The sequence below is a fragment of the Streptococcus parasanguinis genome (genome assembly GCF_040908565.1).
Classification (GTDB): Bacteria; Bacillota; Bacilli; order Lactobacillales; family Streptococcaceae; genus Streptococcus; species Streptococcus parasanguinis_AC.
In genome coordinates this window covers 1-56,963 of record NZ_JBDGEA010000004.1, presented here as the reverse complement: position 1 = coordinate 56,963, position 56,963 = coordinate 1, and the positions used below count along the sequence as shown (strand labels likewise).

The window sequence follows — 56,963 nt, the reverse complement described above, 5'->3', positions numbered from 1 at the left end:
TTTCCCAAGGCTTGCACTATGTGGCTTATCACGTGGATGAAGGATTAGCAAGTTGGCTCCAAATCGGCGTTTTAGCCATTGGTTCCATTGTCATGATAGTGGTTCTTGCGACCAAATGGCCAGCTATCAAGGCTTATATTCAGGCCAATAAACCACAGCCAGGAGTTTTCCAGCGTGCCCTCGCTTCCTTCTGGTTCTGGTTCTTCGTGCTATTCACTATCCTGATGTCTATTGTTCCTTATGTGATTCCGCTTTTCCAGATGGCCAATCTTAAAGGATAAGTATTATCAAAGGGGGATCCTTTTAGATCCCTCTTTTCTGCTATAATAGAGAAAGTAGAACACAAGGAGAGAAACTATTTGATAGTTGACGAGGCATGCATGCTCTTCACCACTTTGGGACAAGTAAGAAACTAATTAAAATCTCAGAGTAGTGGATTAGAAATTACAAATCTAAAAGATAAGGTAATTGAAAGGGGATAAATATGAAGATCTATGATGATGTGATCAATGCACTAAAAAATATAGACTTTTTGAAAGAAGAAAGAGCTATAAATTTACCAATCATTCAGTTAAAGACTCTCAAAGATGCGGAGAAGAGTATCAATAGTTTGAAGTGGGAGAATTTTGTATTAGAGAAAGATGGGGATTTTAGTGCTTATCTTTCTAAAAATCATAGTGATATGTATAAACACTGGAATTCACTGGCAATAAGTGCAAAAGAGGAAATCATTCCTGTAATTGAAGTACGATTAGATAACCTGATTGCAGATAGTAAACTTCTAGAATCCATGAAAGATCAGATTAAATTTGATATTGTTGGCTTGGCAATTTACTTAACCATCAAAAAAGAGATACCCCAAGCTGAGTCATCATTTTTTGATGTGTTGTATGCTTTATACCAAGCAGGCTACATTCCTTGCGGTTATGCCAAGGGGTGCTATAAGGTTTTATAAGAAGAATGAAGAATACAAGTTCAATTTGGATCGGACATTTTTCAGATCTTATTTCGTTAAAAAAATCAATTAATTTAGTAGATTATAGAGAGGTTGGCTAAGTGCTAGACCTCTCTTTTTTGCTATAATAGAGGGTATGAACAACTTGATTAAATCAAAGCTCGAGCTCTTGCCGACGAGTCCGGGCTGTTACATTCACAAAGATAAGAACGGTACCATCATCTATGTGGGGAAGGCTAAGAATCTTCGCAATCGGGTGCGGTCCTATTTCCGAGGGAGCCACGATACCAAGACGGAAGCGCTGGTATCTGAGATTGTGGATTTTGAGTTTATCGTCACTGAGTCCAATATTGAAGCCTTGCTTCTTGAGATCAACCTCATCAAGGAGAACAAGCCCAAGTACAATATCATGCTCAAGGATGATAAGTCCTATCCCTTCATCAAGATTACCAACGAGCGCTATCCGCGCCTCATCATCACGCGCCAGGTCAAAAAGGATGGTGGCCTCTATTTCGGCCCCTATCCGGATGTTGGGGCGGCCAATGAGATCAAGCGACTTTTGGATCGGATTTTCCCATTCCGCAAGTGTACCAATCCGCCTTCTAAGGTCTGCTTTTATTACCATTTAGGGCAGTGTATGGCCCACACGGTCTGCCATAAGGATGAGGCCTATTTCAAGGGTATGGCCCAGGAGGTTTCTGATTTCCTTAAAGGGCAGGATGACAAGATTATAGATGAGCTCAAGCTCAAGATGAATACCGCTGCGCAAAACATGGAATTCGAGCGGGCGGCCGAGTACCGGGATCTGATCCAGGCTATCGGGACCCTGCGGACCAAACAGCGGGTCATGGCCAAAGATTTGCAGAACCGGGATGTCTTTGGCTACTACGTGGACAAGGGCTGGATGTGTGTGCAGGTCTTCTTTGTCCGCCAGGGCAAGTTGATCGAGCGCGACGTCAATCTCTTCCCTTACTACAATGATCCAGACGAGGATTTCTTGACCTATGTGGGCCAGTTTTACCAGGAGAAATCCCACCTGATCCCCAATGAAATCCTGATCCCTCAAGATATCGATGAGGAAGCGGTCAAGGCCCTTGTAGATACCAAGGTCCTCAAGCCCCAGCGCGGGGAAAAAAAGCAGTTGGTCAATCTGGCCATCAAGAATGCGCGTGTCAGTCTGGAGCAGAAGTTCAATCTCCTTGAAAAATCCATGGAAAAGACCCAAGGTGCTATTGAAAACCTTGGAAAACTCCTGCAAATTCCAACTCCTGTACGCATTGAGTCTTTTGACAACTCTAACATCATGGGGACCAGTCCGGTTTCAGCCATGGTGGTCTTTATCAATGGGAAGCCAAGCAAAAAGGACTATCGCAAGTACAAGATCAAGACCGTCGTCGGACCAGATGACTATGCCAGCATGCGGGAGGTCATTCGCAGACGCTACAGCCGTGTCATGCGGGATGGCCTGACGCCACCTGATCTGATCGTTATCGATGGTGGTCAGGGCCAGGTTAATATCGCTAAGCAAGTCATTCAAGAGGAGTTAGGGCTGGATATTCCCATTGCAGGCCTACAAAAAAATGACAAGCACCAAACCCATGAATTGCTCTTTGGCGATCCTCTCCAAATCATTGAACTTTCGCGCACCTCACAGGAATTTTTCCTCCTCCAACGGATCCAAGATGAAGTCCACCGTTTTGCCATCACCTTCCACCGCCAGCTACGTTCCAAGAATTCCTTTTCTTCTCAGCTGGACGGCATCGAAGGCTTGGGACCAAAACGAAAGCAGTTGCTGATGAAGCACTTCAAGTCACTGACCAAGATAAAAGAGGCCACTGTGGATGAGATCGTCACAGTCGGCATCCCACGAGCAGTCGCGGAGGCGGTGCAAGAAAAGTTAAATAAAAGAGACGATTTCGAAGTTAAAAAAGGATAGATATAAGGGATAAGTAAGGAAGTTACTTATCCTTTTTAGGTTAAAATAAACAGATAATTGCCATATGTTTATATTGGTAAAAAATAAGGGTTGATTCTATAAATGATGCTTCAAATATGATAAACTAATACAATATACAAGAAAGGTAGGAGATATTATGGCAAGTGACGCATCCTTAAAAAGTCAGTACGATAGTTTAAAATCGAAACGAGATATATATAAAAGAGTGCGTGATGGAATACAAAATTGTAATCTTGACCATAAACGCTCGACCTCAGAAATGGACGAGTATATCGAGTATACGAAAGGGATTATAGATAAGATTGATGGTCACGCTGGATATGCTTATTTGGATAATGCTTCCAGTAAGTTAAAAACAAATCGTGATAAATTGCAAGATTACGTTGATTTTGTAAATGATTCGAATGCTTCTTTTGTAGATCTATATAATGAGTTAGTTGCGCAAATTGCCTCACTAAATTCTCAGATGGAATCTGTAAAAGCAGAGTACAACAAAGGCAAAAAAGGTTGGGATAGACTAGGAATAGAAGAAGATTGGTCAGAACTGGCGAGAGGATGGTTTTAGCATATGAATACAAATATTAATGATATCGAGTCACGTTTTACTCATGATACTGTTCATTATGAGGATAGTGAGTTAAGGGCATTGATTGAACAACTGAATAGTGTTCATAATCTAATCAATTCCACCATCCCATCGCAAGTGAGTGCTTTAGGCCAAAAGGAATCACTTTGGTCTGGTGAAACCAAAGAAAAATATCTAGGTCTTAAAGATTTTATCCAGCAATATCAAGCAGACTTTGCGGATGCAGTTGGTAAGTTACACGAAGCAGCAGATGGTTTAGAAACACTCTTTTATCACATAAAAGACGCAAAGAGAATCAAGGAAATAGATAGCGTATGATTTTTTCAATTGAAGCATTATATGCATTGCATATGATTACAAATGATGGTTATAGTGAAGATCTCTTTCTCCTTCCTCTTCCTGAAGTTGAAGGGAAAGAGAAATTAGAACAGTTAAAAGAAGTCCTAGAGAAAGGTTTTGAAGATTTGCGCTCCATGGACTTGATTGATGAGAATGATGAGCCGACTGAAGCCTGTATGGCTAGAGGAATCTATCTGGATCAGTACCAAAAGGCTTTTTCCCACTGTGAAGTGGATCAGCAATTTTACTGTGCACAGTTGGTCGATTCGAATCGTTGGTACCATATCGTTATTGAACGGGTTGGGGAAAATGCATACACCCTTAATCGGATTCATAGTTTTCAGTTCCTTGGGATGACGATACAGCTTCATGATTTTTTGAGTGCTCAAAATCCCCAGAGAGAAGGAAATCCTAATGCTTCTTCTTGGGAACCGTATTCTGATGAGCGCTTATTGATTTATTACGGTCAAAGACCTGCATTAACTGTGATGACTTATTCTTATAAGAAACGCTCGACAGCTTATCTATATTTGGATGCTCCTTCAGGTCTTTATCAGTACGATATGCTGGAACAACGGATTCGGTCTGTCAGTACAGAAGTAATGGAAAAAGAAGTGATCAAGCAATTGAAAGTGAGGATTGAACCATGCCAAAGATTAGTATTTCCTTGACAGAACAAGAAGAACTTTTATTAGCTGCGCGTGAATTGGTCATGAGCACCATGGATTTGACAACTCAGTTACAAGAGTTGGTAGAAAAAGTACCCGCAGTTTGTAAGGAAGGATCTCTTCAATCACGTTTAGGTGAATTGCAACTGAGTCGGTTTACAGCTAAAGCTCAAACCTTCCAATCCTTAACAGAGTTGATGTACAATCATATCCAAACAACCTATCGAGCCATGATTGACACAGACAAACTCCTAGCAGCAGACATCGTCAATGCAGCCTTAGTAGATCCAACTATTGATCCAGAAACAAAAAAAGCTCTGGAACAGGATCCCCAACAGGCTTTTGAACTTACTAAAGAAAATATCAAAGAAAGTCAGACTAAACCGGACTATAAAGGTCCAAAATCAGAAGATGCTATCCTCTACAGTGGACGGACCGATAAGGGAGGTGCTTGATGACAGAGTATTATACAAATAAAAGTGACTTTGAAAAAGGTGATAACCTAGGCTGGGGCGAGAATAATGTTCAACAGGTTGTTGACTTGTTGAGAGATATAAAAAATGCTACTGAGATTGTTAAAACGAATCAAGTTGAAGACCTCTATGTCGCTCAAGGTGAAGGGACCTTAGGAAAAGACATGCCAGAAAGTGACTTTCTAGATGCGGAACATAAGGTTTTAAAAATTATGAGAGCCTTAAAGGAAGTTCACACTGAGATCGTACAAAATATAGAAAACAAGTACATCGGTGGATTAGAAGATGCTATGGAGGCCCTCAACAAGGTCAATGAGGGAAAAAATCAATACAAATCTGACCATTTGTCTTATAAAGAAACTACTACAAAAGTTGTTTATAATGGAACAGGTGGGATGGTTCAGCAAACTACAACCGAAACTAAACATTTCACTTTGTCTGATATCTTAAATAGTGACAAGAGTCCGATACCAGCAGCAGCTGCTAAATATAAAGATAAGCTCAAAGTGGCTAAGGAGCACCTTAAAGAACTTGAAAAATCTGATAGAGATACGTATAATAAACTTAAGGACTTAAGTGATCGGGAGTTAATGGATGCTTTCTATCCAACCGAAATGGGTGAATACAAACGGATGAAATCCACCTTTGCTAAAGACAATGAACAATGGCTTGGTTGGGTGGAAACGGGAGTCAAGGTCCTTGGAGTTGGTTTACTAGTTGTGGGGACCTTTGCCTCTGGGGGAACTCTTGCTCCATTAGCATATGGAGCTGGGACAGCACTCGTTGGAGGAGAAGCTCTTTATCGTACAGCCAAAGGAGAGACGATCTCTGGAGAAGTTCTCTCTACAGAGCAACGTTGGTGGGCTGGAGCAGAAGCTGTAACAACACTTTTGTCTGGTGGGTTGACAACTGCTACAAAGGTAGTTGGTAAAACAGCTTCAGAGTCCCTTCTTGCAGCTGAAAAATTTGCTCATATGGGAGCAAATGTCTATGATACTGCCCAGTTTGGGCACGACTTTGTGGAAGACCCTCAGATGGCCTTGACGAACCTAGCAACCAGTCAAATGATTGGTCGTACCATTGGTCACCTCGGAAATAAATACAAATCCTACAGAGCAAGTCAAGCAGCCAATGTCAACATCCACAGTGGGGAAGCAACTAGCTTTAAGGCTAGCATTAAAGATCGCGTCAAAACAACTTGGACAGATGTTAAGACCAAGGTGGGTGATGTCAAGGTTCAAGCTGGAGAAGCTTTTGAACACTTCAAGAACCGTGTTTCGAATGTGAAGAACAAAACCGTTGCGGCAGGAGCGGAAGCGCTTTCCAATAAAGTTCGGAACTTCAATGATGCGATGGAAACAGGTCGACAAAACGTTCAAAACATGATAGATTCCATTGGAAATCAACGTCAACCTGCCCTTGCTCTTGCAGGGGATGGAAATGTTAATCTACCAAAGTCTAACGTCTCAACGAAGATAGATGATTTCGCCGATCGCATCCAACAAATCTCAGTTGATCACAAACAGAAGATTGAGGCATTTGAAGGAAGAGGTGGGGGAAGATCGATCCCTACTCCAGTTAATAATATGCAAGAATTTTTTGAGACAGATTTTGGTGAACAGTTAAAAAATTCGTTGAGAAAGACAAAGAAACGATATGATGGACAAACTATTTATGAAGTGGTAGATAAGAGTATTCCTGGGCTTAAAAAAGGTGATCAGATATATTTAGATGGTATGCATAAAGACCATTTGGAGGTATTTAGTAGAAACGGGAAAATTAGTCAAGTTATTAATTTAGATGGTTCAATTAATTTAAGAAAAACTGAAGAAGGAATTAGACAAGGAAGAAGAATAAAATGACAATTGAGAAAGAATTGAATAAGGTCTTTGAAAATATTTCATTGATTCAAACAAGTCAATCCGTGGTGAAGTTTCCAGTAGACGATCTAGGTGACTTTGCAGACTATTTATCAGACTACATTCCAAATCATGTAGATTGGCTTAAAAAAGGAAATGAAAAGTTAGCCAATTCTATAACACAAGATAAAAAGATAGATAGAGAGGCGATTTCACAGTTAATAGTGGGTGTACGCAATCTCGCTTTGGACTTTGAAGAATTATGCGATATACTACTTAAAATTTCAGATCAAATTGATCGAAGTAGTTCATTATGAAAGAAATTTTAGAAATCATATAAGTGGATTAGAAAATCATTGAAGTGCCGGAGCAGGGCGGAGACTAAATAAATGATTGAAGTAAGCAAACTAATAAGACAATATATCGATTTTTTTGAACAATTAAATATTAAACAGCATATAGATAATTCTGAATATCTTATTGATTTAAAAGCTTGTGAGAATGAAATAGAAGATTACTTGGAGCAATTAAAAAATGGAATTACCTTGTTAGACAAAAAGAAAGATAAGATTTCTTCATCAAAAGATCAAGATTATACAACTGGTTTTGTAGATGTCCTTTTGGCTCTAGATGGTTTAGCAGATAGTTTTTCAGAGTTTAAGCAATCGTCAATAAAATTGAATAAGCAATTTATGTATCATAGTGGTGAAATTACTAAAAAAGAATACCTTGACGATGGCATCTTGAATGTAGAGATTGTAGATGATGAAGAAAATGATTCAGGTGAAATCTAGTTTTCTCTACAAGCGTAATTTTAATATTTTCTATACCATCCAACTAATTTTGGATGGTTTTCTCATTTTTTAATAGTTTTTGTTATACTAGACTTATTCCTCTAACACTTATGTATCAATTTAATAGTTGGTCGTACCATTGGTCACCTCGGAAATAAATACAAATCCTACCGAGCAAGTCAAGCAGCCAATGTCAACATCCGCAGTGGGGAAGCGACTAGCTTTAAGGCTAGCATTAAAGATCGTGTCAAAACAACTTGGACAGATGTTAAGACCAAGGGTGGTGATGTCAAGGTTCAAGCTGGAGAAGCTTTTGAACATTTCAAGAACCGTGCTTCAAATGTGAAGGACAAAACTATTGCAGCAGGAGCAGAAGCGCTTTCCAATAAAGTTCGGAACTTCAACGGTGTAATCAAAGAATGGTAAGAAAATACTGGCCAAAATTGGCCAAAGTATACTGAAGATGTTATTGGTAAGAATGGTAATGTAGTAAGAAGAGCTGGTAGTAAATATGATACGCACCATATTATTGAAAATTCATATGGTGGTAACAACGAATGGTGGAATATCCACCCAGCTAAATTTCCTAATGAACACCAAGCAGGTATTCATAAATCAGGTTCACCAGCTAATAAATTGTTTAAGTAAGGAGTTTATTATGTTTGAAGATATTAAAAATAATGTTCAGAATAAGTTTTATCCTGTTGATATGGATGATTGTAATGATGTTGAAATGCAATTAAGAATTAGGTTTCCTGATATGTTAAAAGAATTTTATAAAGAGGTAGGTTATGGATTTTTGAGTAGTCAAATTGATAATATTAACCGTGTGATGGACCCTAAATCCATTCTAGATTTTAGATTAAGACAAAATGATTACGAATTTTATCCTGACATTGAGATTTATGAAGAATTTGAGGATAATAAGTTAATTTTTTTTGAGGGGAATGAGTCTTCCATGATTTCTATTGGAATAGGTGAAGAGAATGCAGGTATTATTTATTACTATGATGTAGAAATTTCTAAGAACCTAAAGGAATTTTTGGATAAAATTTCTCAGAATAATTCTTTTTATTATGATTCATTTTAGTTTGAAAATTAGTCATATATTGTTCTTAAAACTAAATATTAAATAGTTTAGCTCAATTTAGAGCTGTTACTCTCAACAAATTGGGACTTATTGAATTGCAATAAGATTTTTAAATACTTTGAAAGTAATAAGATGTTTTAATAAAAATTGCTGAATTTGCAGGCCGAGAGCAAGTCATTGTTAAACTGTAGCCTTAATGATTAAAATGTGGTAACCAGGGTGTTATCACATTTTTTCCTATAGACTTGATATACTATGTAAAGTGACTGACTCGGATGAGATTTAATGATGTGAAAACAAAGAATGCATTGGGAAGGAACATTTGAAAATGAAAGAAATATTGGAAAAATTGTATCAGGTTTGTTCGTCATTAAATGATAAATTTAATGGAGAACTCCTTAATCGGGAGGACTTAGATGATTTTATCGAAGATATTCAATCAGATTGGGATTCAAGTGTTGACCAATTAAAAACTAATCTTGAGCTTTTAGAAAGTCAAATACATTCTATTGAATCTTCAGAAAATAATTCTTATACGAATGGGATTCTCGAGACTGTTTGGGGACTTAGACGACTTGAAGTCTTACTGGATGATGCCGATGAATTGTTAACAAACCTCAATAAAAAATTCTTGTTTCAAAGTGGTGAAATAACTAAGGAAGAATACCTAGATGATGGTCACTTGAATGTTGAGGTTATTGATGAAGAAGCCGATGATGAAGGGGATATCTAGTTCATTCTAGAACCTAATTATAATATAGTCTAAACCATTCATATTAATGTGGATGGTTTTCGCGTTTTAAGGGAGTTTTTGTTATACTTAATGCACACAGAATTTTCAATCCATAAAGGAGTAGTTATGAACCATCGAATCGCTATTTTATCTGATATCCACGGAGATACAAGAGCCCTGGAGGCAGTGATTGCGGATGCGCGTGCTCTAGGCGCGACGGAATACTGGCTTTTAGGGGACATTTTGCTACCGGGACCTGGACGAGAGGACCTTTTTGACTTGCTGGATGCGATTCCTATCACGGCAGCTGTTCGTGGAAATTGGGACGATTGTGTCCTAGAGGCTTTGGATGGCGAGTACGGTCTTGAGGATCCACAGGAGATCCAGCTTCTTCGTCTCACTCAGTACCTCATGGAAGGACTAGATCCTAAGCGGATCGATTGGCTTCGCTCGCTTCCACTAGTGGAGAAGAAGGAGGTCAATGGCATTCGCTTTTCACTAAGCCACAACTTGCCAGAAAAGAATTATGGTGGAGACTTGCGTCCAGCAAATGCGACGGAGAACTTTGATCAATTGCTGGATGACCAGACAGATCTGGCCATCTACGGTCATGTCCACAAGCAGTTGCTCCGCTATGGTAGTCAGGGCCAGCAAATTATCAACCCCGGCACCATTGGCATGCCTTATTTTGACTGGATGCCCCTACAAAACCATAGGGCCCAGTATGCGCTGATCGATGTTGAAGAAGATGGGGTGACCAACCTGCACTTTCGTAAGGTGGCTTATGACTATGAAGCAGAGCTCCAAGATGCCAAGGACAAGGGCCTTCCCTTTATTGAGATGTACGAAGAACTGAGACGCGAGGATAACTATCGAGGTCATAACAATGAACTCCTAACTTCCTTGATTGAACAACACGACTATCTAAAGGAGGCTAATGCTTTCCTTCAGTCTATAAAAACGCATAAGGGGTAAGAAACAGAGAAATGGGATTAACTGTTGATCAACATAGAGAGCTTGTTGTAAATGATATCCGACAAGCCCTTCGACAAGTTTTTGGTGAGCATTTCGAAATTGTAGACATAGAAACGACGGCCCGGAGCGCTTATGGTCCGACTTTTATTCTTGAGATTCATCTTGCAGAGTATAAGACAACAATAAATATTATGGTTGAAGGTAACGATGTATCACTCCTCTGGGGTCCTGAAAGATTCGGGATGGAGTTTTTATATGATCGAGATCATTTTAGGGATAGCTTTGCAAAGATCAAAGCTTATCTGAATCAACCTGGCCTTATGTTTTCTGAAGCACTGACTCCTGATAATCTCTTAAAAAAGCGTTTCCTCCTTAAAAGAATGATAGAATCTACCTTTGAGGGAATAGCAAAAATTGACCTCTGGAGAAGACCATTTGAAAAAAATGAGCCATTTAGGGTTGTCTTTACTTGTCTGTTGCCTCATTATCCGGCTTTTTTTAGCCTTGAGATAGCGGGTCAGCAGTTTGTCCTAGAAGAGATAGATCCAATGGCTTCTAGCATAGAAAGCCAATCCTTTCCACTTCAACAGCATATTGATTTAACCGTATCCAATATGACTTCTTTCTTGGATTGGTTTAAAGATAGTCTAGAAGGGAAGCTAAAAAAGAATGCTTCTACCGTCACGCTTTCTTGTTTAAGGCTCCCTCTTGATCCTGCTACAGTTGAAGAGAATATTTCTCAAGTACAAAAGATAATCCGATCGACGTTTACAAAGGATGTTTCTTTTATTGAAGCGAACAAACTGGTCAAGTCTAATAGTTTTTATGGCGTTGATTTTTCAGTTCTTTCTGCATATTATGATGCGAGATTTTCAATTAGCTTGGTTGGACGACACTTTGCTCTTCGTGTTATGAAGCCAGATAAACCAGATAAGAAAAACAATTGGATGATCAATGGTTTTCCTAATCTGCTGACGGAGGAAAATCTTAGCAAAGTCATCAGGGAAGCGGAGGCCTATTTTGCTAGTCACAGAAGAGCAGTGGAGTTTAGCAAAGATAAAAGTGAAGAAAAGCTAAGCAGCCAAGCTCGAGCAGAAGTAGAAAAAGATGCAGAAAGTGAACAAGCAAATATAAAAGAGAATATAAGACTGAAAAAACTATGGCAACTGCAGTTCCTATTTTTCTTTCTTTTTATGATCGCAATTTTAGTCCTAGCAATCTATACGGGTTTAAAAGAATAGGATAAATGAAAAAACCCTGCAAGCTCTTTCATTTTGTGTTAAAATAGAGGTAATAGAATTAGAAAAGGAAGTTGACTATGAAATTCCTAGAACTCAACAAAAAACGTCATGCGATCAAGCATTTTACAGACCAGCCGGTCGATCCAAAGGATGTACGGACAGCTATCGAAATTGCGACCTTAGCTCCAAGTGCTCACAATAGCCAACCTTGGAAATTTGTGGTCGTTCGTCAAAAAAATGCAGAATTGGCAAAATTAGCCTATGGTGCAAACTACGATCAAGTCATGGAAGCGCCTGTGACCATCGCCCTCTTTACAGATACCGATTTGCAAAAACGGGCTCGCAAGATTGCGCGTGTCGGTGGGGTTAAGAACTTCACAGATGAGCAGTTGCAATACTTTATGCAAAATCTTCCTGCTGAATTTGCTCGCTATGATGCCCAACAAACAAGTGATTACTTGGCTTTGAATGCCGGTCTTGTGGCTATGAACTTGGTACTTGCTTTGACGGACCAAGGTATTGGAACCAATATTATTTTGGGATTTGATAAATCAAAAATCAATGAAGTATTGGAAATCGAAGAGCGTTTCCGTCCGGAAGTCTTGATTACGGTCGGCTATGCTGCTGAGAAGGTAGAACCTAGCTACCGCTTGCCAGTAGACGAAATTATTGAAAAACGCTAGGCCATTTAGCAAATAAAAGATAGAGGAGGAATTCATGACAACAGTTGATTTTAAAGCAGAAGTAGAAAAACGTCGCGAAGAGATGATGGCTGACCTATATAGCCTCTTGGAAATCAATTCGGAACGCGATGATAGCAAGGCAGATGCAGAGCATCCTTTTGGACCTGGTCCTGTAAAAGCTCTTGAAAAATTCTTGGAAATTGCTAAGCGTGATGGCTATGAGACCAAGAATGTGGACAATTATGCCGGTCACTTTACCTTTGGTGAAGGAGAAGAAGAGCTTGGGATCTTTGCCCATATGGACGTCGTGCCTGCAGGTAGTGGTTGGAAGACAGACCCTTACAAACCAGAAATTATCGATGGCAAGCTCTATGCGCGTGGCTCATCTGATGATAAAGGGCCTACAATGGCTTGCTACTATGGTTTGAAGATCATTAAAGACTTAGGACTTCCAGTTTCTAAGCGCGTGCGTTTTGTAGTCGGAACGGATGAAGAATCAGGTTGGGCTGACATGGACTACTATTTCAAACATGTCGGTCTTCCAGAGCCAGATTTTGGCTTCTCTCCAGATGCAGAATTCCCGATTATCAATGGGGAAAAAGGAAATATCACGGAGTACCTTCATTTTGGAAATGACAACACTGGGAAGGCTAAACTTCATAGCTTTACAGGTGGTCTTCGTGAAAACATGGTGCCAGAGTCTGCGACGGCAGTCGTTTCTGGACAACTTCCAGATCTTGCTGGCCTTTTAGATGCCTTTGCCAAGGAACACCAGCTTCAGTATGAAATCTCAACTGTGGATGAAGAAACCTATACCGTTACGATTATTGGGAAATCAGCTCACGGATCAACTCCTGAAGATGGGATCAATGGTGCAACCTACTTAGCGCTCTTGTTGAACCAATTTGATTTTGGTGGCGCTGCTAAGGCTTACCTTCATGTGACAGCTTCGCTTCTTCACGAAGATTTTGCCGGTGAAAAATTAGGTATTGCCCATACAGATGCCAAAATGGGACCATTGAGCATGAATGCAGGTGTCTTCCATTTTGATGAAAGCCAAGCAGACAATACCATTGCCCTCAATATCCGTTACCCTCAAGGAACAGATCCTGAAACCATCAAAGCCATCCTTGAAAAGATTGAAGGAGTGGCTACAGTGAGCTTGTCAGCCCATGGTCACACCCCTCACTATGTTCCGATGGATGATGAATTGGTATCCACACTCTTGCGTGTTTATGAAAAACAAACTGGTCTCAAAGGACACGAACAAGTGATCGGTGGTGGTACCTTTGGTCGCCTCTTGAAACGTGGTGTTGCCTTTGGAGCTATGTTCCCAGATTATGTCAATACCATGCACCAAGCTAATGAATTCGCAGATGTTGAAGATCTCTATCGTGCAGCAGCTATTTACGCAGAAGCCATCTACGAATTAATCAAATAATCCACTACTCGGCCAGTTTCTCTGGCTGAGTTTTTCCATAGAAGGAGGACTTATGTCAAGGATTGAAACTATTAAACAAGCCATTATGGCAGACCCTCAAAATAAAGCTTATACGGATAGAGGGATTGAGCCACTCTTTGCAGCTCCAAAAACAGCTCGCATCAATATTATCGGCCAGGCTCCTGGTCTCAAGACTCAGGAAGCGGGACTCTATTGGAAGGATAAGAGTGGTGACCGCCTGCGCGAATGGTTAGGAGTTGACGAAGACACCTTTTACAATTCTGGTTTGTTTGCAGTTATTCCCATGGACTTTTATTTCCCAGGGCATGGAAAATCTGGTGACCTTCCCCCTCGCAAAGGTTTTGCGGAAAAGTGGCACCCTCAACTTCTCAAGGAGTGTCCGGATATTGAGTTGACCCTTCTGATTGGACAATATGCGCAAGCTTACTACCTTCATGAAAAGGTTAGTGGCAAGGTAACCGAACGGGTTCAGCATTTTAAGAACTATTTGCCAACCTATTTTCCACTAGTTCATCCTTCCCCTCGCAATCAAATCTGGATGGCTAAGAATCCTTGGTTTGAGGCAGAGGTGGTGCCAGAATTGCAAACGTTGGTTCAACAGATCATTCAAAAATAAAGGAGATCGGAGATGGATGCATACCAACAAGTTAAAGACAAATTAGAAGAACTTAGGATCGAATTTGAAGTAGTGGAACACCCACCTGCATTCACGACTGAACAGGCCGATTCTTACATTGAAGGCTTAGAAGGTGTCCGGACCAAGTCCATGTTTTTGACCAACAAGAAGAAAACCCAATTCTATCTGCTCATCATGGACGACAAGAAATCATTGGATATGGATGATTTCAAAGAGCAAGTGGAAGCCAACCGGATCCGCATGGCTTCAGCAGATTCTTTAGCTGAAAAAATGCAATTACCGCCAGGTACGGTTTCTCCCTTTGGTTTATTAAACAATGAAGAAAAAGATATTCGAGTCTATTTCGATAAAGACATTGTGTCAGAGGAGATCATGACCTTCCATCCCAATACCAATGAAAAAACCATCTTTATTAAAACCCAAGACTTGTTCCGATTTTTAGAGTCAATTAGCTTTAACTATGAAATCCTAACTCTTCCATAACATACCATATAGGAGAAATCATGAAAGAAATTCCATTTTCAAACTTTTACCAAGCTTATCAAAAAGGTAACATAGACGTTCTTGATGTACGCGAGCAGGAGGAATATGATGCCCTTCACTTAGACGGAGTTCGTCTTCTTCCCCTATCTGAGTTAGCAGATCGCTACCAGGAATTAGAGAAGGATCATCCTTATTATGTCATCTGCAAGTCTGGTCGACGCTCAGCACGTGCTTGCCAATTTTTGGAAGAGCAAGGCTATGATGTGACCAACGTCCAAGGTGGCATGGATGCATTTGAATCCTAAAAAAAGACCTCTGAAAAGAGGTCTCAGATTGAAGATAAAATCAAATTAAAAACTTTCCTTAGGTGAGTACGGACGTCTGCGAACTTCTTCGAAGTTCCAAGACTAATTATTGAGCCTAAGGTCTCAATAATTCCGAGTGCCTGAAACGTTATTGTTTAGGCACTTTACTCACAGCGGAAAGTTTTGGTATTTTTTTGAATCGATTTTAAAATGGAACTCATTTTTATTTCTTTGAAGAATAGCTTAACTTATTTTACTTTAAAATAGTTTGTCTACATTCTACGACCTCTGAAAAGAGGCGTTTTTCTTTACTATTTCTAAAAATGTATAGGATTTGTATGTTTTTCAAAAGATATTACAGGGATTTTCCAGTCTTTCATTGAAAATGGTTCAGAAATTTTGTATAATACCCTAGTATGAACAATAGTTAAGGAGATTAAATATGTCAAAACAAGATTGGCTGGATTATTTTGAAGCCGTAAATGGTCGTTCTGCTAGTGCAGAAGAAATTGCTCAAGCACTTGCTGCTGGAGAGTTTCAAGAAGAAGTAGTGGTTCCAGAAGCATCACAAGCCCCAGAGTTTGTCGCAGCACCAACTGCCCCAACAGAAGAACCGGTTGCAGCGCCACAAGCTCCAGAGTTTGTCGCAGCACCAACTGCACCTGTGGAAGAACTGGTTGCAGCGCCACAAGCCCCAGAGTTTGTCGCAGCGCCAGCAGCACCAGCAGCACCAGCAGCACCAGCAGCGCCAGCAGCACCAGCTGCACCAGCAGCGCCAGCAGCACCAGCTGCACCTACAGAAGCACCAGAATTTGTAGCAGCTCCAGTTCAAGAGCCTGCACCTCAGCCTGCTCCAGGGAATGGTCCTGCTTTCCAACAAGCTCCACAACAAGCTTACCAACAATCTACTCAAGCAGCTTATCAACAAGCTCCTTTCCAAGGACAACCTGGTCAAGCTAACCCAGCACAACCAAGTCAATTTGGTTTAGCCGTTGGTGGTTATTGGAATTGGTTCCTTTCAGCTTTGAAACGTCCAACAGCTGTAGAAAATCCAAAAGCTCTTAACGGAATTTTACAGTATGTCTTGACTGCCTTTGTAATGGCCTTGGCTACATTCTTTACTGCTAGTGGATTTACAGGTGGTTATGGTGCAGATTTCCGTGCCTTTCTGATCATCTTGATCATGGCTTATTTCAATATCTATGCCTTCCAGGTAGCAGGTTTCTTTGTCCGTCGTGTCGTTCTTCAAGATAAAGAATATTCATACGGCCGTTCATTTGAAGAGTTTGGACGTTTGTCTGTTTACGCCTTGCCTATTTCTCTATTTGCATTCTTAGTTGGACTTGTAAAAGCTTATGAATTCTATGGATTCCTTAACTTCTTGATCTTCTTCTTGTATACAGTTGGAACCTTGTATGTAGTATACCAAGCCTTGAACAACACAAAATTTAAAGCAGATAAATTCATATTGCTTGTAGCATCCATTGCGATTTTAATTGTCTTTGCAGGACTTGTTGTTTACTTGGATCGTCAAATTTTGGAACAAGCTATTATGGGATCTATTCCAAATACTCCAAATTTTGGAGACTTGGGTAATTTTGGATACTAAACATATCACAAAAAGGAAGGTGGGGGGACCCACTTTCCCTATTTTATAATGAGGGAGAAGAGATCCATGCAAAAGAAATGGGTTGAATTATTTGAAAAAGTGATCGGTCGCAAACCGTCACCAGAAGAGTTTATGGCTGGGAAAGCTTGTGGATTTGATTTGAAACAAATTCAGTCTATCGCAGGAAATGCACCAGAAGAGAATCTAGCACCTGTCGAGGAACCGGTGCTAGAACCAGTTGAAGAAGTGAAGAATGTTGATCCACTTCTGGCAGCTCGTCAGGCTTGGTTGCAACATTTTGAAGAAACCTATGGACGCAAGCCAAGTGCAGAAGAATTTACCGCTGCCAAAAGTCAGAACTTTGAGTTTTTTGTAGGACCTGTGCCTGAAGCAGAATTTACGAACACAGATTCAACTGAAGAAACACAGGAATATGTTCCTCAACAGCCTACCCAAGATTATACGGCTCCACTTGCTACTGAGCAAACGCAGGTTTTTGAGGGATCAACCTTTACAGAGGCAAGTCCAGCTCAGAAAAAACCAAAGGCCCCTAAAACGAAGAGTGGGAAGAAACTTTCCAAAAAGAAAATTGGGATTATTTCTGCCCTTGCTGTTCTTGTGATCGCTTTGGTAGCAGCCTTCTTTTACTTCCAGTCTACAACACGTGTCGAAGTGACTGCAGATAAATTCATCAAGGCAGTAGATACAAAGGATTATCGCGAAGCAGCAGATCTGCTTTCAACCGAGAACGATAAATGGACAAAGGATGAAGCCGAAAGCTTTATCACCAGCATGGAAGATCAAGGAGTCGATATTGGCACAGAGTTGAACAAGATCATCGATAATGGTGGAGAAGGCAGCTATACGGATAAATCTGGTAACAAGATCTTTGGTTTGGAAAAGGCGGACAAGAAATTTGGAATCTTCCAAGAATACCGTGTGGCTAGCTATCCAGTGCAAGTCAAGGTCAAGACCAATTTAGACCAAGCCAAACTCAAAGTGGCTACTAATAAAACCGTGACCTTGAAGAAAGATGCAGTGACAGACCTTGGTTCTTTCCATTACAATACAAAAGAAATGGAATTGACTGCTAAAACAGAGGTCGGAAATGTCACTTCTAAGATCCATCTCAATCCTAAAAAAGCAACGAAGAACAACTTAGAATTGCAGTTGAATTCTGAAAAACGCAATTTAGAAGTTGAGTTCCCAGATGAAGTGGAAAACCCAACGGATGTGAAGGTTGTGGTCAATGGCAAAGAAGTCGGAACGAGCACGACCTTTGAAGTAGACAGCATCCCTTATCAAGAAATTGAAGTGCACGCCGTATTCAATATGAATGGGGAAACCTACACAACCGAAAAGGCTAAGGTGACGATTGAAGAGGGTGAAAACGATCCGATCGAACTCAAACTAGCCAAAGATACTTTAAAACGCATCAAGAGTGCTCAAGATGCTAAGAAAGCGCAAGCAGCCAAAGAAGAACAAAATCGGACCTTGGCAGAAGAGTTCTTGAAAGAGTACCGCGACGCTGTCTTTAGCTCAGTTTCAAATCGAAATAACACTTACTCTAAATACTATGACACACAAAGTCAAGCCTACAAAGACATGGTTGAATTCACAACGGGTGATGGTGTTCGAAAGGCTAAAATTGACTACTATACTCCAGGAGCTTTGGATATTCAAAGTGTCACTGAAGAAAACGGTGTGGTGACCATTAAGACTTATGAAGACTTTACCGTGCATTATACAGATAGTCATCCAGATTCACAAAACCGCAAGTACAAGACTTACACCTTGAAAAAAGTAGGTGCAAGTTATGTGATCACGGATATTGTCGTAACAAAAGAATCATAGGAGATTCCCCATGAAAGCAAGATTTTCCAAATTAACGTTGGTGACAGTTGCCTTGTTAACCCTGACAGCTTGCTCCCAAACTCAATCCACTAGTTCTAAATCTTCTGCAAAAGAAGAAACCAAACAAACGCAAACCAAGTCTTCCAAAGAAATGTCTTCAGCAAAGGATCCATCAAAAGAGACAGGAAAAGAAGAGTCGTCAAAAACTGGTAAGTTAGATGTGAAAGTGGACTCTGGTGTCAGCTACAATGGTTCTTACTATAGTGTCAAAGGGAAATATGGTGAGGTCATGATCGCCAACAAACATTATCCCTTGTCGCCTGACTTTAATCCAGGTGAAGATCCTGAAGCTGTTTCAGCTCTTCATGAATTAATCGCAGCTATGCAGGCAGAGGGGTATCCGATCAGTGACCAATATAGTGGTTTTCGTAGCTACGATACCCAAGTTGGACTCTATCAAAATTATGTCAATCAAGATGGTCAGGAAGCCGCAGATCGTTATTCCGCAAGACCGGGCTATAGTGAACACCAAACTGGTTTGACCTTTGATTTGATTGATACCAGTGGTAATTTGGTAACCGAACCTGGACCAAGTAAGTGGTTGCTTAAGAATGCTGCTAAATATGGCTTTGTGGTTCGTTACCAAGAAGGAAAAGAAAAAGTAACAGGCTACATGCCAGAAAGCTGGCATCTCCGCTATATCGGAAAAGAAGCCCAAGATATCGCTGACTCAGGCTTGAGTCTGGAAGAATACTATGGCTTCACCGGTGGCGATTACGTTGATAAATAAGAAAAGGCTGGGATTTTAATCCCAACCTTTTTTATTGAAGGAAAAGTCCTCTTAAAAACTTTCCTTAGGTGAGTACGGACGTCAGCGAACTTCGCAGAAGTTCCATGACTAAATCAAGATACAAAGGGCGTCTGCGGATAAAGTCAAAATAGGAAGTTTGACGCAGAATCTTTCAATTCTAGGATAACTTATCTTTTTGACACGATCCGCAGCCCGTGTTCAATTAGTTTTGAGCCACTTCGCTTTTTACTTTTTAGGCTCAGTCTAAAACAGTTTCCCAAACTGTTTTACTTTCAAAACTCCTGAGTGAGGCTGGGACAAAAGTCCTAGCCTCTCAATTGTTTTTGGATTGTTTAGCAAGACACAGTGGTTGAGTGGGCTCTACTACGCTGATTTCATCAGCTTTTACAGCCCTACTCAACTGTGCGGAGGTGGGACGACGAAATCGAATTCTAACGAATTACCGATTTCTGTCCCACTCTCTTTTATTGTATGGTTTTTAGAAATGTATCGAGTTCTTTTTGGTTCTTGAGAGTGATGAATTTATCGGGATAGGTAGAACGGATATTTCGATACCTTTCTTTGGCATTCTTCGTTCGACCGTCCCAAAGGATCCAACGGATGAATTCCCAGTCGAAGCGTTCAGAGCAACCTGCTGCCATACTCTCACGGACCCGACCTTTATAACGACGGTATCGTTTCCAGGCTCTAAAGAGGCAGTTCCAACGAGAGAAGTTGAGAAAGATAATGTGATCGGCTTGCTCCAATCTTTCCTCATAGCAGCACCAAGAGTAATTGCCATCAATGACCCAGTCTTTATGTTGGCTAAGAAACTGTTTCATCTGTCCCTCCATCCAATCCCGGTCACTGTCTACCCATCCCGGTTGAAATTGAAGGGTATCCATGTGGAGCTTGGGGATGGAGTAGTGGCGAGATAAGGCTCCAGCCAAGGTAGATTTTCCAGACCCAGAATAGCCGATAATAACAATTTTCATAAGCACCTCTCAAAAAATTAGGAACAAAAAAAGCTCCGGAGAGCTTGATTTTTATGCTGTTCTTGATTAACCAAGTTTCGCTGCAAGACGTGCTTTATCACGGCTAGCTTTGTTCTTGTGGATCAAACCTTTAGTTTCTGCTTTATCGATAGCTGAGCTAGCAGCGCGGTAAAGTTCTTCAGATGGGTTTGCTTCAAAAGCTTTGATTGCAGTACGCATAGCTGATTTTTGAGCTGAGTTTTTTTCGTTTTGTTTAACGTTCAATTCAGCGCGTTTGATAGCTGATTTAATGTTTGCCAAGTTATTCACCTCCATTGATAATCTAACTATCTCATTATATATGAAAAGTTATGATTTGACAAGCCTAAAATAGCTTTTCCTTAAAAAAGTACCGTTAAAAGGCCATTTTCTCTAGCGTTTGAGATAAATTTCGTTGATTTCATGGTTGGTTGCCTTATGAAGAATTAAATCAGCTCGGTTTCTGGTTGGTTGAATGTAGTGTTGTAGGTTGACCAAATTAATGGATTCCCAAATCTGATGGGCCATGCTTAAAACTTCCTCTAGGGGTTGCTCTGTAAATCGATAGTAATAGTTGTTGGGATCGTTTTGAGCTAAAGTGAGGAGCTTTTGGAAACGATCGATATACCAAGTCTCGATATCATCAACCGCGGCATCCACATAGATTGAGAAATCAAAGAAATCGGTCATATAGAGACTGTCATTTTGAGGATTTTGGAAGACATTGATTCCTTCAACAATGACAAAATCAGCCGGTAAAATGGTTTGCTTCTCATCTGGGACGATATCGTAAATTTCGTGAGAATAGACAGGAATTTCTACACTTTTGTTGTTTTTGATTTGGTTGAGAAAATCAAGAAGCAATTCCATGTCATAGCTTTCCGGAAATCCTTTTCGATTGAGGAGCTCTTGTTCTTTTAAGATAGCATTTGGATAGAGAAAGCCATCTGTTGTCACCAATTCTACGGTCGAGCCTTCGAAGGTCCGCGAAAGTAGGATTTGGAGAAGACGGCTGGTAGTCGATTTCCCAACAGCAACACTCCCTGAAACCCCAATGATAAAGGGTTGGCGTTCACTCGCTTTTTGGAGAAAAATACCTTTTGAGAAGGCCAAATCTTCTTTGGAACGCTTGTAGATTCCGATCAAGTTTGTTAAAGGCAGGTAGACGTCACGTACATCCTGGAGGTTGATGCGGTCGTTAAAACTTTTAATAGAATTAAGCTCTGTTTGAGAGAGGGGGGGTGTTGTTTTGCGGTGCAGATTTTGCCAAGTTTCCCGATTAATTTTTTCAAAATGTAGAAATTCTTTGTCCATATGTCACTCCTATTGTAGTCTTTAGTATACCAATTTTTAGAGGTCATGTAAACGATTTAAAAAACCATTGAATTATGTTAAAATGAACATATGAGTAAAATGTATTTTGATGTAAACCCAGATGCGGCCCACGATATTCATGATCTAACGGTCGTTTTATTGGGACAAAAAATGAATTTCTATACGGACGCTGGTGTTTTTAGTAAAAAAATGATCGACTATGGAAGCCAGGTCCTCTTATCAACCCTAGATTTTCAAGAAGGAGAAAGTGTTCTCGATGTAGGCTGTGGCTATGGTCCAATAGGCCTCTCTCTAGCTAAAGCACAGGGAGTCGCCGTGACTATGGTGGATGTCAATGAGCGGGCGCTAGACTTGGCTAAGAAAAATGCCAGCCGAAATGGCGTGGAAGCTCAGATCTTTTCTTCGGATGTCTATGAAGCGGTTGAAGGTGTCTTTGACCATGTGATCAGTAATCCGCCGATACGAGCTGGTAAGAAAGTGGTGCATCAGGTGATTACGGGTGGTTTTGATCATTTGAAGCCAGGTGGAGACTTGACCATTGTCATTCAGAAAAAGCAAGGGGCTCCAAGTGCGAAAGCCAAGATGGAAGAGACGTTTGGCAATTGTGAGATCGTAAAAAAAGACAAAGGCTATTATATTTTAAGAAGTGAGAAAGAATCATGAGAGCAGTAGATATCATTCAGAAAAAAAGAGATGGTCTTGCCTTAAACAAGGAAGAAATTGAATGGCTGATTGAGGGATATGTGGCTGGAACAGTTCCAGATTACCAAATGTCCGCTTTTGCTATGGCTGTTTATTTTAAGGGGATGACGACAGAAGAAATCTCTCATATGACCATGAAGATGGTCCAAACAGGGCAACAGTTTGATTTGTCAGCTATTCCAGGAATCAAGGTGGACAAACATTCAACTGGTGGTGTGGGGGACAAGGTGACCTTGGTCTTGGTGCCTCTGGTTGCAAGTTTCGGAGTACCAGTTGCTAAAATGAGCGGTCGTGGCTTAGGCCACACGGGTGGAACTATCGATAAATTGGAATCGATTAAAGGCTTCCAAATTGAGCGGACTCAAGAAGAATTCATCCAGCAGGTGCAGGAGATCGGCTTATCGGTCATTGGGCAATCAGACCAACTTGTGAAAGCAGATAAACTCTTGTATGCTCTTCGGGACGTGACAGCAACAGTGGATACCATTCCTTTGATTGCTAGCTCCGTCATGAGTAAGAAAATTGCTGCTGGTGCGGATGCTATTCTTCTCGATGTCACCGTTGGAGAAGGGGCCTTTATGAAGACCATTGAAGAGGCGCGTGAACTAGCTCGTACCATGGTGGATCTCGGTAATGCCGTAGGGCGCAAGACAATCGCTGTCATTACAGATATGAGCCAACCTTTGGGAACCAGTATTGGCAATCGTTTAGAGATTTTGGAAGCCCTGGATATTCTGAAAGGGCAGGGGCGTGCTGATGTCACAGAGTTTATTTGTGAGTTGGCGCAAATCATGTTGAAATTGGCCAATGTAGATCAATCAATTGAAGCCATCCATGAACAGTTGACCAATGGTCAGGCTTTAGCGAAGTTTGAAGAAATGGTCCAAGCGCAAGGTGGAGATTTAGAGGATTTGTACCGTCCTATCAAAGTGGATCAGGTCCTTGAAGTAACAGCGGATCAAGATGGTGTCATTGCAGCTTTACCTGCTATGGAGTTTGGCCTGTTAGCCATGCGACTTGGTGCTGGCCGTGCTGTCAAATCGGATCCGCTTGATTATGAAACAGGGATTGTATTTGACAAAAAAGTAGGAGAGCAGGTTAAAAAAGGGGAACGCATTGCTCGTATTTTCGTGAATGAAAAAAATTCACAAGAAAGCGTTACAGAATTCAAAAAAAATGTTAAAATACTAGAAGGGGCTGAAAGCGTTAAAGAAATTATTGAAATAATATCTTAAGCAACTCAGGAGATTATATGAAGTTAAATAAATATATCGATCACACACTATTAAAACCAGATGCGCAACAAGAACAAATTGAAAAGTTGATCGAAGAAGCAAAAGCTTACGATTTTGCGAGTGTCTGTGTGAATCCTACATGGGTGAATTTTGCTGCAGAGGGCCTGCGCGATTCAGACGTTAACGTTTGCACCGTCATTGGTTTTCCTTTAGGAGCAAATACACCTTATGTGAAAGCTTGTGAAACCACTAATGCAATTCAAAACGGAGCAGACGAGATTGATATTGTGATTAATATCGGGGCTCTTAAGTCTAAGAATTTAGCACTAGTTGAGGAAGATATTCAAGCAGTTGTGGATGCCAGTGGCGATAAGCTGGTTAAAGTCATTATTGAGACCTGTCTCTTAACAGATGATGAAAAAGTTGTAGCCTGTCAAATCGCTAAATTAGCTGGAGCAGATTTTGTGAAGACTTCAACTGGCTTCTCAACAGGAGGAGCGACGGTTGAAGATGTGGCCCTAATGCGCCAAACTGTTGGCCCAGAAATGGGTGTCAAGGCTTCAGGTGGGGCACGTTCTTATGAAGATGCCCTTGCATTTATCGAAGCTGGTGCGACCCGTATTGGGACTTCCTCTGGTGTAGCAATCATGGAAGGAAATGTAGCTCATGGCGACTACTGAGTTGATCAATTTAGCAGTAGAAGTGAGCCAGCAGGCTTATGTGCCTTATTCTCATTTCCCGGTTAGTGCAGTCCTTGTGACCAAGGATGACCAGATCTATACAGGTGTCAATATCGAAAATGCCAGTTTTGGGTTAACCAACTGTGGGGAACGGACAGCTATTTTTAAGGCAGTTTCTGAGGGAGCTCGCGAATTCAAAGAGTTGATTATCTATGGGCAAACAGAAAAGCCCATCTCTCCGTGTGGTGCTTGTCGCCAGGTCATGGCTGAATTTTTTGAGCCTGATCTGCCTGTAACTTTGGTATCTAAAGATAAATCGACGGTCGTGATGACGGTCAAGGAATTACTTCCATATTCCTTTACAGATTTGACTTAGTTGGTCTGTGAGGCGGTCTTTTGACCCTTTCAATACTTCGCAACAATGTTGCACAATAATTTAGGAGGTTCAGTAATGAACAAGAAACAATGGCTAGGCCTTGGTCTAGTAACTGTCGCTGCTATCGGACTTGCAGCATGTGGAAATCGTGCGTCTAAAAAAGATAGCGCAAACTCAGAATCAAAAACTGATTTGAAAGCTGCTATTATTACCGATACTGGTGGTGTGGATGACAAATCATTCAACCAATCTGCTTGGGAAGGTTTGCAAGCTTGGGGGAAAGAAAACGGTCTTTCTAAAGGGAACGGATTCGACTACTTCCAATCAACAGATGAATCTCAATATGCGACAAACCTTGATGAAGCTGTTTCTAACGACTACAAATTGATCTTTGGTGTTGGTTTTGCCTTGAGCGACTCAGTTAAAAAAGCTGCAAAAGACAACGAAGATGTGAACTATGTCATCATTGATGATCGTATTGAAGGACAAAAGAACGTAGCATCTGCTGTTTATGCAGATAACGAAGCTGGTTACCTTGCTGGTATCGCTGCTGCGAAAACTACAAAAACTAAACAAGTTGGTTTTGTAGGTGGTATGGAAAGTGAAGTTATCACTCGTTTCCGCGCTGGATTTGAAGCTGGTGTTAAATCTGTTGACCCATCTATCAAAGTTCAAGTAGACTACGCTGGTTCATTCGGTGACTCTGCTAAAGGTAAAACAATTGCTGCTGCACAATACGCTGCAGGTGCAGATGTTATCTACCAAGTAGCTGGTGGTACTGGAGCAGGTGTCTTCTCTGAAGCAAAAGACTTGAACGAGAAGAAAAATGAAGACGAAAAAGTTTGGGTTCTTGGTGTTGACCGTGACCAGAAAGCTGAAGGTGAATACACTTCTAAAGATGGTAAAAAATCTAACTTTGTCTTGGCTTCAAGCTTGAAGAAAGTCGGAGAATCAGTAAAAGACTTGGCTAAGAAAGCTGCTGACGGTAAATTCCCTGGCGGTGAAGTGATTACTTATAGCTTGAAAGATGGTGGAGTTGATTTGACAACTGACAACCTTTCTGCAGATGCTAAAAAAGCTGTCGAAGATGCTAAAGCTAAAATCCTTGATGGGTCTCTTAAAGTTCCTGAAAAATAATATTTGATTGGGCGGCCCTCCCTATAAGGGCCGTTTCTTTTAAAGTGAGACATTTTTGTCTCAATAAAATCTGTTAGTTGTCTAACAGATTTTATTGAAATAAAAAATTTTTGAAAGGAAACACCTACATGACACATGAATATGTCATCGAAATGCGTGAGATTACCAAAAAATTTGGTGACTTTGTAGCAAATGACAAGATTAATCTTCAGTTGCGCAAAGGTGAAATCCATGCACTTCTTGGAGAAAATGGTGCGGGAAAATCTACCCTGATGAATATGCTGGCTGGTTTGTTGGAACCAACAAGCGGAGACATCGTGGTAAATGGAAATACTGTTAACCTAGACTCACCTTCAAAAGCAGCTTCTTTAGGAATTGGAATGGTGCACCAACACTTTATGTTGGTTGAAGCCTTCACTGTTGCTGAAAATATCATCCTTGGTTCTGAAACCACGAAGCATGGTATTTTGGACCTTAAAAAAGCCGGTCAAGATATCCTTGAATTGTCTAAAAAATATGGCTTGGCAGTAGATCCAAATGCTAAAGTTGAGGATATTTCCGTTGGTGCGCAACAACGTGTGGAAATCTTAAAGACGCTTTATCGTGGAGCCGACATCCTAATCTTCGATGAACCAACTGCAGTGTTGACACCAGCTGAAATCGAAGAATTGATGACAATCATGAAGAACTTGGCGAATGAAGGAAAATCAATCATCTTGATTACGCACAAGTTGGATGAAATCCGTGCTGTTTCAGACCGCGTAACGGTTATCCGTCGTGGGAAATCTATTGAAACAGTCGAGATTGGTGGAGCAACCAACCAAGACTTGGCCGAAATGATGGTCGGTCGTTCTGTTTCCTTTAAGACTGAAAAAGGTCCTTCTGAACCAAAAGAAGTGGTCTTGTCGATCGAAAACTTGGTCGTGAATGAAAATCGGGGAGTCCCAGCTGTTAAGAATCTTTCCTTAGAACTTCGTGCTGGTGAAATCGTTGGGATCGCAGGGATTGATGGAAATGGTCAATCTGAGTTGATCCAAGCCATTACAGGTCTGCGGAAGGTAAAATCCGGTTCAATCAAGATTAAAGGCAAGGATGTTGTAGGACTTCGCCCACGTCAAATCACAGAAATGAAGGTAGGACACGTCCCTGAAGACCGTCACCGGGATGGTTTGGTCCTTGATATGATGATCTCTGAAAACATTGCTCTTCAAACTTACTATAAAGAACCTCTTAGCAAGAATGGTATTTTGAATTATCCAAATATTACCTCTTATGCCAAAAAGTTGATGGAAGAGTTTGACGTTCGTGCAGCTAGTGAAGTGGTACCAGCTAAGGCTCTTTCTGGAGGAAACCAGCAAAAAGCCATTATCGCTCGGGAAATCGATCGCGATCCAGATCTCTTGATCGTCAGCCAGCCAACTCGTGGTTTGGACGTCGGAGCGATTGAATATATCCACAAACGTTTGATTCAAGAACGGGATAATGGAAAAGCCGTTCTGGTTGTCAGCTTTGAATTAGATGAAATTTTGAATGTTTCTGACCGTATTGCGGTTATTCATGATGGGAAGATCCAAGGGATCGTAACCCCTGAAACAACGAATAAGCAAGAACTTGGAATCCTCATGGCAGGTGGACAAGTAAAGGAGGGAGCATCAAATGAATAAGAATTTAAAACAAATTGCCGTTCCATTGGTGTCTGTCCTTTTAGGATTGGTCTTGGGTGCCATTATTATGTGGGCCTTCAGCTATGATGCCCTTTGGGGATATGAATTGCTGTTTAAGAAAGCCTTTGGTTCGATTAAGAGTTGGGGTAATATTTCCCGTGCTATGGGGCCATTGATTTTAGTTGCTCTTGGGTTTTCAGTAGCCAGCCGGGCCGGTTTCTTTAACGTTGGACTTCCTGGTCAGGCTTTTGCAGGATGGATCATGGCGACTTGGTTTGCCCTTTCCTTCCCAAATATGCCTCGCTTACTGATGATTCCGATGACCGTTTTGATTGCGGCTATCGCAGGAGGATTTATTGGAGCGATTCCTGGTTTCCTTCGTGCCTATCTCGGAACCAGTGAGGTCATCATCACCATTATGATGAACTACATTGTTCTCTATGGTGGGAATGCCTTGATCCATAGCTTCCCAGCTTCCTTGATGAAAAACAAGGACTCAACCGTTGATGTAGGAGCCAACGCTGTCTACCAGACGGAGTGGTTGCGTAATTTGACGGACAAATCACAAATGAATATCGGGATCTTCTTTGCCATCATCGCAGTGGTGGTCATCTGGTTCTTGATGAAGAAAACAACACTTGGTTTTGAAATCCGTGCCGTTGGTCTCAATGCGAATGCGGCAGAATACGCAGGGATGTCTGCAAAACGGACCATTATCCTTTCTATGATCATTTCTGGTGCTCTTGCTGGTATCGGTGGAGTAGCAGAAGGTCTGGGTATTTACTCAAATGTCTATGTTCAAACTAGCTCAATGAGTGTTGGATTTAACGGAATGGCCGTTGCCCTTCTTGCGATGAATTCACCAATTGGTATTCCATTTGCTGCCTTCTTGTTTGGAGCGCTTCAAATCGGGGGAGTTGGTATGAAGCCAGCTGCCATCCCTGAAGAAGTCGTTCAAATTGTGACAGCATCTATTATCTTCTTCGTATGTGCCCACTACATCATCGAAAAGATGATCTCGATGCGATCAGCTAAAAAAGGAGGAGCAAACTAATGAGTATTGTAACGATTTTAAGTATTCTTGTTTCCTCTATGATTGTGTATGCGGCGCCGCTGATCTTCACAAGTATCGGAGGAGCATACTCAGAACACGCTGGGGTTGTTAACGTTGGTTTGGAAGGAATCATGGTTATGGGAGCCTTCTCAGGTATTGTCTTTAACTTGACTTTTGAGCCTAGCTTAGGGAATTTGACACCATGGTTGTCCTTGATTGTTGCTGCTGGGATTGGAGTATTCTTCTCCTTGATCCACGCGGTAGCAACCATTCATTTCCGCGCTGACCATATCGTCTCAGGTACGGTATTGAACTTGATGGCACCACCACTCGCGGTCTTCCTTGTTAAAGCGATGTACAACAAAGGGCAAACTGATAATATCAAAGTTGCCTTCGGGAAAACATCCATTCCGGTCTTATCTAAAATCCCGGTCATTGGGGATATTTTCTTCAACAATGCCAGCATCATCGGCTGGGTTGCGATTCTCTTCTCATTTGCTGCATGGTTTATCATGTTCAAGACAAAATTTGGTTTGCGTCTTCGTTCAGTAGGTGAACATCCACAAGCAGCAGACACATTGGGAATCAATGTTTATAGAATGCGCTACCTAGGAGTGATGATCTCAGGTGCCTTAGCAGGTATCGGAGGAGCTATTTACGCTCAGTCAGTTTCTGTTAACTTTGCGGTAACGACTATTGTAGGTCCTGGATTTATCGCCCTTGCGGCTATGATCTTCGGGAAATGGAACCCAATCGGTGCCATGCTTGCTAGTCTCTTCTTTGGAGCTTCACAGAGTTTGGCGGTCATCGGGAATCAATTGCCTTTGCTTAAAGGTATCCCATCCATCTACTTGCAAATTGCGCCTTACGTCTTGACCATGGTTGTCTTGGCAGCCTTCTTTGGACAAGCAGTTGCACCAAAAGCTGATGGTGTTAACTACATTAAATCGAAATAATGCACAGAGAGAGGTTGGGACAAAAGTCCTAGCCTCTTCTTGTCTTTGGATTGTCTAGAAAGACGCAGTGGTTGAGTGGACTCTACTACGCTGATTTCATCAGCTTTTACAGCCCTACTCAACTGTGCGGAGGTGGGACGACGAAATCGAATTCTAACGAATTACCTATTTCTGTCCCACGCTCTCTTTTGCTTTGTAAAGGCCCCTCTTAGTCGCAATTTCTTTTGAATTAATGTACAATAGGAGTACAACTTTTCATGTATTGGAGGAACAGATGTTTAAATGGATAAGACGCCTGATTGGCATATTTATTGTTCTATTTATTTTATTAGTGGCCTTGTTGGTTCCGGGATCCATTCCTGAAGGAGAACAACTAAGAAATGTGCAGGCAGGGAGCTCTTTGATTGAACTGGCTCAAAATGCAGTTTCAAATGCCTCTGTAAGTACTGAAGGTCTCTCAACTGAGCTGAGTCTCAATTCTGTGCAATTGAGTCAGGTCGTCAAAACAAGTGCTGGATCTGCCCTTGACAATTCTGACTATCAAAAGATGGCACTAGGAATGGATGGCAATGACCTTCATGTCAAAGTTCCTGTTTCCTTAGGTCCAGTTGATAGCTATCTAGATTTAACCATGACTGGTCAAGTTGAAAACAATGTCATGAATTTGACTGTGACCGGTGCTAAATTAGGGAAAATGCCCATTCCAAAATTCTTGGTTCTCAACTATTTGAAGGATCAATCCACTCAAAATGGAGGCGGCTTCACAGTGAATGGTGATCAAATCACCCTTGAGATCCCTCAAGCAGGCTATAGTATCTCAAAAGCGAGAGTGGAAAATGGCAATGCTAAGGTAACGGTTAGTATATCCTTGTTTTAAGTCTTTGAATATGGAGTTGTCATGCTTGTCTTTGAATTTTGTGCAGAGAATTTAACCTTCATTGATAAGGCGATTGCTGCTGGGGCAGGTCGTATTGAACTGTGCGACAACCTGGCAGTAGGCGGGACCACACCGAGTATAGGTGTGATCAATGAAGCGCTCAAACGGACACGAGAGAAGTCTGTGGATCTATGTATCATTATCCGGCCCCGTGGTGGAGATTTTGTCTACACAGATCTGGAAGTCGAGGCTATGCTGACGGATATTCGTGCTGCGAAAGAAATAGGTGTTTCTAGTTTTGTACTGGGGGCGCTGACGAGTGATCGAAAGTTGGACCAGAGGGTCATGCAGCTTTTACTAGCAGCCTGTGGAGATGCAGAAGTTGTCTTTCATATGGCTTTTGATGAATTGGCTCATACAGATCAGCTAGAGGTGATTGACTGGCTTTCTGATCAGGGTGTAGCCCGCATTTTAACACGAGCTGGAAGTCCAGGTGATACACTAGAGCAACGTTTTGCACACTATCATCGTTTATTAGATGCGGCTAAGGGAAAGATTCAGATCCTGCCAGGTGGGGGGGTGACCTTTGGCAATCGTCAGCTCTTTTTGGAGCAATTGGGTGTTTGTCAACTGCATGGCACGCGCATCGTGTTTTAAAGAAGAAACGATCACTGCTTTAGGTCGTTTTGAGGATCCGTTATCAAGGTTGGGTACGTTGTTCCCAGCCTCTTCTAGTGCAAAAATGAGAAAAGGGGAGAAATTGTTTTTAGAGCATTATTTTGACCGATACACCTTTCAGCCAGAAAAGGGATTGGCTTATGGATTTGAAAAGAGAGCGGCAGGCTATGAGTACCAGTGCCCAGTCTTATCGGACACTTTTCTCTTAAAGGTCCAGGTCTACGACCAAAAGGTTTCCTTTCAGGTCTATGATCAGGATACAGGGGACGAGTATATCCAGATCCATCTGGAACAGCTACAAGGAAATTTCGTTGGCCAAGTCAGAGAAGCCTGTCAAGAATGTCTTGAAAGGATCCGCCAAGCCTGTTTTGAGGTAGAAGATTTTCTCTATCCTCAAACCAAGCGTCTCATGGCCTATATTTCCCTACACTATCAGGGAACGATTGAATATTTGTGGGAAAGATCTCCTGAATCTGGTGCTATTCGCCACCGAGACACCCTCAAGTGGTATGGAGTCTTTATGACCATTGATTGGAACAAACTGGATGCTGGCAAGTCAGGGAAAATAGAAGTTTTGAATGTCAAGTCTGATCAAGTAGCACAGTTCATTCAACAAAAGGGGATTTATCCAGCTTTTCATATGAATAAAAAATATTGGGTGAGTATCCCGCTCGATGGAACAATTGCTGACGAGTACTTGCTTGCTCTAGTAGATAGTAGTTGGCAACTCACCAAAAAGAGGAAATAAGATGCATCTGTTAAAAAAATTATCTTGGTTTTTTAAATTGGAGAAGAAGCCTTACTTAATTGGAGTAGGATCTTTGATCCTGGTCAGTTTTTTAAATCTGCTACCACCAAGAATCATGGGACTTGTGATTGATTTGATCGATAAAAGAAGGCTGACACTAGGGCAGTTAGTTGTGGATATCGCTCTTTTGCTCCTAGCAGCTCTAGCCATGTATGGACTTCGTTTTGTCTGGAGACGCTATATTTTTGGGACGGCCAATAAGTTGGCTCGGATCTTGCGTTACCGTTTGTTCAAGCAATTTACGCTCATGTCTCCGTCTTTTTATCAGCGTTATCGGACAGGGGATCTCATGGCCCATGCTACCAATGATATCAATGCGGTAACCATGTTTGCTGGTGGTGGGGTGATGTCTGCAGTGGATGCTTCTGTAACAGCCTTGGTGACCTTAGTCAGCATGTTTTTCATGATTGATTGGCGCTTGACCTTGCTAGCTATTTTACCTCTTCCATTTATGGTAATTGTAACATCGGCTATTGGTCGTAAAAATCACCAAGCCTTTAAGGAAGCCCAAGAAGGTTTTTCAGAACTGAACAACTTTGTCCAGGAATCAGTATCAGGGGTTAAGGTAACCAAATCCTTTGGTTTTCAGGCAGATGAGATTCAGGCTTTTGAAAAGACCAATCAGATGGTCTTTTCAAAGAATATGACTTCCGCCAGTTACAACGCCTTATTTGATCCGACCACTCTTCTTTTTGTGGGCTTCTCCTATGTATTGACCCTTTACTTCGGAGGGCTATTTGTCCAAGAAGGGAGCCTGACAGTGGGACAAATCGTAACCTTTATCACCTATCTTAATATGCTCGTCTGGCCCCTCCAAGCCATGGGCTTCTTGTTTAATATTAGTCAGCGAGCTAGTGTCTCCTATGATCGGATTGAGACACTTTTAGCAGAAATACCGGATATTCAAGATTCAAGTCATCCAGTTAGAGAAATCCAAAATGGAGATTTGGAGTACGACATTAATGAATTCGCCTATGAGAAAGAGCCTGTTCTTAAAAAGGTTGCTTTTCATTTAGAAAAAGGCCAAACTCTTGGAATTGTTGGGCCGACTGGATCTGGAAAGACCACCTTGTTGCGCCTCTTACTCAGAGAGCATGACTTGGAGCAGGGAGAGATCTTATTAAATGGTATCTCTATCAAAGATTATCGTTTAGAAGATCTTCGTAGCTTGATCGGCTATGTTCCCCAAGATCAGATTCTCTTTGCCATGACTATTCGCGAAAATGTGGCTTTTTCTGATCCACAGATTAAGGAAGAAGAGATGATAAAAGCTCTGAGAACCTGTGGGGTCTATGAGGATATCTTAGCCATGCCAGATCAGATGGAGACAGTGCTCGGTGAGAGAGGAGTCTCTCTTTCTGGAGGACAAAAGCAACGGATTGCAATGAGCCGTGCCTTGGTTATGAATCCTGATATTTTAATTCTGGATGATTCCCTGTCTGCGGTGGATGCGAAGACGGAGCACCAGATTATCGAAAATATGAAACTGGAACGCAAGGGGAAAACAACCATCATCACAGCTCACCGCTTATCTGCCATTGTTCACGCGGATTTGATTCTGGTAATGGAAAACGGACAGATCAAGGAGAGAGGAAATCATGAGGAATTAATGGCTCAAAAAGGATGGTACTATGAAACCTACCAAGCCCAACAATTATCAGAAGAAATGGAGGGAAAGCTGAATGAAAACATCTGAAGCTCATGTTATGAAGCGGCTCTTGACTTACATGTGGCGTTATAAATGGTTTACAGCCCTAGCCTTAGCCTTTACCTTCCTGACTAGCCTTTTATTGACAGGGATTCCTCTTGCTGCACGCTGGTACATTGATCACCTAGTAGATCCAACAGAAGCAGGAACACCAGTTATGACAGCCCTCCAATTTTTCATACTATACTATACCTTATTTATTGGACGCGTGCTAACAACTTTTCTGAGTCAATTGACTTTTGCACGTGTGTCCAATTCTATCGTTCGAGATATTCGATTGGATAGTTTTCGTAATCTTCAAAAGCTGGGCATGTCCTTCTATGACCAGACAGCAGCCGGTTCGATTGTCTCACGTGTGACCAATGATACACAGGCAGTCGCAGATATGTTTTCTACTGTTTTTTCAAGTCTGGTTTCATCTTTTTTACTTTTTCTAATCACACTGGTAACCATGTTTAGCTTGGATTGGCAATTAACTATATGGATCCTCCCATTTCTTCCGATTATTTGGTTCTCGATCAAGCTCTATCGTAATTTGTCCAATCGCTTGGTTAAGATGACCCGACAGAAACTATCAGATATCAATGTGAAATTATCAGAATCTATTGAGGGAATGCGGATTGTGCAGGCCTTTCGTCAAGAAAAACGATTGACCGAAGAGTTTGAACGGATTAATGGGGAGCATTTGGAATATGCTAATCGTTCTGTAGATGTCAATTCTCTCTTTTTGAGGCCAGCTATGACCCTGTTACAGGTCCTGGCCTATGCGGTCATTTTGACCTTTTTCGGGCTAAATTGGCAGTCCTCTGGCTTTACAGCTGGTCTTATCTATGCCTTTATCCAGTATGTTAGCCAGCTTTTCCAACCCTTGATTGATGTCACCCAGAATTTTGCAACCTTGCAAACCTCTACCATTTCAGCAGCGCGTGTCTTTGAAGTAATGGATCAGGCTGACAATGACCCTAAGCAAATGGGTCATCTCAAAGAAATTGAGCGGGGAGATATTCGATTTGAGCATGTATCCTTTTCTTATGATGGCAAACAGGATGTTCTGAAAGATATTTCTTTTGAGGTCAAAAATGGGGAAACTATCGCCTTTGTTGGCCATACTGGTTCTGGTAAATCTTCCATTATCAATCTCTTTATGCGTTTTTATGAATTTGATCGTGGACGGATCTTGATTGATGGACACGATATCAAGGACTATAGCCAGGAAGCCTTGCGCAAGTCTATTGGTCTAGTGTTACAGGAACCTTTTCTTTATCATGGAACTATTACTTCCAATATCCGGATGTACCATGAGGAACTGACAGATGAGGAAATCCGACAAGCAGCTGCATTTGTGGATGTGGCAGACTTTATTGAGAATCTATCTGGTGGCTATGATCATCCGGTAACCGAGCGGGGGTCTACCCTATCGACTGGTCAGCGTCAGCTTCTGGCTTTTGCTCGAACCATTGCTGCGCAACCTAAGATTCTCATTTTGGATGAGGCCACGGCTAATATTGACCAAGAGACAGAAGAGATGATTCAAAACTCTCTGAAGAAGATGCGCCAAGGGCGGACAACCATTGCTATTGCCCACCGCCTTTCTACTATCCAAGATGCTGATTGCATCTATGTTCTCGATAAGGGAAAAATCATCGAATCAGGCAATCACGACCAACTCATTGCTCTAGGAGGTACGTATAAGAAAATGTATGACCTCCAGGCTGGTATGATGAAATAAGGACAAACAAGGAGAGTGGGACAGAAATCGGTCATTCGTTAGAATTCGATTTCGTCGTCCCACCTCCGCACAGTTGAGTAGGGCTGTAAAAGCTGATGAAATCAGCGTAGTAGAACCCACTCAACCACTGCGTCTTGCTCGACAATCCAAAAATAATTGAGAGGCTAGGACTTTTGTCCCAGCCTCTTGTTTTTCTTGCTTGAAAGCTGTAAAATAAAGAAAAGAACAGAAAAAGGGAGCATACACCATGTCAAACGATCTGATCCTGATGGGAGTTGTGATAGTCTTATTTGGACTTTATTTCACCCTTCAAGTTGAGCTTAATAAAGTCAGAAATCAATTTACCCACTATCTTCTAAAACCAGGTACCATCTCCAAGGAACAAAAAGAGAAGTACCTCAAAGAACCAGAGATGGAAGCGATTCGCTTAATTCGCATCGACTATCGGATTGGCCTTCAAAATGCCAAACTGATCTATGAGCACTTAAAGAAATAAGAAGACCCTCGTATAGTCTATACGGGGGTTTCTCTTTCAAAAAAAGGCGTCAGCTTTGGTAAAACTTTGGCAACATCTGCCGATTGGATCTTGGCGAGTTGATAGGGACAAGGAGTGATGTAGGCTGCTTCAAAGAAATCAAGCGGGAGTCCGCTATGTTTTAAGGCAGCAAGAGATTTGACCTGATGAAGATCTAGTAGGATCCCATCGTGGGTCAGGGTCAGATGAGGGAGAAGAGAAGACTGATCCATCAAGGTCTTTAGACTGGCTTCTTCCTCTTTTTTTCTAGTTAGGAGTCGCTTTTTATTGGTCAGATACATACCGTTATCAATGTAGAGACTCAAGGCCTTTTGCATGATGAGATTGCTATCATAGTCCAGAATCGTCTTATAGGTCAAGACCGGCTTAAGAAGGTCTTGGGGAAGGATCATGGAAGTGATGCGAAGAGCAGAAAAGAGATTGGTCGAAAAAGATTTGATGTAGATGACCCGGTTCTTTTGATCCAAATAATGAAAAGATGGAGCATTGCTGCCATCAAGATCTCCCAGATAGTCGTCCTCAACAAGGTAGACATCATATTGATCAGCTAGTTGCAAGATGGCTTCTTTCTGCTTGGTCGAATAGCTATGGCCAAGCGGATAGTGAAAACGAGGGATTGTGTAGAAAAATTTGATGTGGCCACTTTTGAAAATCTCTTCAAGTTCCTCGAGATCAATTCCCGTTAAATTACGTTGAATGGTACGGTAGGCAAGTTGCTGCGAATCTAAGAGTTGGTTCATCCGATGATAAGTCGGTTGCTCGATCAAGATCTGAGATTTTTTATTGGGAAAGTCAATCTGGCTGAGGATATTAAGCGCCTGCTGGGTACCAGCAGTCAAAACAATCTGATCCGCAGAAGTATAAATACCTTCTTCCTTTAATAAGCCTTGAATGGATTGGCGTACTTCTAGTAAGCCTGCTTGGTCCGAAAAGTTATTGAAAAGGTAATTCTCCCGACCAATCAAGGTTTCATTGATACAGGTTCGGAAGTCCTCAAAAGCCTGATTGCGGTCTTTCTCTAATTTTAGTGGAAGATCTTCATGTTGATCAGGTGCTTGCTCCAAAACATAGTAGCCACTTTGAGGCTTAGCATAGAGGAAGTGCTGGTAAGTCAAGTCCAGCAAGGCTCGTTGCACCGTGTCCTTACTACAAGAAAATTGACTGGCTAATTGACGAACAGAAGGAATTTTCTGTCCGGTTTCCAGCTCTCCATCTTGAATGGCTTTTTTTAGAACATGAATAATTTGTTGGTATTTGCTCGTCTTCATCTTGACTGTCCCCATACAGTTTTTTACTATTGTACAGAAAAAATCACAAAAAAACCACTCCGAAGAGTGGTGAGCGTATTACATAAAGTAAACGATGGCTAAATACTGAAGGGCAGAAGCAGCAAGGATAAAGAGGTGCCAAATCATATGGAAATAGGGTTTTTTCTTGGCATAAAAGCCAGCTCCCACCGTGTAGCACAGACCGCCCATGAGCATGAGCCCCCAGAAGATAGGGGTAGTTTGACTAACAATTTGGGGAATAATAAAGATAACCAACCAGCCCATGATCAAGTAAAGAGCTAGGCTGAATCTTTCATTGACTTTTTTAGCAAAGATTTTGTAGAGGATGCCAAAGATAGTGGTTCCCCATTGGATTAAGATAATGCTGTAGCCCATCCAGTTGTTCATCAAGGTGAGGACAACTGGCGTGTAACTGCCTGCGATCGCAATGTAGATCATGGAATGGTCGATAATGCGAAGCACATACTTTTGAGGAGAATCATAAGACATGGCATGGTAGATAGTCGAAGACAGAAACATCAAAAAGAGACTAATAACAAAGATAGAAGTCCCAAAAGCACTGAGAAGACCGTGTTGCTCAAAGCTATAGACTGCTGAGACCGGAAGCAGGATCAACATGAGGAGGGCGCCAACAGCGTGGGTTACGCTATTGGCGATCTCTTCTCCAAAAGATAATTTTTTACTTAGTTTCATGGTGTAATTCATCAGTTTCTTCCTCCGTATTTGATGGTTGAATATAAGATAGGGTTTCAAGATAAAGTTGAACCGTCTGACAGGCAGAGCGAATAATGGGAGCGATCGGCTCTTTTTTCTCATTGAGATAAGCGACAAAGCTATTATAGAGAAGATCTGAACTCGCCTGGTCCTGCAAGAAATTTAAGGTAGAAGCGATCTCCTGAATAGAAAAGACCGTTTTTAAGGTTGTAATAGCGATCAAGCGAGCTACCTGTCTACGCTGGTATTTCTTCTTTTCTGGTTTTTCGACATAACCATGTTTTACGTAATTGTTGATCATGGCAGCCGTCAAGCCCTTGTCTGAAGAAGAGAGGACAGGTGCACAGGTTTTATTGACATAAAGCAGGACCTGGTCGAGATAGAGGTCTAGATCGGGTAGGTCCTCCCAAGTTGGATAGGAAAAAGTGGACACGAAATCTTCACCTTTTTTTAATCTAGTTTTCATAACTAGATAATAACATTAATAAAAACTCCTGTCAAGAAAATTTGAAAAATATGGTACAATATACCTATGAAACTATTAATTCCATCCGCCAAAGAACTGAACGAACAGGGTCGTATCGTCGAGCCCCAACCCTTATCACAGAACACAAAAACCATCCTCCAAGCTTTGAAGCAATTCTCGCTAGAAGAATTAGCGACCTTTTACGGGATTTCAGAAGAAAGAGCTCTAGTAGAAAAAGAAAGAATTGAGGCTTTAATAGATGGGACTGCCAAGACCTATCCTGCTTTGGAGCTGTTTGACGGCCTCATGTACCGGAGTATCGATCGTCAAGATTTATCTGAAAAAGAGCAGGCTTATCTGCAGGAGCATTTGTTGATCACGACTGCTTTATATGGTGTGCTACTTGCCTATGAAGGCATTGCTCCCCATCGCTTAGATTTTATGATGAAGTTAAAACCAGCTGGAAAGTCTCTAAAGTCACTCTGGAAAGAGGATTATGATCAGGCAGTAGAAGGTGAAGAACAGATCTTGTCCCTTTTGTCTTCTGAGTTTGAACAGGTCTTTTCAAAAACTATTCGAGAACGAATAATTCGGATCAAATTCATGGAGAATCGTGGGGGAACCCTGAAGGTTCACTCAACGATTTCAAAGAAAGCCCGTGGGGCCATGGTGACAGCTATGATGAAGGAAGAGATCTCCCATCTAGAAGATCTGAAATCATTAGAAGTAGCAGGTTTCTCTTATCGTGAGGATTTATCGCAAGAGAAAGAATGGATCTTTGTGAAAGAATAAATAAAACTATTCCTGAGAAGCATCAGGAATAGTTTTTTGATCTGTTAGATAAAGAGAATGCACGATGAAAACTCCAAAATAGAGGATTTTGGAGTCAGAATCGTCTTGAGCTGTAGGCTTAGGCGATATGTTTGAATTTCTTCAAGAGTTCTGTTAACTCAGCTTGCTCGCCGCTATTAAAGACTTGCATCAAGCGTTGGATATTTTTAATATGATCTGGAAGAGCTTCTTCGATCTTTTTACGACCGGCATCGGTAATAGATACAACATATGCACGGCGGTCTTCTGGATCGGTTTCGCGTGTAATCCAACCATCGCGGACCATATTGCGAATAACCACAGTCATATTTCCAGAGGTCGCAAGAATGCTATCGATCAGATCTTGAATGCGAAGATCGCCTTTGCTATACAAGGTCTCAAGGACAGAGAATTGAGTTGGTGTCAACTGGTGCTTTTTAAAGATATGAGCCTCAGATGCACGGATCAATCGTTCCGCCTTGTGGAAGACGATCATGGTTTTTAAATCTACGTTTGCTTCTTTGAATAATCTCTTTAAATTTTCCATATCTATATTTTATCAATAAATAGTGTTTCTGTCGTTTAATTTTATTTTCAAATTAGTTACAAAATTGTGACAAAATTATTAAACTATGAACAAAAAATATACAAGGTGTTAATTTTAGTTTGTTTCTCAAATAATTTTATACTAAAACATTGTAACAGGTATGAAATATTAGTAACAATTCTTTCTTGGAAATCTATAGAATTCTAGGGTGCTTTGGTGTATAATGAGGGAGTGAAACAGAAAAATTATCTTTTTATCATATGGCAACATATAATAGGAATCTGTGTTTTAGTTCTGACGGTGCTTTTTTCTTGGCTATTTCTTGCTGAAAAAACTTCGGATCGCATGCAGGATCAAATAGAACAAGCAAGAAACATAGCGCTGTCGCACTCTTCGATGGCTACAATTGATACGGAGAGTTTCTTCCATGGCAAAGAAGCGTATCTTTCCTTTATCGGAAAAGACCAGGAGGGTCAAGAACTAGCGGTCTTGGTGGCGGAGGCAGATGATCAGGTCTATGCTTACCCTTTAAAAGAGGGAATCAACCAGAAAAAAGCAAAGGCGATTGTGAAAGAGAAGAGCAAAGACGCGATTGATCGGGTAACTTTTGGACGCTTTAAAGGCAAACCGATCTGGGAAGTTAAGTCTGGAAGATCTTATTATGTTGTGGATTTCAAGACTGGGAAAGTAACCAGTGTTTTTTAGGATTTGAGGAGGAAATATGAAATTATCAAATCGTGTATTGGAAATGGAAGAAAGCGTGACTTTGGCTGCAAATGCTCGTGCCAAAGCTTTGGCAGCTGAAGGTCGTGATATTTTGAGTTTGACGCTTGGTCAACCTGACTTTGCGACTCCAAAAAACATTCAAGAAGCAGCAGTGGCATCCATCGAGGACGGTCGGGCTAGCTTTTATACGGTAGCGTCTGGACTTCTAGAATTGAAGGATGCCATTAGTGACTATATGAAAGAGTTTTATGGCTATGCTGTCAGCCGCAATGAAGTAGTGGTCGGCACTGGCGCCAAGTTTATTCTTTATGCATTCTTTACTTCTGTTATCAATCCAGGTGATGAAGTCATCATTCCAACACCTTGCTGGGTCTCTTATGTGGATCAAGTCAAGATGGTTGAAGGAACACCTGTTACTTTCCAAACAACAGAAGAAAATCACTTCAAAGCAACGGTTGAGCAACTGGAAGCAGCACGGACAGACAAGACCAAGGTTGTCTTGCTGAATTCACCATCCAATCCAACAGGAATGATCTACAGCAAAGAAGAACTAGAAGCGATTGGGAACTGGGCTGTCGAGCATGATATCTTGATTTTGGCAGATGATATCTATGGTCGTTTGGTCTATAATGGCAATACTTTCACGCCAATTTCTAGCTTATCAGAAGCGATTCGCAAGCAAACCATCGTGATTAACGGAGTTTCAAAAACCTATGCCATGACCGGATGGCGTGTTGGGTTTGCAGTGGGGGATCCAGAGATTATCGGAGCTATGGCCAAGGTGATCAGCCAAACAACTTCCAACTTAACAACCGTTTCCCAATATGCCGCAATCGAAGCCCTTACAGGAGATCAATCTTCTATTGAGATCATGCGTCAAGCTTTTGAAGAGCGTTTGAATACTATTTATCCTTTGTTGAATGAAGTGCCTGGTTTTGAAGCCATCAAACCTCAAGGAGCCTTCTATCTCTTCCCAAATGTCAAGAAGGCCATGGAGATGAAGGGCTATACGGATGTGACGGAATTTACCACTGCAATTTTAGAAAAAGCAGAGGTTGCTTTAGTAACGGGAGCTGGCTTTGGTGCCCCTGAAAATATTCGCTTGTCTTATGCGACAGATTTGGATACCCTCAAAGAAGCTGTTCGCCGACTCAAGGCCTTTATGGAAAAATAAACATATCGGATCCTTAGCATTGAGCTGAGGATCTTTTTCTTTAAAAAAATCGGCTTTTCACAGGTAGAATCTAGCACTGTAAGCCTTTTTATGATACAATAAAGAAGATAATGTCTTCGGACAAGTTTAACCAGAAAAGGAAGATGAATGATGACAAAACGGATTACTATCATCGAAGTAAAAGACTATGTTGGTCAAGAAGTGACCATCGGTGCTTGGGTGGCCAACAAATCAGGTAAAGGGAAAATTGCTTTCTTGCAATTGCGTGACGGAACAGCCTTCTTTCAAGGTGTAGCTTTTAAACCAAACTTTATTGAAAAATTTGGGGAAGAAGTGGGAATTGAAAAATTTGATACCATCAAACGCTTGAGCCAAGAAACGTCAGTCTTTGTAACAGGGATTGTCAAAGAAGATGAACGTTCTAAATTTGGTTACGAGTTGGATATTACAGACATCGAAGTCATCGGTGAATCTCAAGACTACCCAATCACGCCAAAAGAACACGGTACAGATTTCTTGATGGACAACCGTCACTTGTGGTTGCGTTCACGTAAGCAAGTTGCTGTTATGCAAATCCGTAACGCCATCATTTATGCAACTTATGAGTTCTTTGATAAGAACGGCTTTATGAAATTTGATAGCCCAATTCTTTCTGGAAATGCAGCAGAAGATTCTACTGAACTTTTCGAAACAGACTACTTTGGAACACCAGCCTACTTGAGTCAATCTGGTCAGCTTTATCTTGAAGCTGGTGCTATGGCTCTTGGTCGCGTCTTTGACTTTGGTCCAGTATTCCGTGCGGAGAAATCAAAAACTCGCCGTCACTTGACTGAGTTCTGGATGATGGACGCTGAGTACTCATACTTGACACATGATGAGTCACTTGACTTGCAAGAAGCTTATGTTAAAGCGTTGCTTCAAGGTGTTCTAGATCGTGCTCCTCAAGCCTTGGAAACCTTGGAACGTGATACTGAGCTCTTGAAACGTTATATTGCAGAGCCATTCAAACGCATTACTTACGATGAAGCTATTGATCTCTTGCAAGAGCATGAAAACGACGAAGATGCGGATTATGAACATTTGGAACATGGAGATGATTTCGGTTCACCACACGAAACGTGGATTTCAAACCACTTTGGTTTGCCAACATTTGTGATCAACTATCCAGCTGACATCAAGGCTTTCTATATGAAACCAGTTCCTGGGAACCCAGATCGCGTGCTTTGTGCAGACTTGTTGGCACCAGAAGGGTACGGGGAAATTATCGGTGGTTCTATGCGTGAGGAAGACTATGATGCCCTTGTAGCGAAGATGGAATCACTTGGTATGGATCGTACAGAATATGAATTCTATCTTGACCTTCGTAAATACGGTACAGTACCACACGGTGGATTTGGTATCGGTATCGAGCGTATGGTAACCTTTGCAGCTGGAACGAAACACATCCGTGAGGCCATTCCGTTCCCACGTATGTTGCACCGTATCAAACCTTAATAACTATAAAAACGCCAGCTGGCGTTTTTACTTTAAATGAAAGAGGTGGAGAAAATGTAGGCAAATCTCAGTAAGTCTTTTAGAAACAATCATATTACTTATTGAAAGAGGAAAAACAATGTTTAAAAGAACTTACAAACGCAATATTTCACTCCTAGCAGGTCTGGAATTTACATCTTATTTTGGAATCACCAGTTTTTGGATTCTCTTTTTTATTCAAAATGGTCTTTCTTTGCTTCAGATTGGTTTATTAGAGAGTATTTTTCATGGGACGAGCCTTTTATGTGAGATCCCATCTGGTATGTTAGCTGATCGATTTAGCTACAAGACCAATCTCTATTTGGCTCGCTTGTCCAGTATTGGATCTTCTATGTTGATTTTATTTGGTCAGGGGAATTTTTGGATCTATGCCATTGCTATGATGGTCAATGCTTGGTCTTATAATTTTGACTCGGGGACCAGTACTGCTTTCTTATATGATTCGGCGGTTGAAGCGGGTCAAAAGGACCGATATCTTCAGATTTCTAGCTTTTTGTCTGGTGTGGCCGAAGTCACCCGAACTTTAGGTACCGTTGTGGCAGGCTTCTTTGTTCATGGCGCATTGGCTTGGACCTACCTGATTGCTATTAGTCTCTCCTTGCTTTCCATTCTTTTGATCTTTCTGATGAAAGAGCCAGAGAGCAAGAGTGATGAAAGAAATCATTTGACCTTAAAGCGGATATTGGAGGTAGTGAAACAAGAATGGCAGGACAAACCAATTTTGTTTTACTGGATGTTCACCTATCAGTTGGTAGGGACCATCATGTGTATGTTTTATTTTTACTACCAACAGAAAATTAGTGACTTAGCTAGTTGGCAAGTTTCGCTCATTATGTTAATTGGTAGTGGATTCAATCTCCTAGCGGTTTATTTGGCCAGTCAAATCGGGAAAAAATGGAAAAGTAATCAAGTCTTTCCGATTCTGGTTGCACTGACAGGGTTGGCCTTGCTTTTGGTAACATTCAAGACTCCATTTGCCTATCTGAGTGTCTATCTCTTGACCAATGGACTATACGCAGTTTATCAACCCATTTACTACAATGATTTACAAGCTTATCTGCCATCCAGTGTGCGAGCAACTATGCTGAGCATCAATTCGATGATGTTTAGTTTATCTATGATTGTCATCTTTCCTTTGACTGGTTGGTTCATTGATAACTGTGGCTTTTTAGCAGTCTTTATCGTATTAGGCCTTGTAACGCTTTTCTCTTTCCCACTCTTGATGTTTGTGTTGGGGAAAATGGGTAAGATATTAAATAAGGGGACAAAGATGGAATAACATTCCTGACCTTCATTCGTCTAAACAAGTGCAAATGAAACAAGAGCATGTTGAATAAGCTGGTCAAGAAAAACCGAACGAACTCTCTCTGCTTTGCAGGGAGAGTTTTTTTATCTTTAAAAATTGTGATAAAATTAGTATATCTTATTTAAAAAGAATCGAGTCGTATGAAATCATTATTGAAGTATTTTAAGGGCTATCTAACGGAAACTATTTTAGGTCCTGTATTTAAACTATTAGAAGCTATCTTTGAATTGTGCGTACCTTTAATAATCGCCCACTTAGTCGATCAGGTCATTCCGAAAAAGGAAACGAGCGGAGTGGTGATGATGGTCGGTGCTTTGTTTTTATTTGCTAGCTTTGGTGTCGTCGTTGCTATTACGGCTCAGTATTTTTCATCTAAAGCAGCTGTCGGATTTACCCGTGAAATGACCAAGGATTTGTATGATAAAATCTTGTCCCTTCCAAAGGACAAGCGAGATAGAATCGGTACATCTAGTTTGGTAACCCGTCTCACTTCTGATACTTATCAAATCCAGGTTGGGATCAATCTCTTCTTGCGCCTCTTTTTGAGGGCGCCGATTATTGTCTTTGGCTCTATTATCATGGCCTTTATGATCAGTCCGAAATTAACCCTTTGGTTCTTGGGGATGGTGGCCATTTTGACGCTGATTATTGTCATCATGTCCCGGATTGTCAATCCTCTCTTTGCAAAGATTCGGAAAATCACAGACAGGATGGTCACGGTGACGCGTCAGCAATTTCAAGGGATGCGAGTGATTCGGGCCTTTGGACAACAGGCTAGTGAATTAGAAGATTTTAGAGAGGTCAATCAGGACTACAAAGACTGGCAAATTCGCGCTGGTATCTGGTCTAGTTTGGTCAGTCCCTTGACCTTCCTTGTGGTCAATACGACCTTAGTCTGTGTTATTTGGCAGGGACAGTTGACTATCTCTGCTGGCCTCCTAACCCAAGGGATGTTGGTCGCTTTGGTCAATTATTTATTACAAATTTTAACAGAATTGATCAAGCTGGCTATGCTGGTTACGTCTTTAAATGTCAGCTATATTTCAGCCAAGCGGGTACAAGAGATCTTTGATTTGAAAGAAGAAGACCTCCTAGAAGCTTTGACAGAGGAAACCACAAGAGAACAAGAAGCGATCAGTGCAGAGGAAGTTTCTTTCACCTATCCAACGGCTTCAAGCCCAGCCCTAGAGGGAATTTCCTTTGATCTTGACCAAGGACAGATGCTGGGAATTATCGGTGGTACAGGATCTGGGAAGTCCACCCTTGTTCAGTTATTGAGTCATTTGTATGCTGTTAGTCAGGGGAAATTAGCCCTCTATCATCAAGCTCACTCTCCTAAAACTCTCAAGGAGTGGCGGGAGTGGGTAGCTGTAGTTCCGCAGAAGGCTGAGCTCTTTAGAGGAACTATCCGCTCGAATCTCTTACTGGGAATGGAAGGAAAGGTGTCGGAAGATGATTTGTGGTGGGCGCTAGAAACGGCTCAGGCGGCTGATTTTGTCCGTGAAAAAGAAGGACAGCTGGATGAGCCGGTAGAAGCCTTTGGTCGAAATTTTTCAGGTGGCCAACGCCAGCGTTTGACCATTGCGCGTGCTCTTTTGAAAAAGGCCCCTTTCTTGATTTTGGATGATTCGACTTCTGCCTTGGATTATTTGACGGAGGCTCGTCTCTTAAAATCGATTAAAGAAGAATTGAATGACACAAGTTTGATCTTAGTATCTCAACGCACCAATAGTCTCAAGTCGGCTGATCAGATTTTGGTCTTGAATAAGGGGCATCAAGTAGGACTGGGAAATCATGATTTCCTCTTGTCCACGAATGAGATTTATCAAGAAATTCATTATTCACAACACGGGAGGGAGGAAGCATGAGTCAAAAACGTTCTAGCTATTTAAAACGTCTGTTTAGAGATTTTGCTCTCCATCCTGGTCTCCTGATTCTAGCCAGTATCGGGACAATTGCTCAAGTAGCCTTAACGGTTTGGTTACCGATCTTGATTGGACATGCGGTTGACTTGGTCATCAATCCTCAAGGAATGAAAGTCTTATTGCCAGTTTTGATCCAAATGGTGCTGATTATTTTGGCAAATACCCTGATTCAATGGATCAATCCTCTTCTCTATAATCAATTGGTCTATCGTTTTAGCCAAAACCTAAGGGCAGAAGTGATGGAAAAAGTTCACCGCTTGCCCTTATCTTATCTGGATAAACAAGGGAGTGGGGACTTCGTCAGTCGTCTCACGACCGATGTGGAGCAACTCAATAGCGGGCTTCTCATGGTCTTCAACCAGTTCTTTGTTGGGCTCTTAACCATTCTTGTGACCATTGTAACCATGGCAGAGCTGGATTTCTTTATGATGGTAGCGGTTCTGGTCTTGACTCCTTTGTCTCTTTTGATTGCTCGTTTTATTGCCAAGCGTTCTTATACGCTTTTCCAAAAGCAGACCAAGGCACGTGGGCTTCAAACTCAGTTGATCGAAGAGTCTTTGACCCAGGAAAGTTTGATCCAGTCTTTTAACGCTCAGGATCAATTCCGTAAGTCCTTTAAGGAGACTAATGAAACCTACGCCAAGTATTCTCAATCTGCTATCTTTTATTCTTCTACTGTCAATCCTGCGACTCGCTTTGTGAATGCCTTGATTTATGCAGTGGTGGCTGGATTTGGTGCGGTTCGAATCATTTCAGGTTCTCACTTCACAGTTGGTCAATTAGTGACCTTCCTCAATTATGTCAACCAATACACCAAGCCATTTAATGATATTTCCTCTGTCTTGTCAGAACTCCAAAGTGCCCTTGCCTGCGCAGAGCGCTTGTACAGCGTATTGGATCAAGATGAGATTGAGGAAACCGGCCATCAATTTTTGGAAACGCAGAATGTTAAAGGAGCGATTGCTTTTGAGCACGTCACATTTGGCTATGATGTAGGACGGACCTTGATCAAAGATTTAACCATTCAGGTTCCAGCGGCTAGTAAGGTAGCGATTGTAGGGCCTACAGGAGCAGGGAAGTCGACCTTGATCAATCTGCTCATGCGTTTCTACCCTGTGAACTCTGGGATGATTACGATTGATGGGGTGCCGATTACGGACTACACTCGTGCCTCCTACCGCCAACAGTTTGGTATGGTTCTGCAAGAAACCTGGCTTAAGGTTGGGACTATTCATGAAAATATCGCTTTTTCTCGGCCAGATGCGACCAGAGAAGAAGTGATAGAAGCAGCCAAAGCAGCCAATGCGGATTTCTTTATCCGGCAGTTGCCACAAGGGTATGATACTTATCTTTCAGATGCTGGAGAGTCTTTGTCCCAAGGTCAACGCCAACTCTTAACGATTGCGCGTGTGTTTCTTTCGGTTCCTAAGATTTTGATCTTGGATGAGGCGACATCGTCCATCGATACTCGGACTGAGGTTTTGATTCAAGATGCCTTTCATCAGCTCATGAAGGGACGGACCAGCTTTATCATTGCTCACCGCTTATCGACCATTCAAAATGCCGATATGATCCTTGTCATGGTGGATGGCGATATTGTTGAGCATGGCACTCATGAAGAGCTAATGCAAGCACAAGGTGTTTACTACAAGATGCAGACAGCTCAGCAACAGATTAGTTAAAATGAAAAGCATTTTCAGATTTGAAAATGCTTAGATTGAAGTTAAAGACATATTCAAAACTTTCCTTAGGTGAGTACGGACGTCAGCGAACTTCTACGAAGTTCCATGACTTAGTTTTGAACCTAAAGTTTCAAAACTCCCGAGTGCTAGAAACTGATTTGTTTCTAGCACTTTTCTCACAGCGGAAAGTTTCAATATTTTCTTGATTCATTTTAAAAATTGAAAATCATTGTTGTTCCTTTTAGAAACGCTTTACTTATTTTATTTTAAAATAGTTAGTCCACATTCTAAGCATTTTCAGGTTTGAAAATGCTTTTTTAGTCTAAAAAAAACATCTAGCAATTTTGCTAGATGCTTCAGGAACCACTCGTTTTTATCTTTTTAAACGTTTAGAACCTTATCCAAGAATTCTTTCAAACGTGGGTGTTGGGGGTTGTCGAAGATTTGGTCTGGTTTGCCGTCTTCGAGGAATTCACCATCTGCGGTGAAGATGACGCGGTTGGCTACTTGGCGAGCAAATCCCATCTCGTGGGTAACGATGATCATGGTCATGCCTTGCTCTGCCAACTCTTTCATAACGTTCAATACATCTCCAACCATCTCAGGGTCAAGGGCAGAAGTCGGTTCGTCAAAGAGCATAATATCTGGATTCATGGCGAGTCCACGAGCAATGGCCACACGTTGTTTTTGACCACCGGAAAGGCTGTTTGGATTGGCATCGGCTTTATCTGCGAGTCCAACTTTTTCTAATAATTCCATCCCGACTTTTTGAGCTTCTTCACGGGTCATCAGTTTGTGCTCTACTGGCGCAAACATAATGTTTTCTAGGACGCTCATGTGAGGGAAAAGGTTGAAGTGTTGGAAAACCATCCCGATATTTTCACGGACCAAATCAACATTGGTTTTTGGATCGGTTAGATCATATCCATTTACGGTAATTTGACCTTTTGTCACTTCTTCGAGGAGATTAAGACTACGAAGGAAGGTCGATTTACCAGAACCGGACGGTCCGATAATACAGACCACATCCCCTTCGTAGAATTTTGTTGAGATTCCTTTTAAGACCTCATTTTCACCATAGTATTTGTGGAGGTCATGGACATCAATTTTTAATTTAGCCATTAGTTAACCTTCTTTTCTAATTTTTTTGCAAATCGTGTTAGCAAGGTGATAATCACGAGGTAGAAGACGGCAAGGATAGCATACATCTTGAAACTTTGGTAGTTTCGAGCAATGATGATCTTACCAGTTTGGAAGAGTTCGACCAATCCGATCGCAGAAACGATTGTCGTATCTTTCAGCGCAATGACGAATTGGTTCACAAAGTTTGGAAGCATGAGTTTGGTTGCTTGTGGCAAGATGATCTTACGCATGGTCTTGCCATAAGAGATTCCAAGGCTTCGGCTGGCTTCCATCTGTCCAATCGGTACAGCTTGGATCCCCCCACGGACAATTTCTGCGATATAAGCAGCAGCATTGAGGGAGAGGGCGATGGTACCTGCGACAAAGTCGTTGATTGGGGATTGGTGACCTGTGACAGATTCAATCAAGTTTGGAATTCCCCAGAAGATGAAGGCGGCAAGGATCATGAGTGGGATCCCACGAATAACATCGACAAAGATTTCTGCTGTCCAGCGGAGCCACTTATAAGGACTGACACTAAACATCCCAAAGATAACACCGATCACCATAGCAATGGCGAAAGAGAGAAGTGCAAGGGCAAGAGTCACACCCAAACCACTTAACAATTGTTTGTAGTTGTTTTGAAGTAAGCCCCAGATCGTTGTTTCATCTGCTGTTGTACTTGAAGTACTTGATTTGCTATCTGCTTTAAGGTATTTATCGAGAATCTTTTGGTATTGGCCATTTTTCTTCAAGTTCGCAAGACCGTTATTGAACATTTCGATCAATTCAGGATTTTCACCTTTTTTAACGGCAAATGCTAGTTGACCACTTGGAGTTCCTTCGATAGGTGTTTTGAATTTACGTCCTTGTTTAATAGCGTATTTGATGACGGGTTCGTCATCCATGATCGCAGCGACAGAACCAGAATTCAAACTATCATACATAGAAGCCCCGTCAGAAAACGTTTTGATCTTGTAGCCATATTTCTTTTGGTTTTCTTCAAGGAAGCTCTGCGATGCAGTTCCGTTTTTAACACCGACTGTCTTTCCTTTTAGATCATCATATGAATCAATCTTGCTACTTTCTTGAACGGCTAGAATAGAATTGGCCGTGTAGTATGGTTCAGAAAAATCAAATGTTTCTTTCCGTGCATCTGTTACGGTCATTCCTGCGATCATTCCTTGCGCATGGCCGGATTGGACATCACTTATCGCTGCGTCAAATCCAGGGTTATCAATCTCAATGGTAAATCCTTGGTCTTTGGCAATAGCCTTGATCAAGTCCATATCGATCCCTGTATACTTATTTTTCCCATTCTGGAAAACGAATGGTGCAAAAGATGAGTCACTTGAAATTACATATTTTGACTTTTTAGGCGTTGCTTTTTGTCCAGCAGGAGTAGTTGTTGTTGGAACAGCACTGTTAGCAGTTGATTGGCTTTCACCGGTCCATTTCTTGATGATTTCATCAAGTGTTCCATCAGCTTTCATTTGAGCGAGGGCCTTGTTAAATTCAGTGATCAACTTTTCATGATTACCACCTTTTTTAACACCAAAGGCAAAGCCACCGACAGCTTCCCCGTCCATATTGATAGCTAGGTCCTGACCCTTTTGGATGGCGTATTGAATAACAGGTTGGTCATCCATGACTGCATCGACTGCACCAGTTGATAAACTGTTGTACATGAGATCACCAGTATCGAAAGTCTTGATCTTGTAGCCGTACTTGTCCTTGTTTTTGTCGAGGAAGCGTTGTGCTGCAGTTCCATTTTTGACACCGACGGTCTTCCCTTTTAATTGGCTGTACTTCGTGATTTTGTCAGCTTTCTTCGTCGCAATGACAACTTTTGTATCGTAGTAAGTATCAGACATGGTGAAGACTTTTTCACGTTCGGTTGTTTTGGTCATTCCGGCCATGATGGCATCTGCTTGACCAGCTTGAACTGCATTGACTGCTGCATCAAATCCAGGGAAGGATTTATCTAAATCCCAGCCATTGATTTCAGCGACCTTGTCCAAGATCTCTACGTCAATTCCTTTATAGGTTTGATCTGAATCTTTAAATTCAAATGGTGCATAAGCTGTGTCGAAAACGACCTTGATCGTCTCAGCATGAGCATGACCAGCGAATGCAACGAATGGAAATAAGAAAAGCAAATAGGCTAGTAATTTTTTCTTCATTTCTGTCTCCTTTTTCTTCATTTCTCTTTGGGTGTTTGACCCATGAGTGCATTGACCAAAGGATGGCCTGAAAAAACAAAACATTCATACCAAATAGAGTATGAATGATCTTATGTTTTTCTATAAAAGCTATTATATCAGAAAAGTATCAGTTTAGCAAGAAAAATCAACTTTCGATGTTAGGTTTTCTGACATAATGTGGTGTTGCGGGTCTGGATTTTCTTTGCTACAATGGACCTATCAGATAAATGGAGGTTACTAGATGAGGAAAGGGTTAATCATTCAAGGTATCAAAACGAAAACTTCTGTGTCAGTTTTCGTTTCTACACTATTCTACGTGTTTTTAGCTTCCTTCTTTATAGAAGGGGGACTATGGCTCAGTAGTGAATTGGTGGGACCATTTTCGACTGCAATAGGTTATCTAACCGAGTTCTTCTCACCAGGAAATGGGGTTGCAAGTATTCAAGAGTTTTTCTTCCATTATATTCTCTATTATGAGCTCTTCAGTTTTGTATTTATTCTCTTACTCTTTATTTTTTGGGTGAAAGTAATAGAAAAGAATTCCTTATCAACTTTAGGTTTTGTAAAAAGAAATTGTCTCAAGTATCTAGGTTGGGGGATCTTGCTTTCCCTTCTTCAAATGGGAATGATCGCCCTTGTCTACCAAGTTGGCGGAATCGGAACTTTTGAGCTTAATGAATTAAGTTTAGAACCCATTCTCTTTATTCTAGGTTTATTCCCATTTTGGCTCCTCCAAGGTGGGACAGAAGAAGTAGCCACACGGGGTTGGCTCCTAACTCGGATTGCTGCCAGAACCAATCTTTCCTTAGCAATCGCGATTTCTAGTAGTCTCTTTGGCATTCTTCATCTGGGAAATTCAGGAGTGACCTTCTTATCTCTACTGAATATCATCCTTGATGGGGTGCTAGCTGGTCTGCTTTTTATCTATACCGATAGTATCTGGCTAGTGGTCGCTCAACACGGCACTTGGAACTATGTACAAGGAAATCTCCTTGGTTTTCAAGTCAGTGGGACGGGGGCAGATGCCTCTATCTTTAGCTTTACCATGGGGTCAGGACCTGACTGGTTGACTGGAGGGGAATTTGGAGCGGAAGGATCGATCATCACAACTCTGGTTCTTCTATTATCCGTCGTGATTGTTTACCTCTTAGGGGAAAGAAATGAAAGAGCTGTTGAATAATAAGTGTGAAATGGCTGATAGTCATATAAGAAAAAGACAAACACCAAAAATGACGTTTGTCTGCATTCTGAGTCGAACACATATAGATGGGTTCGGCTTTTTCTATATAATAATAGGAATAATTAGCTTGACTTGGGCACCATGATTAATATTTTCTAAATGCATCGTTCCATTATGAAGTTTCATTACGCGTTTTACGAAAGATAAACCAAGTCCATAGTGACTTTCTTGAGAGGGTGTTCTTGCTTGGTCATCTTTATAGAAAAGATTTCCAGCATTCTGTAATATTTTTTTTGAAAAACTAGATTGGTTATTCCATATAGTTAGAACTAATTGACTATTTTCTTGTGAAATTGTTAGCTGGATTTGTGCATCATTTTCTTTTTGATGTTGTATTGCATTATTAATGATATTTGTGATTGCTCGGAAAAATAGATTGGAATGAATTGCAATTTGTGTTGATGGAGTTACTGTGTTTGTAAAAACAAAGTGTGTATTTCTGGGGAGTAAAGGTGAGATATGTTCCTGTAATTGATAAGTTACTTGTTTAATTGATATGTTTTCAAGTTGAATATCATGGTCGTAAAAGGTTTTGGAGTATTGGATGAAGTGGTTAAAATAATCGTTTAATTGAATACTTGCTTGCTCAAGATCTTTTAGACATTCCATTACTTGAGGTGTTTGTTTGGTAGATTGTAAGAATTCAGCATTTCCTCTTATGACAGTTAGAGGAGTTCGAAGATCATGTGCAGCGCTAGATACTTGAAACATGAGTTCTTTTTTTTGTTCTTTTTCATGTTCAATCCTATTTTTTATATCAGATTGCATTTTTTCGATTAGTTCATTTGTTTCAATAAATTCTTTAATCTGCAAATGGTGATGTTCATTTTTGGTGAAATATAGACCACTATGATAAACCATGTTCATTTCTTTTTGAATCTTGGTTAATAACTGTCTAATATTTATTACAATGATAACAATTAAAATGATGCAAAGATAAATCCAAGAACTGACGCTAAAAAATAAAGCAAAGCGATTGGCATTTTTCTCATTGATTCCAGATACAGAAGATAGAAGAGCGGGGAGTATGTAAAAAAGTATAAGACATAGAAGAAATTGCCAAATGATTTTAAGGTAGGTACGCTTAATGAGTTGCTTGATCGTCAATTCTTTTTCCATTTGTATCCTCCTCCCCATACTGTTTTGATTGGATCAATTTGATGAGTTTTAAATTTTTGTCTAATTTGATAGATGTATTCGGTGATTGACCGTAGTTGAGCATCAGAGCTTACAGGATAAAGATAATTGTAAAGTTCTTCTATGCTAAATATTCGGTTTTCATTTTTGGCTAAAAGATAAAGTAAATCAAACTCTCGCTTAGTTAGTGATATTCTCTTTGATTGATAATAAACTTCTTGACGATCTCGATAAAAAGTAATATCTGAATTCATTTCTTCTTTAGAGGCAGGGTGAGATCTTTCTTCTCTCCGAAGATGCATTTGAATTCTTGCAATCAATTCTTTAATGCTGAATGGTTTTGTAATGTAATCATCGGCTCCGGCTTGTATTCCTTTTAGTAAATCTTCTTCAAAATCTTTAGCGGTTAGAAATAAGATTGGAGTAGCAATTTGTGGACGAATGGAACGACAAATTTCTAAACCAGAAATAGGCATCATGACGTCAAGTAAAATTAGATCAAATCCAGTAAAGTCACAGATATTGATCTCCTCTATATTTTTACGAGTTTCCACGTGAAAGTTGTTTGCTTCTAATGCATTCCCTATTAATCGTAAGATTTTTTCATCATCGTCAATGGCTAAAATTTTATACTTCATAGTTCCTCCAATTATATGAGCATATTATAGCAAATATAGAATGTAATTTGTTGAAAATAAAAAAAATAATTATTCTGAGAATTTCCTGATTTTCTCCTGTTATACTTGCTCCAAGTGAAGGTGGAATTTCACTAAAAGTCAGAAGGGAAAAAGAATGAATGATAACAATTCAAAAGCTACATAAGGAATATAATAATAAAATTGTCCTTCAAAACGTGTCTTTCAAAGCTAAGAAAGGTGAGATTACTGGATTGATTGGACCAAATGGATCTGGAAAATCAACTTTAATTAGAATTTTACTTGGTTTAGAAAATAGTCAAATGGGAATGGCGTTGATCGATGGAAAAAAATACTCTCAATTGGGAGATAATCCTTTTTGTATTGTTGGATCGTTCCTTGACAGTTGCCAACCTTACCCAACCAGAACTGGATTTCAGCATCTTCGGTGGATTGGCTTGGCCTGTGGAGTTGATAGAAATAGGTGCAAGGAATGTTTAGAGTTGGTGGGGTTAAGTGAAGCTAAAAATAAAAAAGTAAAAGACTATTCATTAGGAATGAAGCAACGTCTTGGTTTAGCAACAGCCTTATTAGCAAATCCTGATATCTTAATTTTAGATGAACCAATCAATGGACTAGATCCAGAGGGTATACGCTGGGTACGCAATTTTTTACAATCTTTTGTCAATGAAGGTAAAACTGTCTTAATGACAAGTCATTATATGAGTGAGTTAGAATTAACTGTAGATCATTTGGTTGGTATTTCTAATGGCAAAATTGTTATTGATGCTGCTACAAAAGATATTTTGAAACAGTTTGGCTCTTTTGAGGAAGCATATTTTAAGGCGCTCGAAGGGAAAGAAGGTGCATAATATGTTGAAGCGTTCCTTTTTTAGTGACCTCTATAAATATTGTAGTTTACCTACTTTTAAAGTTACTTTTTTTCTTATTTTGGGAGTCAGCATATTTTTTTCAATTCAAAATATCCAGGTGATAAATGCCTTAGTAGAAGGAAATGGACAAGCGGTTAACCTTGATCCATCTATGTTATCATCGAATCCAGTGTATACAGTCAGGGATGCTCTCTTATCCTCCCCCTACCAAGCAAGTGTTATTTTCTTACCAATCTTGGTTTCACTCGTTTATTCAACCCATTATCAATTTGGTGATGATTATTTTAGCCAGTTATTGATTCCTAACTGGAAAGTTCGTCTTACTGGGTTTATTGCAAGTTCGATTGTCCTATCGTTACTCTCTACTTTAATATTTTCTATAGTAAACGCTGTTATTTTATTCGTTTTTCTAGATTCAACTCTAAAGAATTTTTTAGAATTGACATTGTTTTTAGATGTCACGGTGAGAGTTATGATATTTGCAATCGTTCTTACTTTATTAGCTTTACTTTTCGTAATCGTAACGAAAAAATCAATGACTGCATTAATTGCAGACGTTTTATTATTGGTTATCAGTTTATCAGGTATTCTAAGAGGAATTTCCTCTAAAATAGAAAATCTATTGCCTTTGATTGGAGCAAAGTCATTTGCATTTGGTCGAATTGAAGGGACTCAAACGAGCCAATTGTACGGTTTTACACTTTTAGTAGTAGAAGGGATCTTGTTCTTGGTGTTCATAATGATTGTAGAAATGATTCGAATGAGGAGGAAGAATGGCAAGAATATTATTTAGTCTTATCGTCAAAAAATATAGTTTAAAACCCGTAAAGTACCAGATAGCTATACAGTCACTTTTGATAGTTTTTTTGTGTCTCTTCGGTGTGTTACCAGTTTCAATCAATGATACTGTTGTTCAATTATCTATAAAGCAAGCTCTTGTTTTTGCCTCAATGCTCTCTGTTAGTATTGGGTGTGTTAATGCATTTGTTGAGTTACAATCACACGAAACAAAACTAGTTTATTTGGTAAGTGGAAAAAGGATCTTAAGTTCAATTAGGATCCTGTTTGTAGAGTTATGTGATGTAGTACTGCAATCAACATTGTATTTCATTGTACTGCTTATATGGTTTCATTTTTTTAGTAGCGAAAATGGTGTCAGTTTAGAAATTTTCAGCTTCTATTTGATTGGCTCCATCCAATACTTTTTGATTTCTTACTTTTTAAGTTATTTTTTCAAAAGTCCAATGGGGAGTTTAGCTATTTTATTGCTATTTCCTATTTTAGTACAACCATTCATAGAAAGAGTAGTGGAACCATTGACTAGTTACCTATTTTATAATATTGTTGCAGATACAATATTAGGGAGAGCTTCCAATCAGCAACTCTGTATTTACGTTATTGGATTTGTATGTTCACTTGGAGCAACTCTCTACCTCTTGGTAAGGAATCAAGAAGTTAAGTAATAAATAAAAATGATACTGATGATCAAACTTTTCTAATTTTGGGAGAGTGGGACAGAAATCGGTAATTCGTTAGAATTCGATTTCGTCGTCCCACCTCCGCACAGTTGAGTAGGGCTG

At 40.8% G+C, this 56,963-nt stretch carries 58 protein-coding genes (1 of these 58 running past the window's edge); 47 read left to right on the top strand and 11 right to left on the bottom strand.

Annotated elements, in window-relative coordinates; translation table 11 throughout:
* From AB5Y61_RS02965 to ldcB, 22 genes are all read left to right on the top strand, one after another.
* On the top strand, positions 1–281 hold the final stretch of the coding sequence (locus AB5Y61_RS02965) for a lysostaphin resistance A-like protein (protein WP_368403143.1). Its footprint begins 703 nt before the window's first position; only the last 281 of its 984 coding nucleotides appear in the window; its start codon lies off the left edge, out of view; its stop codon occupies positions 279–281.
* Positions 282–484: 203 nt separating this feature from the next.
* On the top strand, positions 485–955 hold the full coding sequence (locus tag AB5Y61_RS02960; protein WP_368403142.1) for a hypothetical protein: 471 nt from the start codon (positions 485–487) through the stop codon (positions 953–955).
* A 136-nt stretch (positions 956–1,091) separates the two neighbouring features.
* Positions 1,092–2,891: an excinuclease ABC subunit UvrC gene (uvrC, locus tag AB5Y61_RS02955; RefSeq protein WP_368403141.1), complete on the top strand. Its 1,800-nt coding sequence runs from the start codon at positions 1,092–1,094 to the stop codon at positions 2,889–2,891.
* 157 nt (positions 2,892–3,048) lie between these two features.
* A complete protein-coding gene (locus AB5Y61_RS02950) occupies positions 3,049–3,477 on the top strand; it encodes a hypothetical protein (protein ID WP_368403140.1) in 429 nt (142 codons plus the stop codon).
* A 3-nt stretch (positions 3,478–3,480) separates the two neighbouring features.
* A complete protein-coding gene (locus AB5Y61_RS02945) occupies positions 3,481–3,816 on the top strand; it encodes a hypothetical protein (RefSeq protein ID WP_368403138.1) in 336 nt (111 codons plus the stop codon).
* Positions 3,813–4,508, top strand: coding sequence for a hypothetical protein (locus AB5Y61_RS02940; RefSeq protein WP_368403137.1), 696 nt, complete (start codon positions 3,813–3,815; stop codon positions 4,506–4,508). The genes AB5Y61_RS02945 and AB5Y61_RS02940 overlap by 4 nt, the downstream gene beginning before the upstream one ends.
* Positions 4,484–4,960 (top strand): hypothetical protein, encoded by a 477-nt coding sequence (locus tag AB5Y61_RS02935; protein WP_368403135.1) that lies wholly within the window; start codon positions 4,484–4,486, stop codon positions 4,958–4,960. Before AB5Y61_RS02940 ends, AB5Y61_RS02935 begins: the two co-directional genes overlap by 25 nt.
* Positions 4,960–6,840, top strand: a complete 1,881-nt coding sequence (locus AB5Y61_RS02930) for a hypothetical protein (RefSeq protein WP_368403134.1) — start codon at positions 4,960–4,962, stop codon at positions 6,838–6,840. The genes AB5Y61_RS02935 and AB5Y61_RS02930 overlap by 1 nt, the downstream gene beginning before the upstream one ends.
* Positions 6,837–7,154, top strand: a complete 318-nt coding sequence (locus AB5Y61_RS02925; protein WP_368403133.1) for a hypothetical protein — start codon at positions 6,837–6,839, stop codon at positions 7,152–7,154. Before AB5Y61_RS02930 ends, AB5Y61_RS02925 begins: the two co-directional genes overlap by 4 nt.
* A 72-nt stretch (positions 7,155–7,226) precedes the next feature.
* Positions 7,227–7,631, top strand: coding sequence for a hypothetical protein (locus AB5Y61_RS02920; RefSeq protein ID WP_368403131.1), 405 nt, complete (start codon positions 7,227–7,229; stop codon positions 7,629–7,631).
* Between the two features lie 658 nt (positions 7,632–8,289).
* Positions 8,290–8,721 carry an SMI1/KNR4 family protein gene (locus AB5Y61_RS02915; RefSeq protein WP_368403129.1) on the top strand — a complete coding sequence of 144 codons (432 nt, stop codon included), beginning with the start codon at positions 8,290–8,292 and terminating at the stop codon, positions 8,719–8,721.
* A gap of 328 nt (positions 8,722–9,049) precedes the next feature.
* On the top strand, positions 9,050–9,454 hold the full coding sequence (locus AB5Y61_RS02910) for a hypothetical protein (RefSeq protein WP_368403127.1): 405 nt from the start codon (positions 9,050–9,052) through the stop codon (positions 9,452–9,454).
* A 126-nt stretch (positions 9,455–9,580) separates the two neighbouring features.
* Positions 9,581–10,429 (top strand): metallophosphoesterase, encoded by an 849-nt coding sequence (locus AB5Y61_RS02905; protein WP_368403126.1) that lies wholly within the window; start codon positions 9,581–9,583, stop codon positions 10,427–10,429.
* An 11-nt stretch (positions 10,430–10,440) separates the two neighbouring features.
* Complete coding sequence (locus AB5Y61_RS02900; RefSeq protein WP_368403124.1) at positions 10,441–11,670, top strand: hypothetical protein; 1,230 nt, start codon at positions 10,441–10,443, stop codon at positions 11,668–11,670.
* 77 nt (positions 11,671–11,747) lie between these two features.
* Positions 11,748–12,353, top strand: coding sequence for a nitroreductase family protein (locus AB5Y61_RS02895; RefSeq protein ID WP_315376356.1), 606 nt, complete (start codon positions 11,748–11,750; stop codon positions 12,351–12,353).
* 34 nt (positions 12,354–12,387) lie between these two features.
* Positions 12,388–13,794, top strand: coding sequence for a dipeptidase PepV (pepV, locus tag AB5Y61_RS02890; RefSeq protein WP_368403122.1), 1,407 nt, complete (start codon positions 12,388–12,390; stop codon positions 13,792–13,794).
* Positions 13,795–13,846: 52 nt separating this feature from the next.
* Positions 13,847–14,431: a uracil-DNA glycosylase family protein gene (locus AB5Y61_RS02885; RefSeq protein WP_368403121.1), complete on the top strand. Its 585-nt coding sequence runs from the start codon at positions 13,847–13,849 to the stop codon at positions 14,429–14,431.
* 12 nt (positions 14,432–14,443) lie between these two features.
* Positions 14,444–14,935 carry a prolyl-tRNA synthetase associated domain-containing protein gene (locus AB5Y61_RS02880; RefSeq protein WP_368403119.1) on the top strand — a complete coding sequence of 164 codons (492 nt, stop codon included), beginning with the start codon at positions 14,444–14,446 and terminating at the stop codon, positions 14,933–14,935.
* A 20-nt stretch (positions 14,936–14,955) separates the two neighbouring features.
* Positions 14,956–15,240 (top strand): rhodanese-like domain-containing protein, encoded by a 285-nt coding sequence (locus AB5Y61_RS02875; protein ID WP_368403117.1) that lies wholly within the window; start codon positions 14,956–14,958, stop codon positions 15,238–15,240.
* Positions 15,241–15,682: 442 nt separating this feature from the next.
* A complete protein-coding gene (locus AB5Y61_RS02870) occupies positions 15,683–16,849 on the top strand; it encodes a DUF6574 domain-containing protein (protein WP_368403116.1) in 1,167 nt (388 codons plus the stop codon).
* Between the two features lie 66 nt (positions 16,850–16,915).
* Positions 16,916–18,703: a TcaA second domain-containing protein gene (locus AB5Y61_RS02865; RefSeq protein WP_368403114.1), complete on the top strand. Its 1,788-nt coding sequence runs from the start codon at positions 16,916–16,918 to the stop codon at positions 18,701–18,703.
* A 10-nt stretch (positions 18,704–18,713) separates the two neighbouring features.
* A complete protein-coding gene (gene ldcB, locus AB5Y61_RS02860; protein WP_368403112.1) occupies positions 18,714–19,493 on the top strand; it encodes an LD-carboxypeptidase LdcB/DacB in 780 nt (259 codons plus the stop codon).
* A gap of 485 nt (positions 19,494–19,978) precedes the next feature.
* On the opposite strand, the gene AB5Y61_RS02855 is transcribed toward ldcB, so the two are convergent.
* The 3 genes from AB5Y61_RS02855 to coaA all read right to left on the bottom strand — a co-directional run bounded on the left by AB5Y61_RS02855 (position 19,979) and on the right by coaA (position 21,820).
* Complete coding sequence (locus tag AB5Y61_RS02855; RefSeq protein ID WP_368403111.1) at positions 19,979–20,488, bottom strand: DNA topology modulation protein; 510 nt, start codon at positions 20,486–20,488, stop codon at positions 19,979–19,981.
* Positions 20,489–20,554: 66 nt separating this feature from the next.
* The gene (gene rpsT, locus AB5Y61_RS02850) at positions 20,555–20,803 is read right to left on the bottom strand and encodes a 30S ribosomal protein S20 (protein WP_003007640.1); all 249 of its coding nucleotides are present in this window, start codon (positions 20,801–20,803) and stop codon (positions 20,555–20,557) included.
* Between the two features lie 96 nt (positions 20,804–20,899).
* Positions 20,900–21,820 (bottom strand): type I pantothenate kinase, encoded by a 921-nt coding sequence (coaA, locus tag AB5Y61_RS02845; RefSeq protein WP_368403109.1) that lies wholly within the window; start codon positions 21,818–21,820, stop codon positions 20,900–20,902.
* A gap of 90 nt (positions 21,821–21,910) precedes the next feature.
* Between coaA and AB5Y61_RS02840 the strand changes: the two genes are divergently transcribed.
* The 14 genes from AB5Y61_RS02840 to AB5Y61_RS02775 all read left to right on the top strand — a co-directional run bounded on the left by AB5Y61_RS02840 (position 21,911) and on the right by AB5Y61_RS02775 (position 35,941).
* Positions 21,911–22,504, top strand: a complete 594-nt coding sequence (locus tag AB5Y61_RS02840; RefSeq protein WP_368403107.1) for a class I SAM-dependent methyltransferase — start codon at positions 21,911–21,913, stop codon at positions 22,502–22,504.
* The gene (locus AB5Y61_RS02835) at positions 22,501–23,778 is read left to right on the top strand and encodes a pyrimidine-nucleoside phosphorylase (RefSeq protein ID WP_368403106.1); all 1,278 of its coding nucleotides are present in this window, start codon (positions 22,501–22,503) and stop codon (positions 23,776–23,778) included. Before AB5Y61_RS02840 ends, AB5Y61_RS02835 begins: the two co-directional genes overlap by 4 nt.
* Positions 23,779–23,795: 17 nt before the next feature.
* Positions 23,796–24,458 carry a deoxyribose-phosphate aldolase gene (deoC, locus tag AB5Y61_RS02830; RefSeq protein WP_368403104.1) on the top strand — a complete coding sequence of 221 codons (663 nt, stop codon included), beginning with the start codon at positions 23,796–23,798 and terminating at the stop codon, positions 24,456–24,458.
* Positions 24,445–24,834 carry a cytidine deaminase gene (locus AB5Y61_RS02825; RefSeq protein WP_368403102.1) on the top strand — a complete coding sequence of 130 codons (390 nt, stop codon included), beginning with the start codon at positions 24,445–24,447 and terminating at the stop codon, positions 24,832–24,834. Before deoC ends, AB5Y61_RS02825 begins: the two co-directional genes overlap by 14 nt.
* A gap of 75 nt (positions 24,835–24,909) precedes the next feature.
* Positions 24,910–25,971, top strand: coding sequence for a BMP family lipoprotein (locus AB5Y61_RS02820; protein WP_021153357.1), 1,062 nt, complete (start codon positions 24,910–24,912; stop codon positions 25,969–25,971).
* A gap of 128 nt (positions 25,972–26,099) precedes the next feature.
* Positions 26,100–27,635 carry an ABC transporter ATP-binding protein gene (locus AB5Y61_RS02815; RefSeq protein WP_368403100.1) on the top strand — a complete coding sequence of 512 codons (1,536 nt, stop codon included), beginning with the start codon at positions 26,100–26,102 and terminating at the stop codon, positions 27,633–27,635.
* Positions 27,628–28,689, top strand: a complete 1,062-nt coding sequence (locus tag AB5Y61_RS02810; RefSeq protein WP_195623185.1) for an ABC transporter permease — start codon at positions 27,628–27,630, stop codon at positions 28,687–28,689. Before AB5Y61_RS02815 ends, AB5Y61_RS02810 begins: the two co-directional genes overlap by 8 nt.
* Positions 28,689–29,645, top strand: coding sequence for an ABC transporter permease (locus AB5Y61_RS02805; RefSeq protein WP_315377379.1), 957 nt, complete (start codon positions 28,689–28,691; stop codon positions 29,643–29,645). The genes AB5Y61_RS02810 and AB5Y61_RS02805 overlap by 1 nt, the downstream gene beginning before the upstream one ends.
* A gap of 274 nt (positions 29,646–29,919) precedes the next feature.
* Positions 29,920–30,522, top strand: coding sequence for a hypothetical protein (locus AB5Y61_RS02800; RefSeq protein WP_368403097.1), 603 nt, complete (start codon positions 29,920–29,922; stop codon positions 30,520–30,522).
* A gap of 21 nt (positions 30,523–30,543) precedes the next feature.
* On the top strand, positions 30,544–31,179 hold the full coding sequence (locus tag AB5Y61_RS02795; protein WP_368403096.1) for a copper homeostasis protein CutC: 636 nt from the start codon (positions 30,544–30,546) through the stop codon (positions 31,177–31,179).
* Between the two features lie 85 nt (positions 31,180–31,264).
* Complete coding sequence (locus AB5Y61_RS02790) at positions 31,265–31,948, top strand: MmcQ/YjbR family DNA-binding protein (protein ID WP_368403185.1); 684 nt, start codon at positions 31,265–31,267, stop codon at positions 31,946–31,948.
* A gap of 1 nt (position 31,949) precedes the next feature.
* On the top strand, positions 31,950–33,704 hold the full coding sequence (locus tag AB5Y61_RS02785; protein WP_368403094.1) for an ABC transporter ATP-binding protein: 1,755 nt from the start codon (positions 31,950–31,952) through the stop codon (positions 33,702–33,704).
* Positions 33,691–35,445 (top strand): ABC transporter ATP-binding protein, encoded by a 1,755-nt coding sequence (locus AB5Y61_RS02780; RefSeq protein WP_368403092.1) that lies wholly within the window; start codon positions 33,691–33,693, stop codon positions 35,443–35,445. The genes AB5Y61_RS02785 and AB5Y61_RS02780 overlap by 14 nt, the downstream gene beginning before the upstream one ends.
* A gap of 247 nt (positions 35,446–35,692) precedes the next feature.
* Positions 35,693–35,941 carry a hypothetical protein gene (locus AB5Y61_RS02775; protein ID WP_368403090.1) on the top strand — a complete coding sequence of 83 codons (249 nt, stop codon included), beginning with the start codon at positions 35,693–35,695 and terminating at the stop codon, positions 35,939–35,941.
* A 17-nt stretch (positions 35,942–35,958) separates the two neighbouring features.
* On the opposite strand, the gene AB5Y61_RS02770 is transcribed toward AB5Y61_RS02775, so the two are convergent.
* From AB5Y61_RS02770 to AB5Y61_RS02760, 3 genes are all read right to left on the bottom strand, one after another.
* The gene (locus AB5Y61_RS02770; RefSeq protein WP_368403088.1) at positions 35,959–37,263 is read right to left on the bottom strand and encodes a PLP-dependent aminotransferase family protein; all 1,305 of its coding nucleotides are present in this window, start codon (positions 37,261–37,263) and stop codon (positions 35,959–35,961) included.
* A gap of 63 nt (positions 37,264–37,326) precedes the next feature.
* Positions 37,327–37,974 (bottom strand): PAQR family membrane homeostasis protein TrhA, encoded by a 648-nt coding sequence (gene trhA / locus AB5Y61_RS02765; protein ID WP_368403086.1) that lies wholly within the window; start codon positions 37,972–37,974, stop codon positions 37,327–37,329.
* Entirely contained in the window at positions 37,949–38,449 is a 501-nt protein-coding gene (locus AB5Y61_RS02760; RefSeq protein WP_368403085.1) for a DUF1836 domain-containing protein, read from the bottom strand. The genes trhA and AB5Y61_RS02760 overlap by 26 nt, the downstream gene beginning before the upstream one ends.
* Before the next feature lie 66 nt (positions 38,450–38,515).
* Between AB5Y61_RS02760 and yaaA the strand changes: the two genes are divergently transcribed.
* Positions 38,516–39,241 (top strand): peroxide stress protein YaaA, encoded by a 726-nt coding sequence (yaaA, locus tag AB5Y61_RS02755; RefSeq protein WP_368403084.1) that lies wholly within the window; start codon positions 38,516–38,518, stop codon positions 39,239–39,241.
* Between the two features lie 118 nt (positions 39,242–39,359).
* On the opposite strand, the gene AB5Y61_RS02750 is transcribed toward yaaA, so the two are convergent.
* Complete coding sequence (locus AB5Y61_RS02750; RefSeq protein ID WP_049514775.1) at positions 39,360–39,806, bottom strand: MarR family winged helix-turn-helix transcriptional regulator; 447 nt, start codon at positions 39,804–39,806, stop codon at positions 39,360–39,362.
* Between the two features lie 231 nt (positions 39,807–40,037).
* Here AB5Y61_RS02750 and AB5Y61_RS02745 point away from each other — a divergent pair, with 231 nt between their 5' ends.
* The 6 genes from AB5Y61_RS02745 (at position 40,038) to AB5Y61_RS02720 (ending at position 48,152) form a co-directional block, all read left to right on the top strand.
* Positions 40,038–40,511: a cell wall elongation regulator TseB-like domain-containing protein gene (locus AB5Y61_RS02745; protein ID WP_368403082.1), complete on the top strand. Its 474-nt coding sequence runs from the start codon at positions 40,038–40,040 to the stop codon at positions 40,509–40,511.
* Between the two features lie 16 nt (positions 40,512–40,527).
* Entirely contained in the window at positions 40,528–41,706 is a 1,179-nt protein-coding gene (locus AB5Y61_RS02740) for a pyridoxal phosphate-dependent aminotransferase (protein WP_368403081.1), read from the top strand.
* 147 nt (positions 41,707–41,853) lie between these two features.
* Entirely contained in the window at positions 41,854–43,200 is a 1,347-nt protein-coding gene (gene asnS / locus AB5Y61_RS02735) for an asparagine--tRNA ligase (protein ID WP_227223881.1), read from the top strand.
* A 118-nt stretch (positions 43,201–43,318) separates the two neighbouring features.
* Positions 43,319–44,518, top strand: coding sequence for an MFS transporter (locus AB5Y61_RS02730; RefSeq protein ID WP_368403079.1), 1,200 nt, complete (start codon positions 43,319–43,321; stop codon positions 44,516–44,518).
* A 167-nt stretch (positions 44,519–44,685) separates the two neighbouring features.
* Positions 44,686–46,413, top strand: coding sequence for an ABC transporter ATP-binding protein (locus AB5Y61_RS02725; RefSeq protein WP_368403077.1), 1,728 nt, complete (start codon positions 44,686–44,688; stop codon positions 46,411–46,413).
* Complete coding sequence (locus AB5Y61_RS02720; RefSeq protein ID WP_368403076.1) at positions 46,410–48,152, top strand: ABC transporter ATP-binding protein; 1,743 nt, start codon at positions 46,410–46,412, stop codon at positions 48,150–48,152. Before AB5Y61_RS02725 ends, AB5Y61_RS02720 begins: the two co-directional genes overlap by 4 nt.
* Positions 48,153–48,533: 381 nt before the next feature.
* Here the strand turns inward: AB5Y61_RS02720 and AB5Y61_RS02715 are convergent, their stop codons facing one another.
* Together AB5Y61_RS02715 and AB5Y61_RS02710 are read right to left on the bottom strand one after the other, a co-directional pair.
* Positions 48,534–49,274: an amino acid ABC transporter ATP-binding protein gene (locus AB5Y61_RS02715; RefSeq protein ID WP_003007564.1), complete on the bottom strand. Its 741-nt coding sequence runs from the start codon at positions 49,272–49,274 to the stop codon at positions 48,534–48,536.
* Entirely contained in the window at positions 49,274–51,457 is a 2,184-nt protein-coding gene (locus AB5Y61_RS02710; RefSeq protein ID WP_368403075.1) for an amino acid ABC transporter substrate-binding protein/permease, read from the bottom strand. The genes AB5Y61_RS02715 and AB5Y61_RS02710 overlap by 1 nt, the downstream gene beginning before the upstream one ends.
* Before the next feature lie 262 nt (positions 51,458–51,719).
* Between AB5Y61_RS02710 and AB5Y61_RS02705 the strand changes: the two genes are divergently transcribed.
* Positions 51,720–52,658, top strand: a complete 939-nt coding sequence (locus tag AB5Y61_RS02705; protein WP_368403074.1) for a CPBP family intramembrane glutamic endopeptidase — start codon at positions 51,720–51,722, stop codon at positions 52,656–52,658.
* Between the two features lie 102 nt (positions 52,659–52,760).
* Here AB5Y61_RS02705 and AB5Y61_RS02700 read toward each other — a convergent pair whose 3' ends face one another.
* Together AB5Y61_RS02700 and AB5Y61_RS02695 are read right to left on the bottom strand one after the other, a co-directional pair.
* Entirely contained in the window at positions 52,761–53,837 is a 1,077-nt protein-coding gene (locus AB5Y61_RS02700; RefSeq protein WP_368403073.1) for a sensor histidine kinase, read from the bottom strand.
* Positions 53,822–54,493 (bottom strand): response regulator transcription factor, encoded by a 672-nt coding sequence (locus tag AB5Y61_RS02695; protein ID WP_049514999.1) that lies wholly within the window; start codon positions 54,491–54,493, stop codon positions 53,822–53,824. The genes AB5Y61_RS02700 and AB5Y61_RS02695 overlap by 16 nt, the downstream gene beginning before the upstream one ends.
* A 158-nt stretch (positions 54,494–54,651) precedes the next feature.
* Here AB5Y61_RS02695 and AB5Y61_RS02690 point away from each other — a divergent pair, with 158 nt between their 5' ends.
* From AB5Y61_RS02690 to AB5Y61_RS02680, 3 genes are read left to right on the top strand one after another with little or no spacing between them, the layout of a single operon-like run.
* A complete protein-coding gene (locus AB5Y61_RS02690) occupies positions 54,652–55,362 on the top strand; it encodes an ABC transporter ATP-binding protein (RefSeq protein WP_368403071.1) in 711 nt (236 codons plus the stop codon).
* Between the two features lies 1 nt (position 55,363).
* Positions 55,364–56,176 (top strand): hypothetical protein, encoded by an 813-nt coding sequence (locus tag AB5Y61_RS02685; RefSeq protein WP_368403070.1) that lies wholly within the window; start codon positions 55,364–55,366, stop codon positions 56,174–56,176.
* Entirely contained in the window at positions 56,157–56,846 is a 690-nt protein-coding gene (locus AB5Y61_RS02680) for a hypothetical protein (protein ID WP_368403068.1), read from the top strand. The genes AB5Y61_RS02685 and AB5Y61_RS02680 overlap by 20 nt, the downstream gene beginning before the upstream one ends.
* Positions 56,847–56,963 lie beyond the last annotated feature (117 nt).

What these genes read in the sequence shown, in the direction of transcription:
- AB5Y61_RS02960 (WP_368403142.1), top strand. Translation starts at nt 485, where the DNA reads ATGAAGATCTATGATGATGTGATCAATGCACTAAAAAATATAGACTTT.
- uvrC (WP_368403141.1), top strand. Translation starts at nt 1,092, where the DNA reads ATGAACAACTTGATTAAATCAAAGCTCGAGCTCTTGCCGACGAGTCCG.
- AB5Y61_RS02950 (WP_368403140.1), top strand. Translation starts at nt 3,049, where the DNA reads ATGGCAAGTGACGCATCCTTAAAAAGTCAGTACGATAGTTTAAAATCG.
- AB5Y61_RS02945 (WP_368403138.1), top strand. Translation starts at nt 3,481, where the DNA reads ATGAATACAAATATTAATGATATCGAGTCACGTTTTACTCATGATACT.
- AB5Y61_RS02940 (WP_368403137.1), top strand. Translation starts at nt 3,813, where the DNA reads ATGATTTTTTCAATTGAAGCATTATATGCATTGCATATGATTACAAAT.
- AB5Y61_RS02935 (WP_368403135.1), top strand. Translation starts at nt 4,484, where the DNA reads ATGCCAAAGATTAGTATTTCCTTGACAGAACAAGAAGAACTTTTATTA.
- AB5Y61_RS02930 (WP_368403134.1), top strand. Translation starts at nt 4,960, where the DNA reads ATGACAGAGTATTATACAAATAAAAGTGACTTTGAAAAAGGTGATAAC.
- AB5Y61_RS02925 (WP_368403133.1), top strand. Translation starts at nt 6,837, where the DNA reads ATGACAATTGAGAAAGAATTGAATAAGGTCTTTGAAAATATTTCATTG.
- AB5Y61_RS02920 (WP_368403131.1), top strand. Translation starts at nt 7,227, where the DNA reads ATGATTGAAGTAAGCAAACTAATAAGACAATATATCGATTTTTTTGAA.
- AB5Y61_RS02915 (WP_368403129.1), top strand. Translation starts at nt 8,290, where the DNA reads ATGTTTGAAGATATTAAAAATAATGTTCAGAATAAGTTTTATCCTGTT.
- AB5Y61_RS02910 (WP_368403127.1), top strand. Translation starts at nt 9,050, where the DNA reads ATGAAAGAAATATTGGAAAAATTGTATCAGGTTTGTTCGTCATTAAAT.
- AB5Y61_RS02905 (WP_368403126.1), top strand. Translation starts at nt 9,581, where the DNA reads ATGAACCATCGAATCGCTATTTTATCTGATATCCACGGAGATACAAGA.
- AB5Y61_RS02900 (WP_368403124.1), top strand. Translation starts at nt 10,441, where the DNA reads ATGGGATTAACTGTTGATCAACATAGAGAGCTTGTTGTAAATGATATC.
- AB5Y61_RS02895 (WP_315376356.1), top strand. Translation starts at nt 11,748, where the DNA reads ATGAAATTCCTAGAACTCAACAAAAAACGTCATGCGATCAAGCATTTT.
- pepV (WP_368403122.1), top strand. Translation starts at nt 12,388, where the DNA reads ATGACAACAGTTGATTTTAAAGCAGAAGTAGAAAAACGTCGCGAAGAG.
- AB5Y61_RS02885 (WP_368403121.1), top strand. Translation starts at nt 13,847, where the DNA reads ATGTCAAGGATTGAAACTATTAAACAAGCCATTATGGCAGACCCTCAA.
- AB5Y61_RS02880 (WP_368403119.1), top strand. Translation starts at nt 14,444, where the DNA reads ATGGATGCATACCAACAAGTTAAAGACAAATTAGAAGAACTTAGGATC.
- AB5Y61_RS02875 (WP_368403117.1), top strand. Translation starts at nt 14,956, where the DNA reads ATGAAAGAAATTCCATTTTCAAACTTTTACCAAGCTTATCAAAAAGGT.
- AB5Y61_RS02870 (WP_368403116.1), top strand. Translation starts at nt 15,683, where the DNA reads ATGTCAAAACAAGATTGGCTGGATTATTTTGAAGCCGTAAATGGTCGT.
- AB5Y61_RS02865 (WP_368403114.1), top strand. Translation starts at nt 16,916, where the DNA reads ATGCAAAAGAAATGGGTTGAATTATTTGAAAAAGTGATCGGTCGCAAA.
- ldcB (WP_368403112.1), top strand. Translation starts at nt 18,714, where the DNA reads ATGAAAGCAAGATTTTCCAAATTAACGTTGGTGACAGTTGCCTTGTTA.
- AB5Y61_RS02855 (WP_368403111.1), bottom strand. Translation starts at nt 20,488, where the DNA reads ATGAAAATTGTTATTATCGGCTATTCTGGGTCTGGAAAATCTACCTTG.
- rpsT (WP_003007640.1), bottom strand. Translation starts at nt 20,803, where the DNA reads ATGGAGGTGAATAACTTGGCAAACATTAAATCAGCTATCAAACGCGCT.
- coaA (WP_368403109.1), bottom strand. Translation starts at nt 21,820, where the DNA reads ATGGACAAAGAATTTCTACATTTTGAAAAAATTAATCGGGAAACTTGG.
- AB5Y61_RS02840 (WP_368403107.1), top strand. Translation starts at nt 21,911, where the DNA reads ATGAGTAAAATGTATTTTGATGTAAACCCAGATGCGGCCCACGATATT.
- AB5Y61_RS02835 (WP_368403106.1), top strand. Translation starts at nt 22,501, where the DNA reads ATGAGAGCAGTAGATATCATTCAGAAAAAAAGAGATGGTCTTGCCTTA.
- deoC (WP_368403104.1), top strand. Translation starts at nt 23,796, where the DNA reads ATGAAGTTAAATAAATATATCGATCACACACTATTAAAACCAGATGCG.
- AB5Y61_RS02825 (WP_368403102.1), top strand. Translation starts at nt 24,445, where the DNA reads ATGGCGACTACTGAGTTGATCAATTTAGCAGTAGAAGTGAGCCAGCAG.
- AB5Y61_RS02820 (WP_021153357.1), top strand. Translation starts at nt 24,910, where the DNA reads ATGAACAAGAAACAATGGCTAGGCCTTGGTCTAGTAACTGTCGCTGCT.
- AB5Y61_RS02815 (WP_368403100.1), top strand. Translation starts at nt 26,100, where the DNA reads ATGACACATGAATATGTCATCGAAATGCGTGAGATTACCAAAAAATTT.
- AB5Y61_RS02810 (WP_195623185.1), top strand. Translation starts at nt 27,628, where the DNA reads ATGAATAAGAATTTAAAACAAATTGCCGTTCCATTGGTGTCTGTCCTT.
- AB5Y61_RS02805 (WP_315377379.1), top strand. Translation starts at nt 28,689, where the DNA reads ATGAGTATTGTAACGATTTTAAGTATTCTTGTTTCCTCTATGATTGTG.
- AB5Y61_RS02800 (WP_368403097.1), top strand. Translation starts at nt 29,920, where the DNA reads ATGTTTAAATGGATAAGACGCCTGATTGGCATATTTATTGTTCTATTT.
- AB5Y61_RS02795 (WP_368403096.1), top strand. Translation starts at nt 30,544, where the DNA reads ATGCTTGTCTTTGAATTTTGTGCAGAGAATTTAACCTTCATTGATAAG.
- AB5Y61_RS02790 (WP_368403185.1), top strand. Translation starts at nt 31,265, where the DNA reads ATGAGAAAAGGGGAGAAATTGTTTTTAGAGCATTATTTTGACCGATAC.
- AB5Y61_RS02785 (WP_368403094.1), top strand. Translation starts at nt 31,950, where the DNA reads ATGCATCTGTTAAAAAAATTATCTTGGTTTTTTAAATTGGAGAAGAAG.
- AB5Y61_RS02780 (WP_368403092.1), top strand. Translation starts at nt 33,691, where the DNA reads ATGAAAACATCTGAAGCTCATGTTATGAAGCGGCTCTTGACTTACATG.
- AB5Y61_RS02775 (WP_368403090.1), top strand. Translation starts at nt 35,693, where the DNA reads ATGTCAAACGATCTGATCCTGATGGGAGTTGTGATAGTCTTATTTGGA.
- AB5Y61_RS02770 (WP_368403088.1), bottom strand. Translation starts at nt 37,263, where the DNA reads ATGGGGACAGTCAAGATGAAGACGAGCAAATACCAACAAATTATTCAT.
- trhA (WP_368403086.1), bottom strand. Translation starts at nt 37,974, where the DNA reads ATGAATTACACCATGAAACTAAGTAAAAAATTATCTTTTGGAGAAGAG.
- AB5Y61_RS02760 (WP_368403085.1), bottom strand. Translation starts at nt 38,449, where the DNA reads ATGAAAACTAGATTAAAAAAAGGTGAAGATTTCGTGTCCACTTTTTCC.
- yaaA (WP_368403084.1), top strand. Translation starts at nt 38,516, where the DNA reads ATGAAACTATTAATTCCATCCGCCAAAGAACTGAACGAACAGGGTCGT.
- AB5Y61_RS02750 (WP_049514775.1), bottom strand. Translation starts at nt 39,806, where the DNA reads ATGGAAAATTTAAAGAGATTATTCAAAGAAGCAAACGTAGATTTAAAA.
- AB5Y61_RS02740 (WP_368403081.1), top strand. Translation starts at nt 40,528, where the DNA reads ATGAAATTATCAAATCGTGTATTGGAAATGGAAGAAAGCGTGACTTTG.
- asnS (WP_227223881.1), top strand. Translation starts at nt 41,854, where the DNA reads ATGATGACAAAACGGATTACTATCATCGAAGTAAAAGACTATGTTGGT.
- AB5Y61_RS02730 (WP_368403079.1), top strand. Translation starts at nt 43,319, where the DNA reads ATGTTTAAAAGAACTTACAAACGCAATATTTCACTCCTAGCAGGTCTG.
- AB5Y61_RS02725 (WP_368403077.1), top strand. Translation starts at nt 44,686, where the DNA reads ATGAAATCATTATTGAAGTATTTTAAGGGCTATCTAACGGAAACTATT.
- AB5Y61_RS02720 (WP_368403076.1), top strand. Translation starts at nt 46,410, where the DNA reads ATGAGTCAAAAACGTTCTAGCTATTTAAAACGTCTGTTTAGAGATTTT.
- AB5Y61_RS02715 (WP_003007564.1), bottom strand. Translation starts at nt 49,274, where the DNA reads ATGGCTAAATTAAAAATTGATGTCCATGACCTCCACAAATACTATGGT.
- AB5Y61_RS02710 (WP_368403075.1), bottom strand. Translation starts at nt 51,457, where the DNA reads ATGAAGAAAAAATTACTAGCCTATTTGCTTTTCTTATTTCCATTCGTT.
- AB5Y61_RS02705 (WP_368403074.1), top strand. Translation starts at nt 51,720, where the DNA reads ATGAGGAAAGGGTTAATCATTCAAGGTATCAAAACGAAAACTTCTGTG.
- AB5Y61_RS02700 (WP_368403073.1), bottom strand. Translation starts at nt 53,837, where the DNA reads ATGGAAAAAGAATTGACGATCAAGCAACTCATTAAGCGTACCTACCTT.
- AB5Y61_RS02695 (WP_049514999.1), bottom strand. Translation starts at nt 54,493, where the DNA reads ATGAAGTATAAAATTTTAGCCATTGACGATGATGAAAAAATCTTACGA.
- AB5Y61_RS02690 (WP_368403071.1), top strand. Translation starts at nt 54,652, where the DNA reads ATGATAACAATTCAAAAGCTACATAAGGAATATAATAATAAAATTGTC.
- AB5Y61_RS02685 (WP_368403070.1), top strand. Translation starts at nt 55,364, where the DNA reads ATGTTGAAGCGTTCCTTTTTTAGTGACCTCTATAAATATTGTAGTTTA.
- AB5Y61_RS02680 (WP_368403068.1), top strand. Translation starts at nt 56,157, where the DNA reads ATGGCAAGAATATTATTTAGTCTTATCGTCAAAAAATATAGTTTAAAA.